Annotated in this window: 48 protein-coding genes (2 of these 48 running past the window's edge); 19 read left to right on the top strand and 29 right to left on the bottom strand. The window is 46.1% G+C overall.

Features of this window, described 5'->3' with window-relative positions:
* Together OPS25_RS15300 and OPS25_RS15305 are read right to left on the bottom strand one after the other, a co-directional pair.
* A protein-coding gene (locus OPS25_RS15300; RefSeq protein WP_265618753.1) for a magnesium transporter crosses the window boundary here: on the bottom strand, nucleotides 1–953 show its 5' portion. The gene continues 385 nt to the left of window position 1, outside the view; 953 of the gene's 1,338 nt are visible here — the first part of the coding sequence; it begins with the start codon at nucleotides 951–953; its stop codon lies beyond the left edge, outside the window.
* Nucleotides 954–976: 23 nt separating this feature from the next.
* On the bottom strand, nucleotides 977–1,378 hold the full coding sequence (locus OPS25_RS15305; RefSeq protein ID WP_407080252.1) for a thioesterase family protein: 402 nt from the start codon (nucleotides 1,376–1,378) through the stop codon (nucleotides 977–979).
* A gap of 218 nt (nucleotides 1,379–1,596) precedes the next feature.
* Between OPS25_RS15305 and recQ the strand changes: the two genes are divergently transcribed.
* Nucleotides 1,597–3,435 (top strand): DNA helicase RecQ, encoded by a 1,839-nt coding sequence (recQ, locus tag OPS25_RS15310; protein ID WP_265618864.1) that lies wholly within the window; start codon nucleotides 1,597–1,599, stop codon nucleotides 3,433–3,435.
* On the opposite strand, the gene OPS25_RS15315 is transcribed toward recQ, so the two are convergent.
* Nucleotides 3,432–4,094, bottom strand: a complete 663-nt coding sequence (locus tag OPS25_RS15315; RefSeq protein WP_265618755.1) for a glutathione S-transferase — start codon at nucleotides 4,092–4,094, stop codon at nucleotides 3,432–3,434. The genes recQ and OPS25_RS15315 overlap by 4 nt on opposite strands.
* Before the next feature lie 467 nt (nucleotides 4,095–4,561).
* Here OPS25_RS15315 and OPS25_RS15320 point away from each other — a divergent pair, with 467 nt between their 5' ends.
* The 3 genes from OPS25_RS15320 to ribA all read left to right on the top strand — a co-directional run bounded on the left by OPS25_RS15320 (nucleotide 4,562) and on the right by ribA (nucleotide 8,636).
* The gene (locus OPS25_RS15320; protein ID WP_265618756.1) at nucleotides 4,562–4,876 is read left to right on the top strand and encodes a DUF3630 family protein; all 315 of its coding nucleotides are present in this window, start codon (nucleotides 4,562–4,564) and stop codon (nucleotides 4,874–4,876) included.
* A gap of 159 nt (nucleotides 4,877–5,035) precedes the next feature.
* Nucleotides 5,036–7,933, top strand: coding sequence for an EAL domain-containing protein (locus OPS25_RS15325; RefSeq protein ID WP_265618757.1), 2,898 nt, complete (start codon nucleotides 5,036–5,038; stop codon nucleotides 7,931–7,933).
* Between the two features lie 85 nt (nucleotides 7,934–8,018).
* A complete protein-coding gene (gene ribA / locus OPS25_RS15330; protein WP_265618758.1) occupies nucleotides 8,019–8,636 on the top strand; it encodes a GTP cyclohydrolase II in 618 nt (205 codons plus the stop codon).
* On the opposite strand, the gene OPS25_RS15335 is transcribed toward ribA, so the two are convergent.
* Entirely contained in the window at nucleotides 8,626–8,850 is a 225-nt protein-coding gene (locus OPS25_RS15335; protein ID WP_265618759.1) for a hypothetical protein, read from the bottom strand. The genes ribA and OPS25_RS15335 overlap by 11 nt on opposite strands.
* A 51-nt stretch (nucleotides 8,851–8,901) precedes the next feature.
* Nucleotides 8,902–9,075, bottom strand: a complete 174-nt coding sequence (locus OPS25_RS15340) for a hypothetical protein (protein ID WP_265618760.1) — start codon at nucleotides 9,073–9,075, stop codon at nucleotides 8,902–8,904.
* A gap of 235 nt (nucleotides 9,076–9,310) precedes the next feature.
* On the opposite strand from OPS25_RS15340, the gene OPS25_RS15345 reads away from it, so the two are divergent.
* Nucleotides 9,311–10,627 carry a DUF3300 domain-containing protein gene (locus OPS25_RS15345; protein ID WP_265618761.1) on the top strand — a complete coding sequence of 439 codons (1,317 nt, stop codon included), beginning with the start codon at nucleotides 9,311–9,313 and terminating at the stop codon, nucleotides 10,625–10,627.
* 815 nt (nucleotides 10,628–11,442) lie between these two features.
* Here the strand turns inward: OPS25_RS15345 and OPS25_RS15350 are convergent.
* Together OPS25_RS15350 and OPS25_RS15355 are read right to left on the bottom strand one after the other, a co-directional pair.
* On the bottom strand, nucleotides 11,443–12,309 hold the full coding sequence (locus tag OPS25_RS15350) for an ATP-grasp domain-containing protein (protein WP_265618762.1): 867 nt from the start codon (nucleotides 12,307–12,309) through the stop codon (nucleotides 11,443–11,445).
* Nucleotides 12,310–12,849, bottom strand: a complete 540-nt coding sequence (locus tag OPS25_RS15355; RefSeq protein WP_265618763.1) for a hypothetical protein — start codon at nucleotides 12,847–12,849, stop codon at nucleotides 12,310–12,312.
* 164 nt (nucleotides 12,850–13,013) lie between these two features.
* Between OPS25_RS15355 and OPS25_RS15360 the strand changes: the two genes are divergently transcribed.
* On the top strand, nucleotides 13,014–13,889 hold the full coding sequence (locus OPS25_RS15360) for a mechanosensitive ion channel family protein (protein ID WP_265618865.1): 876 nt from the start codon (nucleotides 13,014–13,016) through the stop codon (nucleotides 13,887–13,889).
* Complete coding sequence (locus OPS25_RS15365) at nucleotides 13,886–14,857, top strand: zinc transporter ZntB (protein ID WP_265618764.1); 972 nt, start codon at nucleotides 13,886–13,888, stop codon at nucleotides 14,855–14,857. The genes OPS25_RS15360 and OPS25_RS15365 overlap by 4 nt, the downstream gene beginning before the upstream one ends.
* 405 nt (nucleotides 14,858–15,262) lie before the next feature.
* Here the strand turns inward: OPS25_RS15365 and OPS25_RS15370 are convergent, their stop codons facing one another.
* Nucleotides 15,263–15,787, bottom strand: a complete 525-nt coding sequence (locus OPS25_RS15370) for a DsrE family protein (protein WP_265618765.1) — start codon at nucleotides 15,785–15,787, stop codon at nucleotides 15,263–15,265.
* Between the two features lie 78 nt (nucleotides 15,788–15,865).
* Here OPS25_RS15370 and OPS25_RS15375 point away from each other — a divergent pair, with 78 nt between their 5' ends.
* Nucleotides 15,866–16,603 carry a glutaredoxin gene (locus OPS25_RS15375; RefSeq protein ID WP_265618766.1) on the top strand — a complete coding sequence of 246 codons (738 nt, stop codon included), beginning with the start codon at nucleotides 15,866–15,868 and terminating at the stop codon, nucleotides 16,601–16,603.
* A 90-nt stretch (nucleotides 16,604–16,693) separates the two neighbouring features.
* Here the strand turns inward: OPS25_RS15375 and OPS25_RS15380 are convergent, their stop codons facing one another.
* The 4 genes from OPS25_RS15380 to OPS25_RS15395 form a co-directional block, all read right to left on the bottom strand.
* Nucleotides 16,694–19,786: an efflux RND transporter permease subunit gene (locus OPS25_RS15380; RefSeq protein WP_265618767.1), complete on the bottom strand. Its 3,093-nt coding sequence runs from the start codon at nucleotides 19,784–19,786 to the stop codon at nucleotides 16,694–16,696.
* A 9-nt stretch (nucleotides 19,787–19,795) separates the two neighbouring features.
* Entirely contained in the window at nucleotides 19,796–20,941 is a 1,146-nt protein-coding gene (locus OPS25_RS15385) for an efflux RND transporter periplasmic adaptor subunit (RefSeq protein WP_265618768.1), read from the bottom strand.
* Nucleotides 20,942–21,160: 219 nt separating this feature from the next.
* Nucleotides 21,161–25,372, bottom strand: a complete 4,212-nt coding sequence (locus OPS25_RS15390) for a PKD domain-containing protein (RefSeq protein WP_265618769.1) — start codon at nucleotides 25,370–25,372, stop codon at nucleotides 21,161–21,163.
* 149 nt (nucleotides 25,373–25,521) lie between these two features.
* Nucleotides 25,522–26,127 carry a DNA-J related domain-containing protein gene (locus OPS25_RS15395; RefSeq protein ID WP_265618770.1) on the bottom strand — a complete coding sequence of 202 codons (606 nt, stop codon included), beginning with the start codon at nucleotides 26,125–26,127 and terminating at the stop codon, nucleotides 25,522–25,524.
* A gap of 419 nt (nucleotides 26,128–26,546) precedes the next feature.
* Between OPS25_RS15395 and efpL the strand changes: the two genes are divergently transcribed.
* From efpL to OPS25_RS15420, 5 genes are all read left to right on the top strand, one after another.
* Nucleotides 26,547–27,122: an elongation factor P-like protein EfpL gene (efpL, locus tag OPS25_RS15400; protein ID WP_265618771.1), complete on the top strand. Its 576-nt coding sequence runs from the start codon at nucleotides 26,547–26,549 to the stop codon at nucleotides 27,120–27,122.
* Nucleotides 27,123–27,451: 329 nt separating this feature from the next.
* On the top strand, nucleotides 27,452–28,108 hold the full coding sequence (locus OPS25_RS15405; protein WP_265618772.1) for an ABC transporter ATP-binding protein: 657 nt from the start codon (nucleotides 27,452–27,454) through the stop codon (nucleotides 28,106–28,108).
* Nucleotides 28,089–30,491 (top strand): FtsX-like permease family protein, encoded by a 2,403-nt coding sequence (locus OPS25_RS15410; protein WP_265618773.1) that lies wholly within the window; start codon nucleotides 28,089–28,091, stop codon nucleotides 30,489–30,491. Before OPS25_RS15405 ends, OPS25_RS15410 begins: the two co-directional genes overlap by 20 nt.
* On the top strand, nucleotides 30,488–31,543 hold the full coding sequence (locus OPS25_RS15415; RefSeq protein WP_265618774.1) for a lipocalin-like domain-containing protein: 1,056 nt from the start codon (nucleotides 30,488–30,490) through the stop codon (nucleotides 31,541–31,543). Before OPS25_RS15410 ends, OPS25_RS15415 begins: the two co-directional genes overlap by 4 nt.
* Before the next feature lie 414 nt (nucleotides 31,544–31,957).
* Nucleotides 31,958–33,337: a diguanylate cyclase gene (locus OPS25_RS15420; protein ID WP_265618775.1), complete on the top strand. Its 1,380-nt coding sequence runs from the start codon at nucleotides 31,958–31,960 to the stop codon at nucleotides 33,335–33,337.
* A 206-nt stretch (nucleotides 33,338–33,543) separates the two neighbouring features.
* On the opposite strand, the gene OPS25_RS15425 is transcribed toward OPS25_RS15420, so the two are convergent.
* The 3 genes from OPS25_RS15425 to OPS25_RS15435 form a co-directional block, all read right to left on the bottom strand.
* Nucleotides 33,544–33,762, bottom strand: coding sequence for a VF530 family protein (locus OPS25_RS15425; RefSeq protein ID WP_265618776.1), 219 nt, complete (start codon nucleotides 33,760–33,762; stop codon nucleotides 33,544–33,546).
* Between the two features lie 205 nt (nucleotides 33,763–33,967).
* A complete protein-coding gene (locus tag OPS25_RS15430) occupies nucleotides 33,968–34,417 on the bottom strand; it encodes an SRPBCC domain-containing protein (RefSeq protein ID WP_265618777.1) in 450 nt (149 codons plus the stop codon).
* Nucleotides 34,418–34,549: 132 nt separating this feature from the next.
* Nucleotides 34,550–35,146, bottom strand: a complete 597-nt coding sequence (locus OPS25_RS15435) for a hypothetical protein (protein WP_265618778.1) — start codon at nucleotides 35,144–35,146, stop codon at nucleotides 34,550–34,552.
* Nucleotides 35,147–35,773: 627 nt separating this feature from the next.
* On the opposite strand from OPS25_RS15435, the gene OPS25_RS15440 reads away from it, so the two are divergent.
* Complete coding sequence (locus OPS25_RS15440; protein WP_265618779.1) at nucleotides 35,774–36,052, top strand: peptidylprolyl isomerase; 279 nt, start codon at nucleotides 35,774–35,776, stop codon at nucleotides 36,050–36,052.
* A gap of 48 nt (nucleotides 36,053–36,100) precedes the next feature.
* Here OPS25_RS15440 and OPS25_RS15445 read toward each other — a convergent pair whose 3' ends face one another.
* The 10 genes from OPS25_RS15445 to gmk form a co-directional block, all read right to left on the bottom strand.
* Nucleotides 36,101–37,282: a BaiN/RdsA family NAD(P)/FAD-dependent oxidoreductase gene (locus OPS25_RS15445; RefSeq protein ID WP_265618780.1), complete on the bottom strand. Its 1,182-nt coding sequence runs from the start codon at nucleotides 37,280–37,282 to the stop codon at nucleotides 36,101–36,103.
* Nucleotides 37,283–37,361: 79 nt separating this feature from the next.
* Nucleotides 37,362–37,835, bottom strand: coding sequence for a peroxiredoxin (locus OPS25_RS15450; RefSeq protein WP_265618781.1), 474 nt, complete (start codon nucleotides 37,833–37,835; stop codon nucleotides 37,362–37,364).
* A gap of 12 nt (nucleotides 37,836–37,847) precedes the next feature.
* Nucleotides 37,848–38,615: a class I SAM-dependent methyltransferase gene (locus tag OPS25_RS15455; protein ID WP_265618782.1), complete on the bottom strand. Its 768-nt coding sequence runs from the start codon at nucleotides 38,613–38,615 to the stop codon at nucleotides 37,848–37,850.
* Entirely contained in the window at nucleotides 38,602–40,674 is a 2,073-nt protein-coding gene (recG, locus tag OPS25_RS15460) for an ATP-dependent DNA helicase RecG (RefSeq protein WP_265618783.1), read from the bottom strand. The genes OPS25_RS15455 and recG overlap by 14 nt, the downstream gene beginning before the upstream one ends.
* 71 nt (nucleotides 40,675–40,745) lie before the next feature.
* On the bottom strand, nucleotides 40,746–41,399 hold the full coding sequence (locus OPS25_RS15465; RefSeq protein ID WP_265618784.1) for a peroxiredoxin-like family protein: 654 nt from the start codon (nucleotides 41,397–41,399) through the stop codon (nucleotides 40,746–40,748).
* Between the two features lie 63 nt (nucleotides 41,400–41,462).
* Nucleotides 41,463–42,179: a tRNA (guanosine(18)-2'-O)-methyltransferase TrmH gene (gene trmH / locus OPS25_RS15470; protein ID WP_265618785.1), complete on the bottom strand. Its 717-nt coding sequence runs from the start codon at nucleotides 42,177–42,179 to the stop codon at nucleotides 41,463–41,465.
* A 38-nt stretch (nucleotides 42,180–42,217) separates the two neighbouring features.
* A complete protein-coding gene (locus OPS25_RS15475; protein ID WP_265618786.1) occupies nucleotides 42,218–42,604 on the bottom strand; it encodes a RidA family protein in 387 nt (128 codons plus the stop codon).
* A gap of 19 nt (nucleotides 42,605–42,623) precedes the next feature.
* Nucleotides 42,624–44,732, bottom strand: a complete 2,109-nt coding sequence (spoT, locus tag OPS25_RS15480) for a bifunctional GTP diphosphokinase/guanosine-3',5'-bis pyrophosphate 3'-pyrophosphohydrolase (protein WP_265618787.1) — start codon at nucleotides 44,730–44,732, stop codon at nucleotides 42,624–42,626.
* A gap of 127 nt (nucleotides 44,733–44,859) precedes the next feature.
* Nucleotides 44,860–45,132, bottom strand: a complete 273-nt coding sequence (gene rpoZ / locus OPS25_RS15485; RefSeq protein ID WP_265618789.1) for a DNA-directed RNA polymerase subunit omega — start codon at nucleotides 45,130–45,132, stop codon at nucleotides 44,860–44,862.
* A 103-nt stretch (nucleotides 45,133–45,235) separates the two neighbouring features.
* Nucleotides 45,236–45,883: a guanylate kinase gene (gene gmk, locus OPS25_RS15490; RefSeq protein WP_265618790.1), complete on the bottom strand. Its 648-nt coding sequence runs from the start codon at nucleotides 45,881–45,883 to the stop codon at nucleotides 45,236–45,238.
* Between the two features lie 149 nt (nucleotides 45,884–46,032).
* Here gmk and OPS25_RS15495 point away from each other — a divergent pair, with 149 nt between their 5' ends.
* From OPS25_RS15495 to OPS25_RS15515, 5 genes are read left to right on the top strand one after another with little or no spacing between them, the layout of a single operon-like run.
* A complete protein-coding gene (locus tag OPS25_RS15495) occupies nucleotides 46,033–46,710 on the top strand; it encodes an alpha/beta hydrolase (RefSeq protein ID WP_265618791.1) in 678 nt (225 codons plus the stop codon).
* A 39-nt stretch (nucleotides 46,711–46,749) separates the two neighbouring features.
* Nucleotides 46,750–47,685: a hydroxymethylbilane synthase gene (gene hemC, locus OPS25_RS15500; RefSeq protein WP_265618792.1), complete on the top strand. Its 936-nt coding sequence runs from the start codon at nucleotides 46,750–46,752 to the stop codon at nucleotides 47,683–47,685.
* 2 nt (nucleotides 47,686–47,687) lie between these two features.
* Complete coding sequence (locus tag OPS25_RS15505) at nucleotides 47,688–48,404, top strand: uroporphyrinogen-III synthase (RefSeq protein ID WP_265618793.1); 717 nt, start codon at nucleotides 47,688–47,690, stop codon at nucleotides 48,402–48,404.
* Complete coding sequence (locus tag OPS25_RS15510; protein ID WP_265618794.1) at nucleotides 48,404–49,597, top strand: uroporphyrinogen-III C-methyltransferase; 1,194 nt, start codon at nucleotides 48,404–48,406, stop codon at nucleotides 49,595–49,597. The genes OPS25_RS15505 and OPS25_RS15510 overlap by 1 nt, the downstream gene beginning before the upstream one ends.
* Nucleotides 49,594–50,763: a heme biosynthesis HemY N-terminal domain-containing protein gene (locus OPS25_RS15515; RefSeq protein WP_265618796.1), complete on the top strand. Its 1,170-nt coding sequence runs from the start codon at nucleotides 49,594–49,596 to the stop codon at nucleotides 50,761–50,763. Before OPS25_RS15510 ends, OPS25_RS15515 begins: the two co-directional genes overlap by 4 nt.
* A 104-nt stretch (nucleotides 50,764–50,867) precedes the next feature.
* On the opposite strand, the gene OPS25_RS15520 is transcribed toward OPS25_RS15515, so the two are convergent.
* The 4 genes from OPS25_RS15520 to OPS25_RS15535 all read right to left on the bottom strand — a co-directional run.
* Nucleotides 50,868–51,221: a hypothetical protein gene (locus OPS25_RS15520; protein WP_265618797.1), complete on the bottom strand. Its 354-nt coding sequence runs from the start codon at nucleotides 51,219–51,221 to the stop codon at nucleotides 50,868–50,870.
* A gap of 296 nt (nucleotides 51,222–51,517) precedes the next feature.
* Complete coding sequence (locus OPS25_RS15525) at nucleotides 51,518–52,270, bottom strand: MBL fold metallo-hydrolase (RefSeq protein ID WP_265618798.1); 753 nt, start codon at nucleotides 52,268–52,270, stop codon at nucleotides 51,518–51,520.
* A gap of 69 nt (nucleotides 52,271–52,339) precedes the next feature.
* On the bottom strand, nucleotides 52,340–54,100 hold the full coding sequence (locus tag OPS25_RS15530; RefSeq protein WP_265618799.1) for a 2Fe-2S iron-sulfur cluster-binding protein: 1,761 nt from the start codon (nucleotides 54,098–54,100) through the stop codon (nucleotides 52,340–52,342).
* Nucleotides 54,087–57,671 carry the 3' portion of an efflux RND transporter permease subunit gene (locus OPS25_RS15535; RefSeq protein WP_407080250.1) on the bottom strand. Its footprint extends 252 nt past the window's final position, so the window shows 3,585 of its 3,837 coding nt (coding positions 253–3,837); its start codon lies off the right edge, out of view — the gene reads right to left on this strand; it ends in the stop codon at nucleotides 54,087–54,089. The genes OPS25_RS15530 and OPS25_RS15535 overlap by 14 nt, the downstream gene beginning before the upstream one ends.

The following is a 57,671-nucleotide window of genomic DNA, read 5'->3' on the forward strand; positions in this document are numbered from 1 at the left end:
ACCGGCATTAACACAGCTAACGCTACCACTTCCTGCAATGTGGCCTCGAACAGGCCGATGAACCACGATGCAAGGAAGGCGGTTAATAGGTTAATTCCCAGCCATAGCGCCCGGTTACGCGCACTTTTTGCCACTGGGGCAAATAAATCCTCATCCTCATCCATACCCGCCGAAGCCATCACCTGGCGCTCGTAAAATTCGTTTACCAGCTCGCTGGCAGCGGTAATGTCTACACGCCCCAACAACTGATTGTTCTCATCAATCACCGGCAACGAGGCATAGCCAGAGCGTTGCACTTGCAAAGATGCAGTCGTGCTATCGTCTTTCCCTTTCAGTGCAGGGATGGATTCTTCCGTCAATTCAACCAATGGCACGTGTTCTGGCGAACCAAATATACGGGTTAAGCGCACCGCCGCAGAAAACTGACCAGAGCGGTTAATTAAAAAGATGGTGTCGCAGTGAGACGGCACATTGCGGCGGATCAAGCGTAAGCCATCGCGTACTTTCGCATTTAATGGCAATACCAGCATCCCGTAATTCATCCAGTGCCCAATTTCTTCATCTTTAAATTGAGATGCAGCTTTAAAGTGGTTTTGTTGTTGCTCATCCAGCGCCGTGAAGGCCAGTTCGATGAGTTTATTGGGGAGCGAGTCGAGCAGTTCGAGCAAGTCTTCGGCTTCAATATCGGCAAAGATGGCCGCCCATTCACCATCGGGTGTGGCATCTATTAAGATTTCACGGGGATCACTGCGCATCTCAACCAGGATATTGAGTTTGCGGTCGCGTGGAATGCCCTCCCATACACTGAGTCGCGGCTCTACCGGTAATGACTCCAGCAAGGTCGCAATATAGATATCATCCTGAGCAGCCAGGGTCGTCAGGATTGCCGCGGGGTCATCAGCCTGAGGGTTCGAGACAAATTCTTCAATTAATTCTGGTAATGGTTCTGCCATTTAACTCTCCCGCATAATCCTGCTTAGCCTAACATATAGGTGCCTGTACCAAAGGCGATATGATCACCTCGTTCATTGTGTAACTCCATTCGGCACACGGCAACTCTGCTACCTTTTCGAATAACCTGCCCCGTCGCGATAAAACGTTTGCCTCGGCCGGGACGGAGGTAATCTACTCGCATATCCACTGTCCCCATCGTTGGCAGCCTTGTCACCAGTTCGGCTAGATGGCCATCCTGCGTCTGCTTCACCGCACTTAAAATGGCCGTTAGGCCACCAATGGTGTCCAGTAGTGAGGCCGTAACCCCACCGTGCAAAATTTTCTGTAACGGATTACCGGTTAACTTATCGTCCCACGGAATTTCGAGGCGGATACTATCATCTTCAGTGACAAATCGAACCCCAAGAAGTTGATTAAAGGGCATATTTTCCTGAAAGAGTTTGATCACATGGTCGATAACGCCAGTTTGGGTAAGTTGCAGCTCTGTCACGGCGACTCCTTTTAACGTTGCTAATCAATTGTAGCGCATTGTCGGCGATTACTTGCACCCAGGCTATGTATGACCTGGCCACATGGGCTGTTTTTGAAATTTGCCCTGCTTAACTGATGAAGCACACGGGAAAAACACGTAAACTACGCAGCATGAATGATACCTGCACTACTACCAGCTTAACCACGTCCAGCCAATCACCTGCCGCTACCATTTTGGAGCGGGTATTTGGTTATGCAACGTTTCGTCCTGGCCAACAGGAAGTTATCGACCACCTGATCGAGGGTAAAGATGTGTTAGTACTGTTACCTACGGGCGGCGGTAAATCTTTATGTTATCAGGTGCCTGCATTAATAAGAGAGGGCACTGCGATAGTGGTATCTCCGCTGATTTCGTTAATGCAGGATCAGGTGCAGCAGCTGAAGGAGTCAGGGGTTAAAGCGGCGTTTCTCAATTCAACATTGTCCAGTGAAACGCAACAATCCATCATAGAGTCACTGAAGGCGGGGCACCTTGATTTACTGTATGTCTCGCCCGAAAGAATGCTGCAGTTTTCTTTTTTACAGACCATTAAACAATTGTCTTTGGCCTTATTTGCCATCGATGAGGCACATTGCGTTTCGCACTGGGGGCACGACTTCAGACAAGACTACCGGGGTTTAAGCACGCTTAAACAACAGTTCCCCTCTACGCCCATTATTGCTCTGACCGCCACAGCAGACACCGCCACCCAATCTGACATTGTAAGTCAGTTGGCACTCACTTCGCCCTACATCTTTAAAGGTAGCTTTGACAGACCCAACATTCGCTACCGTGTCATGTCAAAATACAAGGCCTTCGAACAAGTTTCTAAGTATGTAAAAGCTGCCGAAGGTAGCGGTATTATTTATTGCAACAGTCGTGCGAAAGTAGATGACTTATATGCACGCTTATATCGTCAGGGATATAAATGCGCGGCATATCATGCAGGTATGGATGCCGATGAGCGCGAGATGGTGTTGCAGCAGTTTTTACGCGACAAAATCGATATTGTGGTTGCCACGGTAGCCTTTGGTATGGGCATTAACAAGTCAAACGTACGTTTTGTGCTTCACCACGATGTGCCCCGCAGTATTGAAAGTTATTACCAGGAAACTGGCCGTGCCGGCCGAGATGGATTACCTGCAGACGCCATGTTGCTGTTTAACGAAAATGACGCAGCCCGGGTACGCCAGTGGATTGAGCAGGGCGACAATCTTACCCAAACGCCAATTGAAGTGCAGAAATTTGAAGCCATGGAATCGTTTGCCGAAGCACAAACCTGTCGTCGGCAAATTCTGCTGAATTACTTTTCCCAATACAGTGATCAATCCTGTGGCAATTGTGATATTTGTCTGGATCCACCGAAGTTGATTGATGGCATCGTCCTGGCGCAAAAGGTGTTGTCATGTATTTTGAGACTTGAACAGCAGGCTTCCAACCAGTACGTGATCGATATACTTAGAGGTAAAGCGCTAAAACGTATTCAGGACGCGGGTCATGATCAGCTTACAACGTACGGGATTGGCAAAGATAAGTCAGATAGCTACTGGCACAATATTATTAACCAGCTTATTCATCAAGGATTGATCAGAGTCGATATCACCGCACACGCTGCGCTAAGGCTTACCGAAGCTGCCAGGCCAGTATTAAAAGGTGAGTGTGAACTAAAGCTGGCTGCACCGCGGCTGGAATTCAAACCGGAAAAAGAGAAAAAGACCCTTTCAGTGGAGTACGACAAAGGGTTGTTTAAACGCTTTAAGCATCTTAGAAAAACTTTGGCTGACGAACACGAGGTGCCGCCTTTCGTTATTTTCAGTGACGCTACGTTAGTGGATATGGCCAATAAGTTACCCACTAGCCCGAGTGAATTTCTCGATGTTAGTGGGGTGGGACAAACGAAATTAGAACGTTATGGCAGTGCCTTCTTACAGTTGATTAATGACTATCAAAACAGAGGCAACGATCATTAAGCGTAGGAATACTTACCCCCTTTCTTAAGCGCAGCCTGATAGGCAGGACGCTCATGAATGCGCTGCACATACTGAGTAATCACTGGATAGGCACGCGTTCGATTCGTCGCCACCAGCGACTCCAAAGGAAAACTCATTTGTACGTCGGCGCCCGATGGTTGACTGCCTGCAAACCATTCATGTGAAGACAACCACGACTCTATGTATTTCAGACTCTGCTCAAGATTAGGCCCGTAGTAAGCCCGTATTATCGCGTCGACCATTTTGTTAACTACGGGCTTAAACAGAAAGGGGCTTTTCTCGCGAGCCTTCGTCAACACCTTCATAGCCACCAGAGGTGGCATTAACGAGCCCTCAGCAAAATGCATCCAAAAAAGATATGATTGATAGGCTTGCTCATCGACCGGTATCTGAAATGCGTCCGTGGCATAGTGCTTGGTCAAATATTCTATAATGGCTCCCGACTCTGCCAGTGTGCCATTTTCGGTAGTTAAAATAGGGGCTCTGCCCAATGGGTGTAGCGCTTTTAGCGAGGCTGGCGCCAGCCCAGTTTTCGGATCCCGCTGATAAATTTCTAATTTATAGGTTAACTTTAACTCTTCCAGTAACCAAAGAATGCGTTGTGAGCGAGAATCGTTCAGGTGATGCAGCGTAAGCATAGGTCCCTCATAGTGTGCCACTCCATTGATTTACTTCAGCAAAAACGCCAGTAACAAGCAAGAGTGTTTCTTTAAATTGATTAAAACCCGCCAGCATGGGAAGGGGCTCCCTCCATTACCGCTTAAGGCATGGTTCTTCTGGCAGGTTCGCATACCGGTGGCGAAGACCCCATGACACACTGCTTTGCATGTAATTGCAAATTAAAGTTGTTGCGGTGCCCACCCGCATTTTGAGCGTATTAGGCGGCTGAACAGCCAAACTCTTTACACTGCTTTCGTTATCTCGTAGTGCATTTAACATGACAATGCGTAATAGTAAGAACGAACACCCGCCTGTAATTTCCATCGGTCATGAGTGGTCGATCTGTCTGTCGCTCCCCACAGCCCATTTATTTTTTAGTTACTAAAGGTTACTATTTTCTATCAAACCACCGTCCATAGGGCGAGTCATAGGATCCAGTCAGACTATGAGGTCACCGTGTAAGCCGTTAGATAAGCGAAAGCTCGCCGACCGTCTTGTAATAACCGGCAATAAAGCCGTTTTCACTGTACCACTACCGTCGGATAAACATGCGACCACGCAGTTTATCGAACAGTTTCTACAAAGTACGGGGACTCGTTTGATTAGCTCTGAGTGGGGGGCCGATCGTTTTCAGGCCGTGTTGGAACAACAGTCGCAACGCTTCTACCTTCATATTGAATGGCTTTGTGAAGCTATGTGGCTGGAATATGAGCACTCCACAGACGATATTGAAAATCTTGTCAATACGCTAACCGATTGAATTGCAGTTGTTTTGGTGCAAACTTAAGATTAACAATCCAGCTCTGTCCGAATAAGCATCAGGGGGTGTCAAAATAAATACCCTCCCAATATTAACTTATTCGCCACTGAGCGAGATGTTGGTTAAGATAGGAAGGGATTTTCTCTGCGGATAGATTGAGTGGCACAATTCTCACAGAAGTGGTTAATGATAACTCGACACATGTTACCAGGCTGGATGCTTGCTCTGCTGATGATGTGTCAAATGGGCCAAGCTGTGGCCGAAACTTTGTTAATCGATGAAGCGTTCACCAAGGCAAATCTACAACGGCATAGTTTGAGTCGCGTAGCGGACAAGCATGTTTCCTTCGCGCAGATCATAAACTCCACCACCGGCAAAGTTAATCCACATTTCCTTCATCCTCTTGAAGATGGCTCCCGAATCTGGATGATGAGTCATGTTCAAAACATCTCCCACAAACAGCTCAAAATGGCTTTGACTGTGGAAAGACTTGGATTAGATGAAGTAACATTTTGGATAGTGGACGAACGCCAGCGCATTGTGCATTCATATAAAGCCACCACAAAAAATCCCATTTCGTGGTTTGAGCAAACGCTTCCCGCCATTACTTATGATTTCAAATTACCCAAGAATCAAACCGTTACAATATTATTGAGCGTTGAAGATAGTGGCCTGACGAGCTTACCTGTGTTTTTATGGCAACAAAATGCGCTGAAAGCTCACAGTAAAGTTCATTTACTTTTTGTAGGTGTACTGGTAGGTAAATTAGCGATTTTATTTATTTACTTCTTCTTGTCTTACTTGTATCAGCGAACGCCTGCGCGGTTCTGGCTCGCGATGAGCAATTTGTTTTTCCTCACGCTGGTGGCGGCGATGCAGGGCTTGCTAAATTCAGTTGTTCCCGTCGCCGCATACGCTGAACCTATTATCGCTGTGCTCCTGGCATTGATCCTGTTTTCACTTGCGAACGTGACGCATAATTTGTTTGTCCGCTTACCTAGCGGATTTCATTTTTTAAATTATGCAGGCCCGTTATATTTATTAGTTGCCGTGGCAACACAGAACACGTACTACCTGTCCATTACCATTTTATTAACGGTTCCGGTGGCAAGCCTCATCCAAGTATTTTCTGCATTAATTTTTAGAGATCGACGTAATAAATCACTTTCACGAATCTACCTAATAAGCTGGCTTTTTTTAGTCGCGTTATTTGCGCTTCAAATTGATATTTTAGCCAGCAGTTATAGCCTAACTTCCTACCACACAGCGCTAAGCGTGCTAATGCTTTCGCTGGCGTGCTTGAGTTTTGGTGTGTGTGTGGAGTTAAAAGAACGGAGTTTTACCCAACAACAGATCAGCGCCAGGGAACAGACCATTAGCAGTTTAAATTACTTTTATAAACTGTTCCGAAATTCTGCCGAAGGCTTATATACCTCCACGGTAGATGGCGCGCTAAAGAGCGTAAACCCTGCAATGTGTGCCGTATTTGGGTACGAGGATGAGGACAGCATGCTGGCAGCAGTTAAAAATACCAAGCAATTTTATGCCAATCCGGAAGATCGCGAGTTACTGGTGGGTGAATTGCTTGAAAAAGGCTCGGTCATGGGTAAAGAAATTAAAGGACGCAAAGCCGACGGAAATGAGTTTTGGTTTTGCATTTCCTGCCAATTGCAGGATGAAGATGAGGAACGATTTTTATACGGTTCCATATTCGATATTACCGAAAGAAAGCAATCCAACATCAGTCTTGAATACCTGGCCAGTCACGATAGCCTGACCGGTGTGTTTAATCGCCGCGAGTTCGAACTGCGTTTACATAGCGCAGCCAATCTGGTCGAACAATCTAAGGCAAATGTGGTTTTACTGTATTTAGACTTAGACCGCTTTAAAACGGTTAATGACACCTGTGGCCACAAAGCGGGTGACACCTTAATAAAAGAAATTGCACGCTTACTGCAAAGCACGCTTGCAGGCAAAGGCATTGTAGCCAGACTGGGAGGTGATGAGTTTGCAGTGCTGTTTGAACATCACAGTGAAGAGGTGGCCTATTTACAAGCCGTTAAAATTTTAAATGCTATCCAGGCATATCGGTTTATTTGGGAAAACCGTGTATTTACGCTTGGTGTGAGCATCGGTTTGCTCAACTGCACTGAACACCCTGCCAACCCCGAACAACTGTTAAGCATGGCAGATGCGGCCTGCTATATTGCCAAAGAGCAAGGGCGTAATCAGATTCATCGCTATAGTAACGACGATGAAAGCCTCAAACGTTATGAACAGGAATTAGCCTGGGTAGCCGATATCAATCTGGCGTTAGAGAACAATAGTTTCGAATTATATTACCAGCATTACCGCGTATTGAATGCACAACAACAGGGTGATTATTTCGAGATCTTATTACGCATGATTTCTGATAAAGGAGAGGTTATCCCCCCTTCGGCATTTTTTCCTTCCGCAGAAAGGTATGACCTGAGCGCTAAAATTGATCGCTGGGTGGTGGAGAATACCTTTAAATGGTTCGTCGATAACCCTGTTGTATTAAGCCGCGTAAAGCGATGCTGTATTAATCTTAGCGGCCCCTCATTAGCGGATAAGGATCTTAAGTTACTTATTCTCAATGCGTTCGAACGCTCAGGCGTGCCTTATGAAAAGATTTGCTTTGAAATCACGGAAACGGTTGCCATTGTAAAGATGGAAGATACGTTACAGTTTATGAAAACGTTTCAGCAGTTGGGCTGTCAATTCGCTTTAGATGATTTTGGCAGCGGCTTCTCATCCTATACCTACTTAAAACACTTGCCTGTCAATTGTGTAAAAATTGACGGCAGTTTTATTAAAGACATGCTCAATGACCCTGTGGATCACGCGATGGTCTCATCGATTAAAGATGTCGCCAAGGCAATGGGCATGGAAACGGTGGGCGAATGTGTAGAAGATGAAGCTACCATGGTGGCCCTGGGTAAAATGGGCGTAAATTATGCGCAAGGATACGGTATCGCGAAACCCAGAAGCCTAAAAGAGTTCGTCTCACTTGATAGCGGTGCGAATGAGGCGTAACACTGATATAATTCGTTTTAGCCTTATTGTATTTCCACAAAGCGCCCTAACATTAGGTTTTTTTAAACAGCAATAAAGATGTGTCATGACCAGCCAGCAACCTAAATATGAATATGTAAGCTCTGCAAAACTACCTACCCGATTAGGTAATTTTCGTATTCACGGGTTTGTTGAAGCCAGTGGTCAGGAGCATGTTGCACTGTCTTATGGTGATTGGAAAGAAAGCGATGTGGTGCCGATTCGTATTCATTCTGAATGCTTAACCGGTGATGCACTCTTCAGCACTCGATGCGATTGTGGCTATCAACTCGAAAAAGCGATGGCAAATATGGTGGAAAAGGGATTTGGTGTACTGCTATATCTGCGTCAGGAAGGCCGTGGCATTGGCTTGTTAAATAAAATTCGTGCCTATAACTTGCAAGACGCGGGCATGGATACGGTAGAGGCTAACGAACATTTAGGTTTTGACGCAGATTTGCGTAGTTATGATATATGCAAACTTATGCTCGAAAAACTGAATGTCAACAAAGTCGAATTGATGACCAACAATCCACGTAAAGTGGCGGCATTGGAAAAACTGGGCGTTGAGGTCGTCGCACGCAAACCTATTGACCATGGTATCACCAAAGACAATAAGCACTATATTAAAACCAAGACTGAGAAATTAGGTCACGCGTTTGACCCGCATTTGTTTAAAGATTAACGCATCTTTTTTTTGCATAGATTTTATCAATAACCAATACACTCACACTCACGATAAGCGTGGCTAGTAAGTACGCGCCCACATAATAAACCAGGTCAAAAATAATATTCTGACGGCTCAGTTCATCTAAAGAGTGAACAACATTTATGCCTGAAAAATGTTCAATTCCAAATAATATGATCAGACTTAAAATTATGGTGGTCACACTTTTCACTTTTTTCTCCTAATCGAAAAAGCCGCGTGAATGCGGCTTTCGAGCACCTGCCTATAGTAACGTATCGCTATAACCTCGTCCGTTGTAATCTTCTCTCCATCCACCGGCTCCGCCTGCAACCCAGTTCCAATAGCCATCGATAGCTTTACCCGCTGCATAGCCGAGGAAGAAATTATATAAGCCGCCTGATACTGCTTCTATCTCGTCAAGATGTAGTTCTTTCATTTTATTCCTTTAAAATTAGTACGGTAAATATATAAATTTAAATGTTCTTGTGTGAACGATATTAAGCCTAATACAGACTCAAGCAATGCACGACTGTATTAAAGTGTAGTTTTTTCCGCTCAGAATAAGCCATGTTCAATTTTCGATTCAGCTTCGGTTAATCCTCAACCCTCTATAACTCCAATTAACACGTATATATTCACATGATATGTAGGCATGTGAATCAGGAGTGAATATGAAAAAAACACTTTATGCTGTGCTAACTGCACTATCGCTTTCTGGCGGAGTGATTAGCACACCAGCGAGCGCTACCCCACCGCCAGAGCCGCAGATGGCCAATGAAGAATTCAGTGATGCCCAGCTGGACAGTATTTTAGCACCTATTGCCCTTTATCCTGATACCGTGCTGACCCATATACTGATTGCCTCGACCTATCCATTGGAAGTACTGAATGCATATAGGTGGCGTAAAGATAATTCCCATCTGTCCGCAGAAGAAGTTGCCGAAGAGGTAGAACTGTTCGATTGGGACCCAAGTGTGCGCGCCCTTGCTCCGTTGACCCAAGTACTCGAAACCATGAGTGACGATTTGGATTGGTTGCAGGATCTGGGGGATAACGTATTAATCGATCAAAGTCGCGTGCTGGCCCGCGTGCAGGTTTTGCGACAACATGCCTTAAATACTGGTCACCTTAAAAATTCTGACTATTTAACTTACGAAAAAGAAGAAGAGGTGATCGTAATAGAGCCTCGACGCCGCGAAGTCGTGTACATTCCTTACTATGATACTCGCGTGGTATATGGTAGTTGGTGGCACCCTATCGCGCCCGTGTATTGGCACCATCCAGTACATGCGGTTTCGCACGCCAGTTTTTACTGGAGTCCCAGTTTTCGTTTAAGTACACACTTTTACTTTGGCGGTATTCACTGGCATGACCGCTATGTAGTTGTGTCACAGTCACCTGTGCGTTATTACCACCATCCTCGCTACACGCGCCGTGTTTACAGCAAAGGGTACCAACGCTGGGACCATAACGCTGAGCATCGTCGTTCCCGTTATTCTCCGCGGGTTATCAACAAGGTGCATTCGTTACGAGAAGGTAGACCCATTCAAAGTAAAGCAACCTATCACCAACGCAAAATAGAGCATCGTGAGCTGAAAGACCAGTTACGTCATGTCCGCAGTGCTCCTCAAGAAAGAACCATTCGGCAACGAGATGGCGTTAACACCTCCCCCAAAGAATTAAATCGGGAGAAACGGGATATTAAGCCAGTACGTCGTGGTGAACTGACCCACCCGGAACGTCCGGTTATAGATAAAAAAGAATATATGCAACGAGAACGTCATGTATCGCCTCGCCCACAAATTGAGCGTCGTGAATTACAACGTCAGGAAATACAAAGAAGCCAGCAAGGTGTATCGCGGGACACCTCACGAGATACTATTTCACGTCAGGTCGCACCCGTTCGCGATTTACCCCGACGCCAGGAGCCTCCTACCAGACAGCCCCGCGACGTGCATCGCAAGAGGGATCTTGAACGCGATAGATAAACACTTTACCACCGCGTTATCATCCCCGCATGGAAGCGGGGGGATAACATTTAAGTAAAAACCATCGTTTATTATGCATACACACCTGCGTCACTACCAACCAGATACATCCGTCACCACCGCCCTGATACCTCCATCCCCACCGAGCAAATATCTTCGTCACCACCGCCCAGATACATCCGTCATCACCGCCCAGATACATCCGTCACCACCGCGCAGATACATCCGTCATCACCGCCCAGATACATCCGTCACCGCCGCCCAGATACATCCTTCATCACCGCGCAGATACATCCGTCACCACCGCCCAGATACATCCATCATCACCGCCCAGATACATCCGTCACCGCCGCCCAGATACATCCGTCACCGCCGCGAAGGCGGTAGTCTCCGTAGCGCATATATTCGTTATGTAAAACCTTGGTGAATTGAACAGACCCCCACCTGCGTGGGGGTGACACCGAGGCGTGGGGGTGACAACGTGGATTGGGCGAAATGAACAGCCCCCCCCACCTGCGTGGGGGTGACACCGAGGCGTGGGGGTGACAACGTGGATTGGGCGAAATGAACAGACCCCCACCTGCGTGGGGGTGACACCGAGGCGTGGGGGGTGACACCGAGGCGTGGGGGTGACAACGTAGATTGGGCGAAATGAACAGACCCCCTACCTACGTGGGGGTGACGGCTTGGCTTAGGGGTGACGGCGTGGCGTGGGGGTGCCAGCTTGGTTTGGATGACGTTATGTGGTGGGTGCTACGATTAAGGGTTGATTAGATCGTGGCTCTGGCTGTACAACCAGCAGTTAGTCATCACACTTAACGCTCGATTCTTTGCAGAAATGCTTCAACAAAACGCTGCGGAGACTGGGTATCAAGGGTGAAGTATAGCGATGGCTCAATAAGTTCTAACTCCATTACTGCCCATTTATCTTGATAACGTATCAAGTCTACTCGTGCGTACAAAGAGGAATCTGGCATGGCGTTCAGTGCTTGCTCAGCCACTTGACACATATAGTCGTCGGGTTGATAGGGTAACAATTGGCCCCCATGCTCTTCTTGTACTCTGAAATCTCCGGATGCCGGACGCTTTAAAATTGCGTGACTATAACTCCCGTTAAAATAAAAAAGCGAGTACTCACCTTCCTCAACAATGGTTTTAACGTATGGCTGAACCATGATCTTTCGATCAGCAAATACTTCGGCCAACTCGTTAGACTTAGCTATCAGTTCTTCAACGGTAAGTTTAAATGTATCATCGGCGTTGGCGCTTAACACAGGCTTTAGGACCAAACAATCAGTGTCATATTCATTAAACTGAGCGGCCACCTGATGTTCATTAAACTTCGTCAACCACAAAGTGGGCACAATTGTAAGCCCCTGCGCTTGCAAGTCTTTCAAGTAGGTTTTGTGCATATTCCATTGTTGCAAGCGCAGTGGATTTTCTAACCGGGCACAGGACTGATCTATTTCACTTAAAGTACTTAAAAATTCCTCTGGATGTTGCTGATAGTCCCAGGTGCTTCTTACGATGACAGCGGTATACTCGTTCCAATTGATGTTGCGACGGTGCCAGGAAATGGTATCCACTTGCCATCCAGCTTTAGCAAAGGGGGCGACCAGCAATTCGTCGTAAACGAAAAAATCGTCTAGATTGTCGGTCGATAAAAATGCGAGTTTTTTCATTTATATCTCTATAATAAGTTGTTCATCACGCACTGCCATTTTCTTTGGTAACTGATTAGCAAAAATGCCCAGTTCCATCTCATCCAAATCAAGTAATAAAATCACTGGCAAGACTTTACCCTGGATGGCTTTCACCCCATCTAACATGCCTTTGGAGTTAGTCATATTATCTTCGAGAATCTTAAGATCGGATAATATTGGCTTTTCAATCTGCAATTCTTTTTTCGCTCTGCGCCACGCCAGTTGGCCGCTAATTCTTCCTCGCGCAACAATTGTTCCTTCAGTTTTTTCGGCCTTCATCGTCACAATCATACTCACGTCATTATTAGCCATACCGAGGTCTACTTCGGGATCAGAGAAGGTTAAAATCATCCCCTCATAAAGTTGAGATTGAGGAAACGAGGCCTTTGCCATCATATCGACATCTTTTTCAGACAGTTTGAAGATAAAGGCAGAAGTTGTCGTCGAGGTGAGGAATAACCCCAACAAGGTAAGTAGCTTGCCCAATGTATAAATCGAACTCAGGGTAATTTTTGTCATCTGTTATGTCCTTTGATTAGCGCCCTAATTATTACTTCGCTTCGCTACCTCTCGGTTCAAAGTAAAAGCGTTTAACTTGGCAAGCGAGTGACCAACAGTCTATCATGCCAAAACAGATTACAAATCAACGTATTTAGCTACTGAGAGAATTGAGTGTGCAAGAACTGCTGAATGAGATCAGACAATATTTATCTTTTGAGTTATTCACCCTGTTCAAGCATACCTTTACGGTGGGAGAGCTATTACTTATTCCTTTTGTCTTAATTGTTGGCTCCTGGATAATCAAAAAGCTAGCGCATTTAGCTACCTATAGATTACGTAAAACGGGTGCCAGTGCGGATACCGTGCACTTGTTCAAGCGTATCTTCTACATCATTGCTTTTGCTGTGTTAATTGTCACTACGCTTGAAATGCTAAGTGTTCCTTTAACGGCGTTCGCATTTCTGTCAGGTGCTATTGCCATCGGGGTAGGATTTGGTGCGCAAAATATTATTAACAACTTCATCAGCGGCTGGATCCTAATGTGGGAAAGGCCGATTCGTATTGGGGATTTTTTAGAAGTTGATAATGCGCGCGGCTCTGTGGAAGCCATCAATACCCGTTCCACACGTATCCGCAGAGTAGATGGTGTTCACATGCTGATCCCGAATAGCAAGTTACTGGAAAACACCGTGATTAACTGGACGTTAATCGATCGTCTCACGCGCACTTCAGTAAAGGTAGGGGTAGCGTATGGCTCACTCTGCAAAAAAGTGGCCGAGCTAATTGAACGCGCTGTGACCCTGCAAGAGGATATTTTAACCGAACCCAAACCCGTAGTAATTTTTGAAGATTTTGGTGACAATGCGCTAGTATTTGAAGTGTATTTTTGGGTTAACGCGACAGTTGAACGGGATCTTAGGAAAATTCGCAGTGCGGTCAGGTTCGCCATTGATGAATTATTCAATGAAGCGGGTATTGTAATTGCTTTCCCACAACGAGATGTACATGTAGATGGTACGCTGAGACTGACACGCTCACAAAAGGAAGTTGAGGTATGAACAAAACCGTCACCGAGGCCTTTTTGTGGGCTTATGCCATTAACACCAATGGTGCGAGCCGCTCGCTCACCCCTCAGGATTTGCCCTACGCATGCAATGAAGATGAGTATGTATGGATACATCTGTGCTCAGATGTTGAAGAGGTAGATGGTTTGATGCGGGCAATCGGGCTATCTGAAACGGTGGCTGATAAATTAACCACACTGGTCACACGGCCACGCACTATAATGGTAGGCAATGGTACACTTATGTATCTTCGCGGTATTAATAAAAATCCAGGCGCATCGCCGGACGATATGGTTTCTTTGCGCGTCTGGCTTGAAGAAAAGTTAATTGTAACCGCACGCCGGGCCGATCGGGGGTTAATGTCCATTAATGAAAGCAGAAGCCAGGTCGATCTGGGACAGGCACCGGCATCACCCACCTATATGCTCATTCACATCATTGAAAATCTGGCAGACAAAATTCATGAGGTGGTTGATCAGTTTGACGATACGCTGATAGAGTTCGAATTGAGCGACCATTTGGATAAAAAGGCCCGTTTAGCATTAGGGGATTTACGCCGCCGCGCCGCCTCTATTCGTCGCTACCTTTCCCCCCAGCGCGATGCGTTGGATGCGATGTTCAGATTACCCCACCTCTCTAACGAACAAATGTTCGAGTTACGAGAACAAACGGAACGTGTAACTCGCTATATTGAAGATCTCGATTTAGCGCGTGAGCGTGCTATCGTGCTTCAGGACGAACTTCGTAACACAATAGCTGATCGCCAGGGTATGCGCATGTATGTGTTGTCTATGGTAACGGCGATATTTTTACCACTTTCCTTCCTGACCGGTGTTTTTGGGATGAACGTCGGGGGTTTGCCAGGAACTGACACGCCAGAAGCATTTGCCATCTTGATAACAGCCATGGGCGGGTTAACCCTAGTCATGCTGATTGCAATGCTGTGGAAACGTTGGTTATAGCTATTTTGACGTTTAACGATTAAGGTGTCGACTGAGTGGTGCGGGCCTTTGGTGGAGTCATCGAAAAACTGGAAGACACCTGCGGATGACCTTTTTTATTTACCTGCACATGCTTATCCAAGGGTGTCAGATTTTTATCTCAGCCAACGGAAATTTATGCGAAACCGGAAGATTAAAAAGGTTTACATAGCTATTCGTTGATTTATGGGTATAGCCTACCCATTTCAAACAAGTAGCCGCGAGTATTGAGATAAAGAGTGTGCCCTGAAGTGTAAAACGTCGTTCCAGCCCACCACGGCAATTAAACAAAGTGCTCCTGCGCATGGTGAAGACAAAACTGGAATTTAAGCGAAAGATAATCGCGATTCATTATTAACATCGTCTTGTTATTCAAACCAGTTAACGTTAAAAGGGATTGAGCGTATAGCCTTGTTGTTGAAGCATCGCATTGGCTGTCATGGCGGATAGCACCACCCTCACCCCCGGTAATAGCTCGTTCTTTTCGATTTTATGGGCTGCGGCCGACTGTCCACATACCAGTATGCTTACTCCTTTTTCTAAGAGTGAATTAACCAGTACCACATTTTCACTTGGTGAATTATGTCGCTTCTCATAAGCCTTTGAAGTTAGTAAATCGTGGGTAGCAGCACCATGCACTACCATGGCTAACTGAAGGTTTGACATATCGATGCCATTGGCTACATGCATATTTATGAAGCGAGCCAGGGAATTAAACGAGCGATTTAGTGTTCCCACCTCGGCATCCTTGGCAATATCGAACACCACTTTGAACGTTTGCCCTTTTTCGAAATGGATACCATCTGTTGCAGTGTGCTTGCCGAAGTCATCAAAAACTGGTCCAGTAGAAAATTCGCCCGCAGACAACGAACATGACAGCAGGCAACTAGCAAGGATAGTGAAACGGGCCATACATTTTCCTATGTGATCTTCATTTAATCAAACGCCTTACCTACCATAACATAAGCAATTTGAGTTAGGGGATTACAAATGGCGAAAAAAGCAACCTTATACCGTATGGTAACTGACGAACATATGTGCCCATATGGACTAAAATCCAAAGACTTACTCGAGCGAGAAGGCTATAGTGTTGATGATCAGAAGCTTACCTCGCGAGCAGAAATAGATGCATTTAAAAGTAAACATGATGTAGAAACTACGCCGCAGACCTTTATTGAAAATGAGCGCATTGGCGGTTACGAAGAGTTGCGTGAATACTTTGGTAAAGGTAAAGAGGGGCAACAAGGAACGACCTATACGCCGGTGTTGGCAATTTTTGCTATTGCCGCGCTGTTTGTCGTGGCGCTACTTTTCTCTTCCCGACTACCAGTAGCACCGGAACCCATCATTCTGCATTTTGTTGCCTTTGCTATGGTACTGCTCGCCTTACAGAAACTGCAGGATGTAAGATCATTTGCGACCATGTTTATCACCTATGACTTGTTGGCGATGAAACATTTACGGTACGCCTATTTTTACCCCTTCGCAGAAGCTTACGCAGGCCTTGGAATGCTAGCAAAATTTCCTGTATTAATGGTAGCACCGGTCTCGCTTTTCATTGGCGGTATTGGTGCCGCTTCAGTGATTAAGGCAGTTTACATTGATAAACGCGAACTGAAATGTGCTTGTGTGGGTGGGGACAGCAATGTGCCCCTGGGTTTCATCAGTCTAAGCGAAAACCTGTTTATGGTGGGTTCGGGTCTGTGGATGCTCGCTAGCGTGCTCTAAACACCCCACCCAGCCCTACTAGCTGTAGGGCCCATCCGCCTTCACTTGGCATCTTGTTCTAATGCAGATAAATATTTGCGCGGCGCTAACCTAGCGCCGTCTTAATACTTTCTCAACAGCCACATAAAACATGGGCACAAAAAAGATGGCCAGGAAGGTCGCTGCCAGCATACCGCCAATAACGGCGAGGCCGATGGCGTTTTGCGCTGCGGCCCCTGCTCCGCTTGCTAACGCCAGCGGGGATACCCCCAAGATAAAGGCCATGGAGGTCATGATAATAGGACGGAACCGTTGCTTTGCTGCATTCGCCACCGCCACCATAAGATCCTCACCCTGAGAAACCTGTTCGCGAGCAAACTCTACAATTAAAATAGCATTTTTAGCGGCCAGCCCTACCGTGGTTAAGAAGGCAACTTGAAGATATATGTCGTTAGGTAAACCAAACAGAAAAGCCGCGGTCACCGCGCCTAATATACCTAACGGCACAACCAGAATAACGGCCACCGGCACTGCCCAACTTTCATACAGGGCCGCCAGGCATAAGAATACTACCAGCACCGAGATCACGTAAAGCATGGGGGCCTGATCGCCCGCTTCCTGTTCTTCGTAGGACAAGCCTGTCCACTCGAGCCCGAACCCTTGCGGGAGTTGATCGACAATTTTCTGCATTTCCTGCATCGCCTCGCCAGTAGAAATACCGGGTGCTGGCCCTCCCTGAATATTCAGCGAGCCTATCCCGTTAAACCGCTCTAACCGGGGCGAACCGTAGGTCCATTCATACGTCGCAAACGCACTGAATGCGACCATCTCGCCTTGGGAATTACGTACATACCATTTATCTAAGTCCTCAGGGTTCATTCGATAAGGTGCATCGGCTTGTAGATAAACCCGTTTTATTCGACCTTGATCAATAAAATCATTCACGTAACTGGAGCCCCAGGCAATTTGTAAGGTCGTGTTAATTTCATTAAGGGGGATACCAAGTGCTGAGGCCTTTTCATTATCAATATTAATTTTGAACTGGGGCACATCGCTTAATCCGTTTGGTCTGACGCCCATCAACTTTGGGTTTTGCGCTGCCATGCCTAATAGCTGATTGCGTGCATCCATCAGCGCGGCGTGTCCTAAGCCGCCACGATCTACCAGTTGCATACTGAACCCTGTGGCGCTACCCAATTCCATGATGGGCGGCATCATGATAGGAAAGGCCATGGCATCCTGAAATTGAGAGAACGCCCCGTATGCCTGATTGGTAATAGCAAAGGCGCTCTGCGATTCATCGCGCTCGTCCCAGTCTACTAGGTGCACAAACCCCATCGCTGCATTCTGCGCACTGCCGGCGAAGCTAAATCCCACCACCGAAAACATATCTTTCACCACATCTTTATGCTGGTTTAAGAAAAAGTCTTCCGCTTTTTTAACAGACTCCAGCGTTCGTTCCGCGGTAGAGCCGGGTGGAGTGGTCAGGATCATCAAGACACTACCCTGGTCTTCGTTGGGTAAGAACGAGCCAGGCAAGCGCATGAAAATAAATATCATACCGGCCACCAGTAACCCATAGACAACGAAAAAGCGCTTAAAACGACCGGCCATAAAAGAAGCAGAGCGTTGGTAATGATTACGCCCGCCATTAAACATTCGGTTAAACGCTCCCAGTAAACCTTTGTTCTTTTCATCGTGAGGAGGATGCTTTTTAAGAAACGTTGCACACAGCGAGGGTGATAAAATCATGGCCACTAGCACCGAAAATATCATCGCCGAAACCAGCGTTATCGAAAACTGGCGATAAATCACCCCGGCTGAGCCGCTGAAAAACGCCATCGGAATAAATACAGTCGAAAGTACCGCGGCAATCCCAACCAAGGCACTGCTGATTTGACCCATTGATTTCTTGGTGGCTGCTTTAGGATCCAGTCCCTCTTCTTCCATGATCCGCTCTACGTTTTCAACTACCACAATAGCATCATCCACCAGTAACCCGATGGCCAGGACCATGGCAAACATGGTTAATACGTTAATACTAAAACCAAATGAATAAAGCACGGCAAACGTACCTAACAATACGACAGGTACGGCAATAGTGGGAATTAAGGTGGCTCGCCAGTTCTGTAAAAACAATAACATCACCAGAAACACCAGCACCACAGCTTCAATGAGCGTTTGCACCACCGATTTAATGGATAGTTCAATAAAAGGAGAGGAATCCAGCGGGTAGACCACCGTTACCCCCGAAGGTAGTGTGGACTGAAGTTCGTTTACGCGCTGTTTTACTCGCTCAATAGTGTCTAAGGCATTTGCGCCTGACGCTATACTAACAGCCATACCTGATGCAGGATGTCGCTTGTAGCGAACGATTGCATCGTAAGACTGCGCGCCCAGCTCAACTCTAGCCACATCGTGCAGGCGTACCTGCGAACCATCCGTATTGACTCTCAGTACAATATTTTCGAAGTCATGCACGCTATGCAATAAGGATTGTGCTTGAATAGTGGCGGTAATTTGCTGTCCTTTAAGAGCGGGCATCCCCCCTAACTGACCGGCAGAAATATCAGTATTTTGCGTGCGTACTGCATTCTGTACATCCACTGGGGTCAAATTGAAACTATAGAGTTTGGCGGGATCGAGCCAAATACGCATGGAACGCTGGGCACCGAAAACCTGTACGTTCCCCACCCCGTTCACGCGCGAAATGGGATCACGAAACACTGTAACTAACATGTCGCTCAAGTCATGTTGTGAAAACGTACCATCGTCAGAATACACACCTACGACCAAAGCAAATGAATTGTTCGCTTTGGTGACGGTCACCCCTTGTTGCTGCACTGGCTGAGGGAGTAGCGGGATCGCGCTCTGCACTTTATTTTGCGTTTGCACCTGTGCGATATCCGGATCGGTACCAGGCGCGAACGTCAGCGCAATGTTCATTGCGTTATTCGAACTGGTGGCCGAGAAATAACGCAAGTTATCGAGCCCTGATAAGTTCTGTTCAATAGTCTGCGTAACTGAATTTTCCACCGTTTCTGCCGATGCGCCCGGATAAAACGCGCTGATGCTAACTGATGGTGGCGCTACTTTAGGGTACTGTTCGATGGGTAATGAACGAATTGCCAGAACACCAGCCATCATAGTGATAATAGCGAGTACCCAGGCAAATACCGGACGGTCGATAAAGAAATTAGCCATAAGGTAACCTTACTCCTCAGCCGTGCTTGCGGGAGCTGCACCCCAGGGTTGTGGGGATACCTTCATTCCAGGCTGTACCTTTTGATAGCCGGTAACAATTATGCTTTCACCTTCAGCTACCCCTTGATCCACCACATACTGATCGCGATAGAGGCTTTTCACCGAAACAGGACGTGCCTCTACTTTATTTTTTTTATTCACTACAAATACAACCAGCGAGCCATCCGGGTTGCGGGTGGTGGCACGCTGAGGTAGCAGCAGCGCACTATCGGTAGACATGAGAATATTGGCCTTTACGAACAGGCCTGGCATTAGCAAGCCATCAGGATTGGGCGCCACAGCGCGTAAGGTTACCGCCCCTGTAGTCTCATCTACAGTCACTTCCGAAAACTTAAGCTCAGCTTGGTGTGGATAGCGCTCTCCGGTTAAGTTATTCAACACAATATCCACCGGCAGGGCACCTTTTTCCCGCATGAGTTCACGAATTTTAAGAACTTCTTTGCCAGAACTTTGAATATCAATAAAAACCGGGTCCAATTGAGTAATCGTTGCCATCGGCTGCGTCTGGTTAGCTGTCACCAGTGCCCCTTCAGTCACTTGCGAGCGGCTAATATGACCCTCAATAGGCGCATACACTTTGGTGTAATCCAGATTCACTTTTGCCAATTGCGTGGTAGCTTCAGCTACACTTTTTGCAGCACGCGCTTGTGCGAGTTGCGCTGTAACATCATCGTTTTCCTGCTCGCTGATGGCGTTTTTGCTGATCAAATTTTTGACGCGGCTGGCTCTGGCTTCTAGGGTAGTGACGTTGGCTTGTGCACTTTGAAGATCGGCTTTGGCACTATTATATTGCGCCCGGTAGCGGCTATCATCGATTTGGTAAAGTTGTTGACCTTTTTTAACTTTCGCGCCTTCTTCAAAAAATCGTTTAACCACTACACCATCCACCTGCGGTCTTACATGGGCTTGTTTGGAAGGGGATATCCGCCCGGGCAAGGATGTAGAAAGAGTGACATTTTCTCGCGATAATGTCATCACAGACACGGCCGGTGGCGGCATATCTTGGCCCATTGTCTGCTGAGCGTCCGGCTCTTCAGCACACGCGAGTAGCGATAACGAAAGGATGACAGTAACGACCTTGTAAAACTGATACATTTGAAAAAACCTAAATGTTTACCAAATTGGCGACGCGGCAGGAGCATTAAAAAATACGCGTTGAGAAGTACTTAGTCAATTGTGCTGAGGTTGAGTGGTTAAATATTACGATAAAAATAATGTGGCATACGATTTAATAGATAAATCAGAATTATTTATCAGCTGAAAACGAAAGCCGGCAGTTTCGCCGGCTTTGTTATTTTCGAATTAATTAGTAAATCATGGCCCAGAAAATACGATGGGTTCAATTATTCCTGTGCTTGAATCGAGTTTCATCAACCCATCACTATTCGTAAAAATCAATTTGTCACCCAAAGTAAAAGTTTCAGAATTTACTATAGAGAAATCAGCTAAATCATATTCTGAGACTCTTCCACCGTTGACTGTATAAACAACGTTATTTACGAGATCGAAAGCCACATCGTCTATTGAAGTATCGTGGCTTAACGTCATAACGAAGGTCATATCGCTAGTTGAAAATACATCCCCACCGGCAGATATTAAATAATTCCCATCCGGTGTGGCCCATACGTATTCACCTATTTCATATTCACCGAGATAAGGGCTTTCACCTTCACTTACTATACTCGAATTTGTAATAGAGAATCGCTTGAAATTAGTTGGATAAGAAGCCGTATCTACAGCGAATACATAGTTACCTGGTGGATGCAGCGATAATGTCGATCTGTAATAGATTCCAGCTTGATCAATTAAGCTTCCATCATTTGCATCCACGAGGATTATATTGGTCCAGTCTCCCGAACCAGATGAAATAATGAGAGTTGAACTATATTCAACTACATCATATGGATGAGTGGGGATTTGGTAAGAATGAGTATGCTCGGGCCAGCCAGAGCTTGTGTTAAGATTAAATACTGCAATATAGCCGAATTGCTCGGCATCCGCCCAATCGAAATCGTGTTCTGTGGTTAACATTGCAATATATAATGTATTTCCGTCCCTCGAGAGGGTCATGCGCTTAACTTCCAGAGGCATAGAATACGATCGGACAACGTTTGCAGACTGAGTATCGACCACATAAACCAGTTTATTCAACTTATCAGTAAGATAGGCTCTCCGTCTGATGCTATCTGTCACCAAATCGGTGGCGACAAAGGCCAGATCGTAAGCAATACCATCAACTATTTGGTCGCCATAATTAATTCCCGGCTCTACTACAATATTGACAGACGTACTGGCAACCATGCCAAGCGAATCTTTCACCTGCACTGTTACATTGTAATTACCCGGTAACACAAACTGGTGGTCGGATTGTGCAGTGGTATCGAACGGCAGATCCCAAACACCGTCACCGTCAAAGTCCCAACGATATTGCAACGAGTCCCCATCTTGGTTATCTGAACTTAATGATGCATCAAATGAAAAGACTTCAGCAGTAGTGAAACTGTCGTTGGTAACCGCATAATCCAAATCCGCATTTGGCGCAGTATTTTCGCCACACATATCACAGGGATGATTGAACTCAGAAAGGTTAGACTCACTACCATCATAAGCTAGCGCATAGATTTGTCCGGCACTAATGTACATGTGTACAGCCGCATTATCTGTGGAAAGAGAACCAAGGCTCAACCAAGACTGAAGATTGAAAAACTCAATCTCAGTGTTACTCGACCCTGATACGAAAAAAATGTTTTCATTTTCATCAAATATAACATCACGAATCAACTCGATATCGATATCGAGTTCACCTACTTTAACGAAATCCGGTAGTCTAAGTATGCTTCGGTCAGATGTGATAAGGAAGTTTCCATCAGGAGTAATCCATGACTCCTCCCCAAAGTTCACATCTGAAAAGTAAATACGTTCTTTCTCTGATAGTCCAAATTCGACGATGTCGTAACGAACAAAATCCCCAAGCCAATCTGTATACCAGACTTCGCTACCATCAGGACTGAAAAGCAAGATTTGATTTATAAACGCTCCATTTTCAATAGACTGGTATTTAACACCAGTGATTACGTCAAATATCTCAAGTTTATTCGTAGAGGCAACGTAAATAAGATTATCTTTACCTATAATATCAACGTAAACACCTCCTCCATCAAAGATATTTACCATTGTTTGGTCCGCCGTATTGTAAACAGCTATCTGTGTTATTTGATCAACACTCTGATCCCTGTCGTAAAGCGTCAGGTAAACCTGTTCTTGATCTTCAGAAATGAATAAACCAGAAGGCTCAGTAGGTAGATTAAAATATTTTTCTGTTACCCCCGTTTCACTATTCAGAATCCATAGCCGTTGATTTTCCCAGTCTGCGACAAACAACTTATTGTACTTAGTAACAGTTACGGCGAATCTGGTATTGAATGCATAATTACCAGATTCAGGTATTTCTACTCGTACGCCATCTTTCACCCCTAACTCAACATCAATTTGCAGAGATTTAGTAGCAGTAGCACCAGATGAATCCTTGACTTGTAAAACTACCTGGAAATTGCCGGAGTAAAAATATTCGTAATTGAAGGTTTTGCTAGAAATAAAATCAGTGTCCCAACTATCGTCACCGTCGAAATCCCAACGGTACAGGAGAGTGCTCTCCGCATCAGAACTTTCACTGGCATCAAAGATTATAGTTTCACCATTATTGATATCATTTACAGATGAAAAGGAAAATTCAGCAGTTGGTGCAGTGTTGTCATTGCAAGCCGGACATGGTTTCGACAACTTAACTAACTTTAAATCAGACTCGACAGTGGTCACATAGTACAAATAGTTGCCAATTAGCTGTTGGCCTTTCACTTCGCCCAATGTGGGAATAGTTTCGATCAATTGAAAATATTGACTGTTATAAACCTTTACCGCACCATCTTCGTGCTGAATAATGACAATCTCTGACTGGTCATCAAATAATGCATTGATAGGTCTGGAAGTTAGAGGCAATCTACCGAGTCTCTCCAGGGTACTATCCGCATAGAAATACCCATATGATTCGAACAATAAATCGTTATTTTCTGATAACCAAACATAGTTTAGGATAACCGTGTCCGATTCATATTGTGTTTCATAACTTACTAAATCCAATGTCCTTAGCTGTTGGCCATATGAAGTAGGAAGGACAGCATAAAGAATGTTTTTCTCTGCGTTATAAGTGAATTTCATAGCATGATGCAAGTTATGTTCTGCTATGAGTTCAGCCGAATTTAGGTCATAAATGGCATCACTGTGTTGACTGTTAGATGGACTTGTAATTAGTTTACTATTTTCTGTTACAAAGAAATCGAATATAGACGCATTTCGAAATGTCGGTTCAGATGTCATCTCCATCGATGCTTTATCGTAAATATGTATTTTTGTATTTACATTGTAATCAAACCTGGCATCTACTTCAGGCAGGGAGTTAGCCGCGACAAATAGTGACTTCCCATCTAAACTGAACCTCATCTTTATCGGATAGTATTCATAAGTAAATGTATGCAGAATCTCTGCCGTTTTAATATCAATAACATTTAATGTTTGAGCAGTTTCACTAATTATGAAGAGATGTTGATTTTCTTTGTCCACCAAATAATCCGTCACCTCTCCGCTCATTTCACTTATATTCAAAACAAGTTGCATTTCCGCATCGACAATATCCTCAATACCATCGTTGTCATCATCATTGTCAGCATTGTCGCCGATACCGTCTAAGTCAAAATCAAGCGTTTCTGTTTCATCCCAGGGGAACATATCGTCAGCATCAGGGACACCGTCATTGTCATCGTCAGCGTCCTCTGAATTTGGGATTCCGTCTTTATCTGAATCCAGTGTACCTGATGAATTTAATGATTCTTCAAAGTGTTTAATAGCTTCAGACACACTAATAAAAGGTGTACCATTTTCAGCATCGAAAATATCGGCATTGTTAACCGCTTGCTCAAATTCACTGACACTTTTCGCTAAGTCATCTTTGTTCAATCCTGATGCATTAAGCTTGGTCAGTAATGTTTCACTTATTAGAATGCCGTTACTGCTGTCACCATCTTCATCAAGAGACTGTATTAAGCGGAGTAGGTTGATGACTGAAGGCAAACGGTTATTTTTCGTTTGCATCACATCCAGTGGCGTAACAACTTTTGAAGCCGCAAGTTCTGGCAGGGTTATTTCGCCAATTTTGAAAGTCACGAAATCATTTTCTTCATAGGCATACTCGCCATCAACATTTGTAGTACCTTCATGGCCTGATGTTGTCGTATAACCTAACCCTGCTACCGGAGAGTCGAGAAATACTCCGGTAAATAATTGAGGCGCAGGATCAGGTGATGGCGCTGGATCTGGTGCGGGTGTTGGTGTTGGGGTTGGCGTAGGAGTGGGCGTCGGTGTTGGTGTTGGTGTTGGTGTTGGTGTAGAGCTAGATGAACTGCCGTCACCGCCCCCGCCACAAGCGAAAAGAAAAAAAGCGAAAAAAATTGGGGCAAAACGATACGTGCTCATACAACAGAGTTCCATTCAAATGAGAAAACTGTCGTATAGTAAATGAGATTTAATACAAGTGAAATGTTTAATGATTAAAAAAAAACCGGTTATTGCACAAATTTTGATCGCGTTTTTTTGTATCCAATACCTTTAAGCATTTTGGTTAATCAGTCACTCACTAATTTTATTAGCAGGTCATACGCCGCCACGATGTGCTTAGATTTTTCAGCATCCCCCCCCTTATCGGGATGATGTTGATGTTGTAAGCGTTTAAATTGTTGTTTTAGATAGGCCTTTTTCAACGTCACGCTTTCAGGGATTTCCATGGTGTCTCTGGCATTCTGAATTTCCATCTCACTATACGCACACCTACATGTCATTCGCTTCCAGAAATCCTCTAGCATCTTGTCGATGTCACCAACCTTAGTTCCATTGAAATTATTCCAGTCAAGATAGTAAGCTGCTAATGGATCGTGCAGGTTTATCCCCGCCCCCTGCGGAGCATAGGGTAAAAGTTTAATGTTAAGTGTATGAATGGTTAGCATTCCCGTTCTATTCTGTCGCCATTGCTGCTGAAGCTGATACAAAGCGTTGAATAAAACGAAGTGCGTTTGGAATAAAGACAGCGAATCGCTGAGTGCATGCTGTTTAAATAAAGTGAATGGCTCATGTTTTAACATTTCGATAAGACGATATTCGCTTATTCCTTCACTAAAAATATCCTCAAAATGCTGTAAGGTTTTAATCAGCGTGCTATTCCTACTTTCTGTCATAACCAAACCATGAGATTACTAATGTTCCTGCCAAACTAAAGGGTGAGAAGTTAATATAACAAAAACCATAACCGGATGTTGAAGCGTTCAGCTTTGCCCGCAGAATTACTGCCTTCGTGTGTTGCGGTTAACAAGAACAAACCGGGATTGACGTTAATTAATAGAGATTCCTTAGCCCTCATTCAACACATCTTTGAAGTGAGTACAGCAATATATAATTTACTGTCAGATATTTGTGCGCTGAAGTGGAAACTGCCGCAGAAGTAAATGATGAATTTATTTCGCTATAGGCAATGTATCTGATCCCACCTTCTATATCTTAAAAATTAAGCTTTCGATTCTTCAAAAAATCACCGAGAATAATACTTTTAATACACTACGCCTGCGTAACTGGCGTTTTAAATAACAGGGTTCCCAACATGCCAAAGGCAAGTGAAATAAAGAAAAATAACACCATCGTGTACGATGGGAAAACATGTATTGTGCGCGATATTGAGCGTTCTGTTCCCCAGGGGCGTGCAGGGGGCAGTATCTACCGCATGCGTATGTATGATGTGGTAACAGGGGCGAAATTTGATGAAACATTTAAAGATTCTGACATGCTGGAGATGGCAGATCTAGTGCGCCGTCCTGCGATGTTCTCCTATATGGATGGTGATGAGTATGTGTTTCTGGATAAAGAAGACTACACCCCTTACCACCTGCACAAAGACAGTATCGCCGATGAAGCACTGTTTTTTAATGAAGAAACCGATGGCATTCAGGTGGTGATTGTGAGCGATGCGCCAGTGGCAATCGACTTACCTATGAGTGTTGAATTAGAAATTGTCGAAACAGACCCTTCAATTAAGGGGGCTTCGGCCACTTCACGCACCAAGCCGGCTACTTTATCGACCGGATTAGTGGTTCAGGTTCCTGAATATATCAGTACCGGTGAATGGATAAAGATCAACACCGAAGAACGTAAGTTTCAAGGCCGCGGCGATAAACATTAATGATATCTGGAGCGATTTTTAGATTAGGTATTCTTATTTAATTTTCGCTCACCCTTTCACTCCTAACGGACCTGATACTGCCCTGTCTCCCCCGTAAACTGGATGCTCTGCATTCTCTTATTGTTACCATGGCCTGAAACGCATGGTTGAGGGCCAGCTGGGCAAAAATCGGACATTTCTCTCTGACCAGCCAGATTACCTACTAAAATATAGTTTGATGCGGTTATCTTACTGGCGACGAAGGGGGTCAACCCCCTTCCCTCAACCGCTTGTACTTTCCATGAGTCATGCACCTCATGCTAAGCGGCCTTCTCACACAGAGGATAAGTATGATTGAAGTCAAAAATTTGTGCTTCAGCCGCAAGGATGGAAGCCAGGAACACGTCATATTGGATCAGCTTAACCTGTCCGTAGCGACCGCACAGCATTTAGCACTACTTGGTGACAGTGGTTCAGGAAAAACCACCTTTCTGCATCTATTAGCAGGCTTGCTGCGGACAAAAAGTGGCACAATTACGGTGAATGATCAGATACTTACCCACCTTAATGACCATGAACTGGCCCTCTATCGACGAAGAGTCGGGCTGGTTTTCCAACATTACGAGCTGCTTGAATGTTTAACCGTAAAGCAAAATATCCTGTTTCAGCATAAGCTGAATTTCCCCCATCAACCTGCCGATGAATTCAACCAGCTCGTGGACGTGCTCGGACTTTCCCATAGGCTCAACGCTTTGCCACACCAACTTTCTGGTGGAGAGCAGCAGCGTGTAAGCATAGCAAGGGCCCTTCTGCACCAACCTCGGTTAGTCCTTGCGGATGAGCCCACAGGAAACTTAGACCTGAAACGCTCTTATCAGGTGGTGGAATTACTGACTACCTTGTGCCGCGACAGAAATATTAATTTGATCATGGTCACGCACAGTCACCAGCTGGCAAGATACTTCGAACACGTTAAAACATTAAAAAATGGCACCCTTGATCAATGACATCAGGCTGGTGTTAGCCAGTCATTTAGCGTTTTATTATCGTCATCCCTGGCTTATCGCGCTATTTATTTTAGGGCTCAGTCTTGGCAGCGCCTTGTTAACTGCTATTGCGGGGCTGAATCATGAAGCGCACAACCGTTTTCAGGAATCATCTGCTCTGATTGGTAACCCCATTAGCCATTTTATCAAACCACTAACAGGTAAAACCTATATCGATGGCGAGTTATGGGTTCACTTACGTCGGCTGGGTTTTACCCAAGCCCAACCCGTTTTGCGCGGCAGCTTACAAACGCGAGCTGGTCGTTCACTGGCAATTCAGGGTGTTAATACGCTGCACTGGTTAAACCGTGACCCCAAATCAGCCTCGGCGCAAGCCAGAATACCGTTATCTAAGGAAGCACCACTCTACAGTGCGATGGTAGATAAACAATTTACCTCCCGGCTGTTTACCCCCGAAGGTCACCCCATTCCATTGGTTCTTGGAAAAAAGCGGGCCCAACCAGACATTCGCCTGATGGACAATATTGGCCTTTGGGCAATCACCGATCTGGCTACCGCTGACTACTTGCTTCAGGCCGACGGTCAGCTCAGTTTTATTGAATTAAGCCACTTAACCGAAAAACAAGCGCGCCTGATTGAGCAGGCAGTCGCGGGCAAAGCGCAATTAGTTGAGGCGGAAAACCAGGATTTCACCATTCTCTCCGAGGCCTTCTTTTTCAACCTGACAGCGCTAGCGCTGCTAGGCTATATAGTCGCCGCTTTTTTAAGCTTTAATGCCATTAAGTTAAGCTTAAGTTCACGCAAATCGCTGCTAAAGCAACTGTTTCTACTCGGTTGCAGTAAACGCGGCATCACTGCAGGTTTGGTAATTGAATTATTCACACTAAGTTTGCTCACTGCCACGCTTGGCACCCTTTGCGGATACGTTATTTCCAATGCTCTTATTGTCGATATTAACCGCACCCTGGTAGGCCTGTACCAGTTCGACCACACCCTGGTCATTCACTGGCGATGGTCTAATGTGGTACTCGGATTTATACTCAACCTGATTGCATTGATGGTTATCATGCTGGCGCAAATACCGCGCTTCGTTCGATTCAGGAAACCAGCCTATTACGTATGTCTGCTAGCGAGTGTGGTCGGCGGAATTGGGCTATTCCTCACAGCGGCCACCAGTTATCAGGCTTTACTGTTATGTTTTTGTGTTTTAATCATTTTCGTTATGCTGGTGCCCAAAATATTGCAGGCATTGGTGAGCTATCCGGTTTCGTTTTCCCGCCCACTTTACGGGTGGTTATATGCCGACTCTCGTTATCACTTAACTGATTTACATATTGCTATTGTGGCTATCGTCGTCGCGTTGGGCTCTGCCATCAGTATGCAGATCATGGTAAATAGCTTTGCTATCACGCTGGACAACCACCTGGAAAAACAACTCAGTGCGGATATCTATTTACGTACCTCCCAACGGGATCGCGATTTACGTTATACCTTGAGCCAGCAGCCTGAAATTGCCCGTCTCAATATTTACCAGCAAAGCTCAGGGCACGTGGACAACATTCCCGCTACGCTGGAAAGTTATGGTGAAACTCCACAGCATTATCGACATATTAGCGTGACATCAGGCTCGACAGTTGGCGCCAGCCAGTTTCACCAGGGCGGCTGTCTGGCCAATGAGCAAAGCGCAATCAAGTACGGATTAACACTGGGGCAAACCATTAATTTTACTCAAAACACTGCCCTCTTCACCTGTCGGATTAGCGAATTTTTTTATGATTATGGTAATCCGGGCATCAGGGTGTTAATCCTTGAATCTACGCATGAGCAAAGTGATTTGAACACGGTCTTTTTCGGCTATTCCCTTTGGCTGAACCCTGCCTATTCAGGTGAACTCTTTAGCGAAAGATTAGTGAATGAGTTTGCCCAGGATAGCACGCAAATTTACCCCAACCAGCGCTTTAAGCGGTATGCTTCCGAATTATTCAATGACACTTTTTTTGTGACCAAGATCCTGAATGGCTTTATCTTTGCCATCGCCCTTCTCAGCTTGTGTACAAGCTTGCTAAGCTTGAGTGAAAATCAGTTAAAGCAGCTATCAATATTGCACGAATTAGGCGTCACCCGTACACAACTATGTGTTATTAAACTTATGCAAACCACGCTAATCGTTTCAATTGCTACCTTACTCACTCTCCCTTTAGGGTTTGCGCTGGGCTACGTTTTGTTAAAATTTGTGATGCCTATCGCATTCGGGTGGACCATTCATTTTCACCCAGACATGAATGCCTTATTCACAACCTGTTTTACCCTGATAGGGGTGTCAGCAATATGTGCTTATTTTCCAATTCGTAAACTGACTAAATTCGAGGTGAGAGCACGGTGAAGGTATGCCCGCTGAATTTTTGGTTATTGCCCCTCGTTTTGGTACTGCTAGCGTGTGAACCAGTTAAACAAGACCACGCTCATAGTGGCAGGGCCGTGGCGCGGGGGACACCGGTGAAGCCTGGAAGGGTGGTGGACTTCCCTGCAGATCATGGCATTCATTCTCAACAAGGTATTGAATGGTGGTACTTAACCGCTAACTTAACAAGTAATTCAGGTGATACATTTGGTGTACAGTGGACATTATTTCGCACCCTCCTACCAGGTTCAGTAGAGTCAAAATGGTGGGACGACAATTTGTATTTTGCCCACTTCGCTTTACAACACGAACAAACCCATATGGCATTTGAACGTTTTGCGCGTGCTGGTCAAGCCAAGGTTAGCAGTACGCCTTTTGAAGCTGTACTGGATGATTGGCAATTACGCAGCTTAGGGGGTGACTTTCTCCCTCTGCAGTTAACTGCGAAAGAGACCAATTACGCGGTTTCCCTTACGCTAGATAACAGCCCTGTTACGCTGCATGGTGACAACGGCTACAGCCAGAAAACGCAGAGCGGGCACGCCTCTTTTTATTTTAGTTATCCCTTTCTAAGGGTGACAGGTTCACTCACCTTTGCAGGTAAAGACTATACCGTGTCCGGCCACGCCTGGTATGATCGAGAATGGTCTGCCAGTTTGCTGGACACCGATCAGGTGGGCTGGGATTGGTTTAGCCTAGTCGATGAAGAGCTAAAAAACGGTTTAATGCTATTTTGTATTCGCGACAAGAATGATAATTATGAAAACTGCGCTGGCTCGCTTATTGATGCTGAGGGTGTGGCCGTGTCACTCCAACACCAAGATATCAGCCTAACGGTGCAACAAACCATTTCATTGGGAAACAAAACCTATCCCCGTAAATGGCGAGTCGACCTGCCGAACCGTGAACCAACAATTATTGAAACGATAACGCATGACTCCCGCAATCAACTCTCAATCTCCTATTGGGAGGGAAGAATACAATCCACTGGCGGGTTTGCTGGGAAGGGGTATGGAGAAGTTACGGGGAACTGATACTTTCGGTTAAAGCAGTGTTGCCCCACTTATAGACCACTGCAAGCTTTCTTTTATTCTGTTTAAAAGCCTTACTCTGTACAGAAATTCTCATGTGAAGGCAGCTTAATGGGTTAAGTCATCAAACCAACCATGAAGGGAAGGCAAAGAAAAACTTCATCACCCTGTGGCGGTGAATTTCCTGCTACGTAAAACTTGTTACTTCCTCTAGCAGATTACCCAAGTTCGTATCCCGCTTTCGTGTAATTGCAACACCACACTTCCTACTTCACCCGTTGTCGGCAAAAAAAAGAGCGCGTCACCTGTTTCACCCCATATTTTCTCTTTAAGTATACCAGTGGTGATTATTTGCACAGACCTGCAATGCTGACTAAGCTGTTAAGAGCTTGCTCACTTAACTAATTATAAATTGTTGTGAATGATATTAATCAACTGAACCTAAAGAATATTCTTGAACAGGCGCACATAGGCATTGTCATTCACCGCTGGGATACGACCATTGCCTACGTTAACCCCAAAGCGCTTGAATTACTTCGTTTAAGCTATGACCAAATAATAGGCAAGAGCGCCTATGATCCCCAATGGCAGTTTATCGACGACAGAGGGAGAAAATTACCGTTCGACCAGTATCCGGTTAATAAGGTCATAAATTCCCGCAATAAATTAAACAATGAAATAGTGGGCGTAATAGATGGCTCCGCCAAAGATATTAGCTGGTTTCAGGTTAATGCCTATGTGGAGGGGGAAGTAGGCAAAGGCGGCTTTGTTATCGTCACGTTTACTGATATTTCAGATGCGAAAAAAATGTTTTCATTTGAAGACATTGTGCAAAATACTCAGGACATCGTTATTGTGACGGAAGCAGGGGATATTGACTATCCTACTGGCCCTCGCATTGTATATGTCAATAAAGCATTTGAACTGCTCACCGGTTACTCAAGCTCTGAAGTGGTAGGTGAAACACCACGAATCTTACAGGGGGCGCTAACTGATAAAGCTGCGACCAAGCGTATTCATACCGCCCTGGAGAAAGGAGCAGCGGTGACTGAAACGCTACTCAATTATGACAAAAACGGCCGCCCCTATTGGATTGAATTCAATATTATACCCTTGGTGAATAAATATGGTGAAACGACGCATTTTGCTGCCATTGAACGGGACGTATCGGAAATCATATTCAGGCAGGAGCAACTAAAAAAACGCAATGAAGATTTGCGCGTGCTAAAACTAAAGCTTGAGGAAATTGTAGAGAATCGCACGCAGGAATTAGAAAGAGCGAAAGCGAAGCTAGAGAAAATTGCGTTTTTCGATCCTCTCACCCATGCACCCAATCGTCGTTTATTCAGGGATCAGATTATTAAACTTATCAGCGCAAGTCAGCGCAGTAATTCAGCAGTAATTTTAGGCTTATTGGATATTGATGATTTTAAGTTAGTTAATGATAAGTTCGGTCATGACATTGGCGATGCCGTATTGGTTGAACTCGCGCAAGCAATACAGGCTATTTTTCGTACCGAAGATACATTTTGCCGCTATGGTGGTGAAGAGTTCGCGTTTGCAGCCTCGGCCAGTCAGGAACAGGATGCGTCAGTACTCGGGGAACGCTTGCTTAATGCGGCCAGGCAGCTGAAAGTTCACACTGAATCGAAAGATGTGACCATTACGGTTAGCATCGGTATGACAGCGGTTGACGCTAAAGAAATTACAGATTTTGAAGAGACCCTACGCGATGCGGATAAAGCACTGTATCAAGCGAAAAGCGAGGGAAAAGACCGTTTTGTTGTAATCACTTAAAGGCTGTCCTTTAAATGTACCTGTATGAAAAGAGGGGCTGCAAAATAGTGTAGGGAGCGTTTAGATGCAGTGGCTCAAGACTTTAAGCGGACGGTCAAGGCCCCGAAAAGGAGCAATTGCACCCAAGCTATAATACTGAACGAAGCGACGGAAGTCGGCGTGTAATTGTCCCGCTTGCTTGGGTTGTTATGCGCAACGTCACTCCATTACGTAAATGTATCTATGTACAACGACTCTACTTTATCCCTAGCCCATTGAGTTTTACGTAAAAATTTTAAAGATGATTTAATTGAAGGATCATTACTAAAGCAATTTACCCTTACCCGTTGATATAAACCTTTCCAACCATAGTACTCATGTAGCCGAGTTAGAATCGTTTCCAACGTAAGCCCATGCAAAGGATTATTGATCTGTTCCTGATTCATCAGATACCTTGGAAGTTAAATTAGCTAAAGCAGTTTAACAAACTAAAGGACTACAACCACTAAAGAAAACTAAATTGTCAACTGCATAGCTTTGCGCATAACGTCGCAGTAACGAGCCGTCACACGATGGCACGAATATCGAAGTCGCCACCGTGTTACTGTCCGGGCGCGCCAACCGCGTTATAGAGTTCTCTTATGCGTCGTGCTACGCATGATCAGTAACAATATTAATGACAGTGTTGTGTTCCAGTAAAGCCTTCGCTGCAACGATGACTTGGTTGAAGCCGCCTGTGGAATCGAGTGCACGAACTATGATGTCATCGTTACTCCCGGTAAATCCGGTTTCTTCGATTGTCAGTTTGGTGTCGCCAGTATTTGTTTCTTCTAGAATCCACCGAACTTCAGTCCATGTGTCTTCGTTTCCCCACTTGATATGAATCAAAGAGTCTTTTTTCAACTCTAAGACTTGGACAGTAAACCCAAAGGCGTCATCATCATCACCGATGAACCAGGTCACCGATTCACCCATCTTGAGGCCTGAATCTGTTCGGTGAAACCAAAATTTCTTCATTCGTTCTGGGTTGACGAATGCTTCGAATACTTTGTCAGGGCTCGAACGAACGATTGATTGCGCTCGTGCAACTAGATTCATCATGGTACTCCCGAAAATATCGTTAAAGACGCATAACGCTTTGCATAAAGGGTAACTACTTGTTGATTATACTGGGGCGCAGCGCCAGCCAGCAAGTAGGTGTCCCCACGAACGCAGGGAGGTTTGATGCATTTCTTAGGCACCGGTGTCTCCCATTATTCTCTGCATGCATAATCTGATCATATTTGATAAAGAAGCGTCAACAGGTGTGTAGCTAATAGTGACCAAAGTTGGATTCTCTGATCTTTGTAACTCAACCGTCAATGGTTGACCTAGTGTAATCTGATGAAAGATATTAAGCCCTGAATCAATATTTGTAGAAAATAATACATATTCGCCATTAATTATTTCGGGTATCCAATCTGAATTCGTCGAGAATCCGCCAACTGAGATAGTTGCACTGTTAATGTGTTTTTTCCAATAGCGACTATTTTCATCAATATACTTGGATGAAATAATGAATATGGGAGCCACAATACCGTTTGGAAGAGTTCTCAACTCAATATAACCGGGGTAAGTATTATAAAAATCATCCTCAGCTATTAATTGAATGTGACACTCTTGCACTCCAATTAGATCTTTTGGAACATCAATCAACTGACTGATCTCAAATTCACCATTTGATTTTCTGATTGAAAACTCAATTTTGCCCTTGACGGCAACGTTGCTAGGAGGGGCTTCTTCAGCATTTGCCATAAAGACTAGCAAAAGTGAGAAAAACAATACCTTCATATAAAAAATCCTTTTAGGCGCCTAACACCTTATAACTCGAGGATGCTTTCACACACGAACCCCGCATTCTTATTTAATATCAGCACTTTATAGCATTAAAAAAACCAAAAACACTGCTTTATATACGTATTTCTGAGCCCTCTAAGTAGTAACGGGGCGAAAACTTAATGTAGTTTAAGTAAATCAATAAATTGGCATTTTTATGTACTGAAATTGATGTGCAATTAAGACTTCTCATTAATTCTAAGCGCCAAACTGTACTATATTCCATTCCGTTGGCACGAGCCCTTTCCTCAAGCTCTAAACGAATTCGTATACGCAATAGGTAGGATAATTGAAGGGTTTTTTTCTGTCTGACTATGCGGTCTTTGTTACAAAGTGTATGAATTTGAATAGCCATAAGTTGCCTCCCGTTTCGTAGGAAACTTGTATATGGCAGTCAGGTTAGCGGGTATAGTTGAGGGTCTGTGCCAGACAAAATTTGGACATTCAAAAAGTATCATTCCCAAAGGCAGCCGTCGTAGCATTCCACTTAACTGACACCGACGCCATTATTACAGCTGTATTGTTTTGGAATGAAAGGCGCTTCATTTATACTTTACAAAACTGTAGTTAGAAGAGAATCTCATGCCACGAGCCAGTGCCTACCATATTCTGGTAAAGACAAAAGAAGAAGCTGAAAAGCTTAAGCAACAATTGGCCAGAGGCGCTAACTTTCAGCAGTTAGCTAAAAAGCATTCTATCTGTCCCTCCCGCAAACGCGGAGGGGATTTAGGAGAGTTCAATCGTGGAGATATGGTCAAGGCTTTTGACGAAGTTGTTTTCAAAAAAGCGCTTTTTGAAGTGCATGGCCCAGTAAAAACTAAATTTGGTTTTCATTTGATTAAAACTGTTTATCGGAGTTAGCGTTTTGTTTGAAGTTTTCCCTAATTGACGGACAACAACAGACAAACATTAAACCTCCTGGCCTGCGGCCCAACCGCTACTCCATGCCCACTGAAAATTGTAGCCACCCAACCAGCCTGTAACGTCCATCACCTCGCCGATAAAGAACAACCCTTCTACTTTCTTGGCCATCATGGTCTTAGACGATATCTCGTTAGTGTCTACGCCCCCTAACGTTACTTCCGCAGTACGATACCCTTCAGTACCATTTGGTTTTATGTTCCATTCGCATAGGGCCTCTTGCATGAGCAAAAGCTGGTTATCAGAAAATTGCTTTATGGGCAGATTTTTCCAGTTGTTGACTTCTATAAGTACCTGGGCCAATCGTTTTGGGAAGTGTTTCGCTAACACTGTCGACAGCTGAGCCTCCGGCGATACCTTCCTGGCCTCCAGCAATATATCACCCTGTGCAGCGGCCAGTAGATTTATTTCTATAGCTTCACCTGGTTCCCAATAAGAGGAGATCTGCAACATAGATGGGCCGCTTAAACCACGATGAGTAAATAGCATCGCTTCGGTAAAGGAATTACGCGTATTTCCCGCACACACATCTACCGCAATCCCACTTAAATCAGCAAACACGTGTTTATCTTGATCGTGCAGCGTAAACGGGACCAGGCCCGCCCGAGTGGGTAGCACTGCCAAATCAAACTGTTCTGCAATTTTATAGCCGAATGGCGTGGCACCCAGTTTAGGTAAACTCAACCCTCCGGTGGCGATAACCACCGACTCTGCCTGATATTCACCCAATGAGGTGTTCACAGTAAATTTATCGGCGATTTTCTCGACGCTCAACACTTCACAGCGGGTGGTGACCAGGGCCCCATACTTGGAGCATTCATTTAAAAGCAGGTTAACAATATCAGCAGCGGAATCATCACAAAAAAGCTGACCTAAGGTTTTTTCATGATAAGGGATGCCGTATTCCCCTACCAACGAAATAAAATCCCATTGCGTATAGCGGCTTAACGCTGACTTACAGAAATGGGGGTTTTGCGATAAATAATTTTCGGGGGAGGCATACATGTTAGTAAAATTACAGCGGCCGCCACCCGACATTAGGATTTTGCGACCCACTTTTTTTGCATGATCAAGTACTTCGACTTTGCGACCGCGTTTAGCCGCTTGGGCAGCACAAAAAAGCCCAGCTGCCCCTGCGCCAATAATGATCACATCTCGCTGTTTTACCATTAGCGATTAACCTGAATAAATTACCCCGCGGCGATTATACAGGTTATCGACCCGATGGAGGAAAAATCCTACAGGAGAGTTACAAGCTATCCAGCATAGTTTGTGCGTCACTCACTTCGAAGTTACCCGGGTCTTCAATATTGAGTTTTCGCACAATCCCATCTTCTACCAACATGGAATAACGAACAGAGCGTACTCCACCGAACTCACCCGTATCCACATCCATGCCGATGGATTCTGTGAAAAAAGCATTGCCATCACCGGCCATAATGATTTCTTCAGCATTGGTGGCTTTGCCCCACGCATCCATAACGAATGCGTCGTTTACTGAAATACAAATTATCGAGTCGACACCCTTTGCCTTAATCTTATCGGCCAGCGCTACATATCCTGGCAGGTGTGTTTGGCTACAAGTAGGAGTAAATGCACCGGGAACGGCAAACAACACCACCTTTTTACCACCAAACAACTCCTCCACATGAGGATTGGTCATTTTTCCATTTTTTAATACGCTCAGGGTAACTTCAGGTAATGAGCTTCCTACTTGTATCATCTAATTCTCCTATCAAGTATTGGTCAGATAAACATCAAATCGATGTTTTTTACTGGTGATTGCCATTGTTGGTTTGCAATCATTTAACAGTGGTGCGCTATTAGGTCGCTTCACCACGACGCGTGATTTCGCCAGTTTCATCGCTGGCGCTAATAACTCATTGGCATCAGCATCCGGCCCAAGCAATTGTTGAAACACGCGCATTTCTTTTTTAACTAAAGCAGATTTTTTCCGATGTGGAAACATCGGGTCCAAATAAATACCGTCCACTTCGTCTAATGCCCAGTTTTGCATAACTAATATACTATCGCCATGGATAAGTGATAATTGCGCCGCCACCTCAGGTTGCTGCGCTTGTAAGCGCTCGATACCATCTGCTAATAACGCCGCCACCACGGGCGAGCGCTCTATCAAGACTACCTTACAGCCGCTACTTGCCAGCACGAAGGCATCGCGTCCCAGACCTGGCGTAGCGTCGATAAGGGTAAGCGGGCGCGTAGATTTCACGCCGAATGCTTTGGCTAGGGGCTCTTTAAAAGCACCACCATGTTGTTTGCGATATTGAGTTTGTGCAGACAGGAAATCTACCGTGATACCATGCTGTTTGGGTTCATTAAAATCCTTAAGCACTAATTGTTCTTGTTCAATACAAAGTGCTAATCCAGAGGGTGGCTGCTTTACGACCTCAAATTTCCAGCGTTTACTGAGACTCTGGGCTTTTGCAGACGCGAGAGGATCGGTGCTATCCACATACAATTGCACAGTATTAAGCATGGCCATACTGCTCCTTTACGCCAATCCAGCGGTTGATTATAGCTTGGGCATTAGAGGGATGCTCATTCCACAGGCGTTGGGCGATTTGTTGTACCTGGGGAATAAGTTGCGCATCACGCACTAAATCCGCAATTTTCAAGTCAGCAATACCAGTTTGTTTGGTGCCCATAAGCTCACCAGGCCCCCTGATTTCCAGGTCCCGCTGGGCAATGTAAAAACCGTCACTTGACTCTCTTAGCACAGCCAGCCGCTGGGTCGCGGTTTTTGACAATGGGCTTTGATACATCAATACGCACTGGCTTTCCACTGCCCCTCGTCCTACCCGACCGCGTAATTGATGAAGTTGCGCCAACCCTAGTCGTTCTGGGTTTTCAATGATCATGATACTGGCGTTCGGTACATCCACTCCAACCTCAATCACAGTGGTGGCCACCAGCAAGTCCAGTTCGCCCGCCTTAAAATCAGCCATAACTTGCTGCTTTTCGTCGGCTTTTAAGCGGCCATGCACCAGCCCAATACGCAGTTCAGGCAAAGCGGTGCGCAAAGTAATAGCGGCATCTTCTGCAGCCTGACATTGCAGTACGTCAGATTCTTCAATTAAAGTGCACACCCAGTAAGCTTGGCGTCCATTCGTTTTACAGGCCTCATACACACGCTGGATCACATCTGCACGCCGGGAGTCTGGCAGCACCACGGTGGTGACAGGGGTTCTGCCCGGCGGGAGTTCATCGATAACAGACGTATCTAAATCTGCGTACGCTGTCATGGCTAAGGTGCGGGGAATAGGTGTCGCAGTCATGATCAACTGGTGTGGAAATCGCCCCTGTACACGACCTTTTTCTCTTAACGCGAGTCGCTGATGCACACCAAAACGATGTTGCTCGTCGACTATAACCAAAGCTAGCTGATGATATGCTACCGCCTCCTGAAAAATCGCATGGGTGCCGACCAACATTTGAAGCTCGCCGTTTGCCAGCCGAGCAAGTATCTCATCGCGTTTCTTACCCTTTAACTTACCCGCTAACCAGCCTACTTCTATCCCTAAGGGTGCCAGCCAATTTTTAAAATTAATGGCGTGCTGTTCAGCCAGCAACTCAGTAGGAGCCATCAAGGCCACCTGGTAACCGTTGCCAATCGCGGTAAGTGCTGCTAAGGCCGCCACGAGTGTTTTACCTGAGCCTACATCACCTTGTACCAACCGCATCATCGGGCGTGATTTTCTAAGGTCGGTCTGAATGTCTTCTACCACCCTTCGCTGCGCTCCGGTTGGGGAAAATGGGAGCGAGGCAAGTAACTGACCTGTCAGATCCGGTGCTGCGTTCAGCGGTATGCCCGGTTGCGCATCTGACTGTTGGCGCACCTTCAACACACTTAAATGATGAGCTAAAAGCTCCTCGATAATCAGCCTTTTTTGCGCAGGATGTGCGCCACTTTCAAATGTCTCGATAGGCACATCTGGCGTAGGCCGATGGACCGTATGCAACGCCTTATGCAGTGGCATCTGCTGCTGGTATAAACCACCAGGCATGAGATCGGTAAGGTTTTTATCGCTGAGCAGTGCCAGCGCCTGCTCGGTTAACTTACGAAGTGTAAGTTGCTTCACGCCCTCTGTGGTGGGATAAACTGGCGTCAAGGTTTCCTCATTGGCACTTGCATCTTCGCTTTGTAAGGCAAACTCCGGATGCATCATTTCCAGTCCGACTTTGCCTGTGCGGATCTCACCAAAGCAGCGCAGCCGATTACCCGGTGAAAGCATAGTGCGTTGGGCCGCACCAAAGTGAAAAAAGCGCAGGGTTAGGGTACCTGATCCATCTGAAAGCTTTACCACCAGCATACGCTTACGGCCATACTGAATATCAGCTTGCATTACTTCGCCCATCACACTGACATGAGTAAACGGGCGACATTCAGCCACACTATAAATCCGGGTGCGATCTTCGTAACGGGCAGGTAAGTGGAAGAGCAAATCCTGGACCGTGTAGACACCAATTTTTTCAAGCTTTTCGGCTACTTTTGCTCCCACTCCCTTTAACTGGGTAAGAGGCATGTGCGCTAGAGACTGCATCGCAGCCAGTTCCCTCGGCTATTCCTAAGTAGCCGCAGTATAACCGTAAAAAGTCTCCAGCGTGAAGTCGATTACTCTTTGTTTGCGGTTGTCTCGGGTATAGCTAATGCTCTCGCCATGGCCAGCACTAACTCAGCAGAGGGACGCACTTTATAATCGGGATTTACGTAACTTAGTTGCACTACACCTTTGGTGTCGACAAAAAACAGGCTGGGTGCGGGTAATACCGCCTTTCCCTGCGCATTCTCGGTCAACGAAATATTGTACCCTTTGTATTTATCTCGCGTTTCCTCATCAACGGTAAACCCGATACCAAAGCCAGAGATAGCGGCTAAGTTTTCATCAGTCAACAATGTAACTGCCTGATTGGCGTCAAATTTTTGTTCTTGAAGCTGGGCAGGTGATTGCGGGGAAATCGCCAGGATCTGATAACCAAGCTGAACTAAGTCCGCTTCGATATCTTTAAGTTCAGCCAACTGTCGGTTGCAATAGGGGCACCAACCCCCTCGGTAAAACAATACAACGCTCGGCTTTTGCATAAAAAGCGCCTTTAAGCTAAACGGCGAGCCTTGCGCGTCTTTCACCATAATGTCTGGCACCGACATTCCATTTAACAACGGCCTGACATCCAGCGAATTTGAGGCGAACGGGGAGGTATTGGCACTTACTGGGTGCGTAATCATCAGTAACGCTGCTAGAAGCGCCAGTGCGTAGGTCTTAATCATACATAATGTCTCAGTTAATGAAGATGACTATATGACCTGATCACATCACGTATTATTTCATTATTATGACGATTCGTCGGCTTTTAATGCTGCCATCGCTTTAGGTGACAATTGCATCTGTTGCCACCAGCTTTCATCAGCAGCGATTTGCCCGCTATCATCTATAGGAGGATAAGCGATGCCTTTTTGTTTGCACATTCGCGACAGGCGAGGATACCCCCCCTCAAATAGAAATTCCTGGCAGGCTTGTTCGCTAAGCTGTTGTTGATCATACATGCCCACGATATCACGTTGTCGCTGCGCTTCATAAAGCACTAACGCAGCTGCCACCGATACGTTTAATGACTGTACCATCCCCAACATCGGGATGACGATATCTTGATCGGCCATGGCGATAGCTTCATCCGTCGCCCCATATTTTTCCTGTCCAAATAGGATAGCGGTAGGTTTGGTATAATCGATGGATCTAAAATCCACAGCCGTGTCGGAAAGGTGGGTAACCAATACTTGCATACCCTTACTTTTAAGGTGTGAGAGCGCATCACCAATCGTATCGTGATTTGATTGTCTGACCCATTGTTGACTACCCATTGCCGTGCCACCCGGCAATTTGTATTTCTGTTCCCAAACGGTATGTACCCGGTGAATCCCCACAGCGTCACACGTACGCACTACGGCAGACACATTGTGGGGCTTATGAACATTTTCCAGACAAACGGTCAGGTCGGTCTGCCGTTTGGCTAACATGGTCCGAATACGCTGATAGCGTTCTGGTGACATAATATCCTCAGGAATACAGCAGAGGTTGAACCCTATACTTACTCAGGCAATTCCATTATGCCGTCGATTTCGATTTGCGCTGACTTGGGTAGCTGGGCAACACCTATGGCGGCGCGAGCAGGATAAGGTTTGTTAAAATACTGGCTCATGATTTCGTTCACCTTTGCGAAGTGCCCCAAATCAAGTAAGTAAATATTCACTTTCACCAAATCATCCATTGAACCTCTAGCCGCGGTACACACCGCCTTAAGATTCTCGAATACCTGTTTAGCTTGGGCTTCAAAATCATCTGATACTAATTCCATGGTGTCAGGGTTAAGTGGAATTTGCCCAGAAAGATACACTGTAGTGCCTGCTTTCACAGCTTGACTGTACGTACCAATTGCTGCCGGAGCGCTGTCCGTTTGAATAATTGATTTAGCCATAATGTTTCCTGTTGTAGTGTTAGTAACGAGACTGACTGTGGCGTGAAACTTTTTGCACTTCAGGCATGGTTCTGATCTTTCGCATAATGCGTGCAAGATGCACACGGTTATGGGTGGTCAGCTCGATATCGACAAAATAGATGTTACTTTCTTTTTCTTCTGTTTGTAGGCCAATCACATTGGAATCGCAACTTGAAATCATGTTGGTCAATGTAGCCAGTGTGCCTTGATGGTTATAAAGCTCTATACGACAAGCGGCTTTAAACTCGCCTTGAGGCTTATCGTCCCATTGCATTGGCAGCACGCGTTGCGGCTCTTCGCGAGTCAGCTTACGAATGTTTTTACACCCTGTCTGATGGATTGTCATCCCGCGGCCAGGACTGAGCACGGCAATTATTTCATCATCGGGAATAGGATGACAGCAGCGCGAGTAATGCACTAACAGTCCTTCGGTTCCTTTGATTGCCACATTACCTTTGCGATCGGGGATTTCCGCACTGTCGCCAATCAGGCGACGAGCCACAATGGCACTTAGTTCATTCCCTAGTCCAATATCCACCAGTAAATCGTCAAACGTGCGATGTTTGGTCTCGGCCACCACTCGATCGATATCTTCTGGCGCGATATCCTCTAATTTCACCGAACCTAAAGCATGACGTAACAAGCGGTTTCCCATGTTCACCGCTTCCTGTGAATGCTGCTTACGCAAATATTGCCTAATACGGGTACGCGCCCGTGCACTCACTACAAAGTTCAGCCAGTTTGCATTCGGTTTGGCTTTGGGAGAGGTAATGATCTCCACGGTTTGGCCGTTTTCTAGCGGTTTGCTCAGGCTATAATTACGTCGTTCGACTCTCACCCCTACACAGGTATTACCAATATCCGAGTGCACCGCATAAGCAAAGTCGACTGCGGTAGCTCCCATCGGTAGTTCGATGATGCGGCCATCAGGAGTAAACACGTAAATTTCTTCGGGAAACAGGTCTGTTTTCACCGATTCAATAAATTCGAATGAGGTACTGGCACTTTGCTGTAATTCCAGCAAGGTTTGCATCCACTTTCTGGCCCGCAACTGTGCCGTGGTATCACTCTCGCCTGGTGATTTATAAAGCCAATGTGCCGCCACCCCTTTATCCGCCATCTGATCCATGGCCCGAGTACGAATTTGCACTTCCACCGGGATCCCATGTGGACCCACAAGTGAAGTATGCAAAGACTGGTAGCCATTGGTTCTGGGTATAGCGATATAATCTTTGAAGCGGTTTTCAATTGGCTTGTAAAGGCTATGCATAGCACCCAGTGAGCGGTAACAGTTATCTACCGACTCCACCAAAATCCTGAAGGCATAGATGTCCATCACCTCATTAAACATCAGTTCTTTATTCTTCATCTTGCGATAAATCGAATACAGATGTTTTTCGCGGCCAATCACTTCGCCTTCGATCTGGTGTTCACGCAAGCGTGTAGATAGTTCCTGGCGAATATTATCGATGATTTCTTTACGATTGCCCCGAGCCTGCTTAACCGCCGATTTAAGGGCGCGATGCCGCATCGGGTACATGGCTTGAAAACCTAAGTCTTCAAGCTCATTTTTAATGTCATGAATACCCAGGCGATGGGCGATTGGGGCGTATATTTCTAACGTTTCCAGCGCGATGCGGCGACGTTTGACAGGCCGTAAGGAGCCCAGCGTGCGCATATTGTGAGTACGATCGGCAAGTTTAATCAGGATGACCCGAATATCCTGTACCATCGCCATCATCATCTTGCGAAAATTTTCAGCCTGCGCTTCCTGTTTGGTACTGAACTCGATTTTATCGAGTTTACTTACCCCTTCCACCAGTTCAGCAACGGTCTGTCCAAAATTGCTGGATAAGTCCTCAAAACTGTAATGTGTATCCTCGATGACATCATGCAGTAATGCCGCCATTAAGGTTTCATGGTCAAGATGCATATCAGCGAGAATACCGGCTACAGCGACCGGGTGGGTGATATAAGGATCGCCGCTGGAGCGCATTTGACCGTCGTGGGCATCTTTTGCCAAAGCAAAAGCTTTCTGCACCAGTAATACGCGCTCTGGTGAAAGGTATTCCGAAAGCTTTTGTTTTAGCCCTTCAAATAAGTACACAGAACTGAGATTTCCGTTATTGAATGCAACTAATTAAAGGATACGAGTAAAAAGTGGTTCTGCCAATGCTAAAACGCCAGTGAATAACATTTCACTGGCGTACACGATTGACCGTTAACTACGGTGCTTACTGCTCAGAAAGAATATTTGCCACCGATGCAAATTCGGCTCTTTCCTGCTGTTCCTGATCACGCATTTCGTCTTCTTCCAATGTTTTGGTAGTGACGTAGCCCGCTTCAATTTCGCGTAAAGCAGTAACGGTAGGCTTGTCGTTTGCCACTTCTACCATTGGATCTTTACCCTCTGTCGCTAATTGACGAGCACGGCGTGCAGCGACCAAAACCAGGTCAAAACGGTTGCCAATTTTGTCTACGGCATCTTCTACGGTTACGCGAGCCATGTATATCTCCGAAATTGATTAGTGCGAATATAAAAAACGGCCGCACAGTATACACGGGTTACGTGCCAAGGTGTAGCCCTATTTTTGTACAACGATTGACCCTTTAAGATTGCTGGCTGCCCACTAATTGGCTAAGCAAATTCACATTACGTAAAGCCTGTTTGGGAGTGCGCAAACGTTGCGCGCAAACCAATGCTTCCAGTTCAGCTAAAGCGGTGGAAAAGTCATCGTTAATTAATACGTAATCGAATTCACCAAAGTGGGACATTTCTGCCACAGCTTCATTCATGCGGCTGTCGATCACGTCATCAGCATCCTGACCACGTTTACTTAAACGCTCGCGTAAGGTTTCAATAGAAGGCGGTAAAATAAATATACTGCAGGTATCAGGCAAAATTTTCTTAACCTGACGGGCCCCCTGCCAGTCAATATCAAGAAATACATCTACCCCTCGATGTAAGGTCTGCTCTATCGTTACTCTTGAGGTACCGTAGTAGTTACCAAATACTTCGGCATACTCAAAAAATACCCCTTGCTCTATTAACGTTTCGAACTGGTCACGGCTAACAAAATGATAATGAACCCCGTCGACTTCCCCAGGGCGAGGCTTCCTGGTGGTATGAGAAACCGAAACTTGCAATGGGTAGTCTGGACAATCATCATGTTTTTCTAATAGCGCTTTGATAAGGCTGGATTTTCCGGCGCCAGAAGGCGCTGCAAGAATAAACAAATTGCCAAGTAATGATGCCATATTCAGTACAACAGTGTTATCTAGTAGTGGTGATTTTCAAAAGCAATGGTAGCATAACCTGCTATAAAGCCGTAATTATTTACTTTTTACTGTTTAACGCTTTTTGCTTACATCCGAGCATTTAAATTTTACCGAATAGGAATGATGATATGCCTGACTCTTTACTCCCTTATGTTGAGGTTAATCCTGCACAGGAAGCCGATGCCTGCGTGATCTGGATGCATGGCTTAGGGGATTCAGGGCACGGCTTTGCCCCCATCGTCTCCCAATTAGCTTTACCGCAAAACCACCGTATTCGCTTTATTTTTCCGCACGCTCCAGAACGTCCGGTTACCATCAATGGAGGTATGCGCATGCGTGCCTGGTACGACATAAAGTCAATGGACTTTAATAGTCGTGCCGATGTCAGTGGCGTTTTCGAATCTGCGTCGCAAGTACGGCAGTTAATACAGGATGAGATTGCGAACGGTATTCCCGCGCAACGCATTTTGTTGGCTGGCTTTTCTCAAGGGGGGGTTATCGCTTTACATGAAGGCCTTCGCTTTGACCAGCGTCTGGCGGGTATTATGGCGCTATCAACATATATGTGTGAGCCAGAGAAATTAGCGGCCCAAGCCCATACTGCCAACACATCTACGCCCATTTTTGTTGCACATGGTGAGCAGGATGAAGTCGTTCCGGCTTTCTTAGGGAACGCTGCGTATAAAGTACTCAAAGAGAATGGCTATAATTGCACGTGGCATACCTATACGATGCAACATAATGTGTGTCTGGCAGAGATAAATGATATTTCTGCATTTATTAGCCGCGTGTTACCGCTTCAATAGTTCACCATTTGAACCTTAAAAACTGAATCAGAGAATTTCATGTCCACTACCGCTTGTTCCCGTCCCATCCGCATTGCTACACGTAAAAGTGCATTGGCGTTATGGCAGGCAAACTTTGTCAAAAGCCAGCTTGCACATCATTATCCGAACCTTCCCGTTGAGCTGGTACCGATGAGTACACAAGGGGATAAAATTCTGGATACCCCGCTGGCAAAAATTGGTGGAAAAGGCTTGTTTATAAAAGAGCTCGAAATTGCCATGTTAGAAGGGCGTGCGGATATTGCCGTTCATTCTATGAAAGACGTGCCTGTTGCCTTCCCTGAAGAATTCGGACTATATGCTATTTGTGAACGTGAAAACCCGTTTGACGCGTTCGTTTCGAATCAATATGAAAACATCGACGCGCTTCCACAGGGTGCCATGGTGGGTACGTCCAGTTTACGACGCCAATGTCAAATTCGCCGCTACCGCCCCGATCTTGTTATTCGTGATTTACGTGGCAATGTTAATACCCGCTTGGCGAAACTGGATGATGGCCAGTACGATGCTATTATCCTCGCCTGCGCTGGATTAATTAGGCTTGATATGGAACACCGCATCACCCAACCGCTCCCCGCCGACATCTCGCTGCCGGCAGTGGGGCAAGGGGCGGTAGGCATTGAATGCCGTAATGATGATGATGAGCTCATTCAACTGTTGAGTAGATTAAATCACCCCATTACCGCAACGCGTGTTCGCGCTGAACGCGCAATGAATACACGGCTGGAAGGAGGCTGCCAAGTTCCTATCGGTAGCTATGCCACTATCGATGAGGACTCACTTACCATTACAGGAATGGTAGGCAAGCCAGATGGCACAGAACTTCTCTTCGCCAGTGCTACGGGCAGTACATCCCGCGCTGAAGAACTGGGTACGGAAGTAGCCGATGCTTTGCTTGAGCAGGGCGCAGCTAAAATTCTCGCCTCCTTAAGTTAACAATGTATTTGCTCACCCGTCCGCGCCCCAAGCTATCCGCGAGTTGCGAGCAATTTAAATCCCATGGGATTAGGGTGACGGGTATCGCCACCGTCGACATTGAAGTATTGGCACTTTCGAGTGCGCACAAGCACATTATTTCTGCACTTAACAGCAACGACTGGTTGATAGTCACCAGCGTCTTTGCTGCCAAAGTGCTGACTGAATCGTTCTCTAAGCAAACAGTCAATGCGCGCTGCGCAGCGATTGGTTCAACTACCGCGAGCTTACTTCTCGAACACGGATTCGATGTCATTACTCCAACTGAAGCGACTTCAGAAGGAATAATGAGCATGCTCACAATGAATAATGCAAAAAATTGTCATGCGGTTATTATTAAGGGTGAAGGTGGCAGAGGGTATCTTGCTGATAGACTGGCTAAAATTGGTGTCGACACGCATGAAATGGCGGTTTATCGAAGAATTCCGCTTTCCCCCCCTGAAGAATCAAACCAATGGCAATGGACTGACGTAAAAGGCATTATTACTACGAGTGTAGAAATGGCAACTCCATTATTTACACATTATGCTTCAGATAAGTTAACCAGTGTTCCCTGGTTAACCGTAAGCCAACGAATAGCTGACACTTTGCGTGCTTATGGCGTTAAGTCAGTTGGTATTGCCGAAGGCGCAAACGATACAGCGCTTATTAAATGGGTACAAGAAAACTGGGAGTCCTGATGGCAGATAACAAAGACAATAACAAGGAAGCGTCGGCATTACCGGCTATCGAAGGCGAGGTTACCGATACACGCGAAACCCATTCTTCTGTTACTCCCAACAAAAAAGTAGATTCAGCTAGCACACCCAAACCACGCTCGCGTGCTCTACTTTGGGTAATGATATTTATTTGCTTGCTGGGCATTGTTGGGATGGGCGCAGCGGGTTATTGGTTTATCTATAATAAACAAAATAATAATGAAGAGTTAGTCAACACACAGGCCAAATTATTACAAGAGCAAGACAGCCAACGCGCGCGGCTGGAACAACTCAACCAGGCAAACGCTGCTCTGCAGCAACAGCTGCGAGAATTAGAGCAAGGTCGTCAGCAATTGGGCAAGGCGGTTAACGACCTCAGTGATACCACTCGCACTATGCAGCAACAAACTGAATCTGCATTGCGCCAGTTACGTGATCTTGAAGGCAAACGCCCTTCAGACTGGTTGATTGCAGAAGCGGATTACTTGGTACGCATGGCCGGGCGAAAAGTCTGGCTGGAGCGAGACATTCGCACGGCTGTTATGCTGCTAGTCAATGCTGACAAACGCTTACAATCGCTGTCAGACCCTTCAGTTTTGCCTGTGCGCGCTCTTATTGCAGAAGATATTCAAACATTACAGCAAGTGAATCCGGTGTCGAGCACATCGGTAGCCCTGGCGATTTCTGGCTTACTTCCGCAAATAGATAAATTACCGCTGGATACTTTTGACCGTCCCATTGACCCGACTCAAGAGCAGGTATCGGATTCAGTCGATGACTGGAAAGCGAACATCAGGCGGGTATGGCGCTCGCTAGTTGATGACTTCGTTAGCGTTAAGCGCACTGATAAACCGGTAGAACCCATGATGAGCGAGCAGCAACAATGGTTGAACCGGGAACAATTAAAACTGGCTCTGATGCAGGCCCAGTCGGCTGCGATGGGTTCAGAACAAACCCTGTACGAGCAATCTCTCAGCAATGCAATGACGCTACTCAAACAGAAGTTCGATACCCAGGATAGTAAAGTCGTTGGCATGGTCAGCGGCATTGAAAACCTGCAAGATACTAATGTGAGCAAGGAACTTCCTAGTAAACTTGCTGCGCAGGCCCCATTAGAAAGCTTGCTCGAACAGCGCGTGAAAAATGCGTTCAGTCAGGGAGATAATGCGATATGAAATGGCTAATCATCGCTGGCGTATCTATTTGTTTATTGCTCGCAGCCATGATTGTGGCGCCGGAAGTCATAGGAGATAAGGGCTACGTCCTTATCGCGATGGGCACGCTAACGGTTGAAATGACCGTGATAAGTTTATGCATCAGCCTGATCGTAGCGGCAGTACTACTTTATATTCTACGTTACCTCTTTAACCGTATCTGGAGTGTATTGCGAGGTTCGCATCACTGGTTTGGCTCTTGGGGTAGACGTAAACGTCAACGAGCATTTTATCGGGGATTCCATGCGTTGGCAGAAGGGGAATTAAAAGAAGCCAAAGCGTCTTTTAATAACACTACTGAGGGAGACTTTGATGGCGTCAATTATCTAGCCGCTGCCCAGGTAGCTCGCCATTTAGACGAAAAAGAGCGCATGCGCGGGTTGCTGGAACAGGCGAGCGAATACCGACACGCCAGATTGGCCGCGGAGTTAGTGCTTACCCGTTTGGATTTGGAAGAAGGGAAGGATGAAAGTGCGCTGAAGCGACTGGAAGGGCTTGAACCAAAACACGCCAAACATCCGCAAGTAATAAAGCTTAAAACCGAGGCATTAGCTCGCTTAGGCCACTGGCAGGAACTTCAGACCCAGTTACCGCACTGGAAACCTGTTCTGAAAGATGACTATGTGGTGTGGGCTCAGCAAATAGCGAAAGGCAAGTTCGCTGAAATTGCCAGCAAGCACGGCGCCACAGAGCTTAAATCCCACTGGGAAACTCTGCCTCGCAAACTGCGTAACGACGACGCCTATCGCTGTGCCTATGTACGTCAATTGCTAGAGCAGGGCATGCATCAAGATGCACAAGCACGCCTGGTTGAATGGCAACAAAAAGGCCCGAACAAGTTTTTATTCCCTTTGATGAAAGAGCTTTACCTGCCCAATCCTTCTGCTTCGGTGAAGTTGCTTGAAGAATGGATCAAGCAGGATGACACTAACGCCAGTTATTATTCCACATTAGGACATATCGCTTATAATGCAGGCGATGACGTATTAGCTGAAAAAGCGCTGATGAAGTCAGTGAAGCTATCAGAAAACAAAGAAGACTTACTAATGCTGGCAAAAATAAGTGAGCGAAGAGATGACAAGGTGCAGGCATTGTCGCTGTATAAACAGAGTTTTTCGGTAAATTAAGTCAGTCTGCCCCCAGATTTAAAAAAGCGCAGCAGGGCTAGGAAATAAAATTATGAAATGAAAAGCCTGAGGTATCATCAGGCTTTTCAAGCATCGAAGAAAGGCTAATTCGATCTTTCTTTTTTAGCCATTCTTAGCTTTTCAATCTGTTGTGGAGATAGTTTGATGATACTGCCGGGGTATGGTCTGTTTTGAGGATAATCCCAATCATCGGGTGTCACTGACGCGGCAAATTCATTAAATGCCTTACATGTTTTTCGACTGGGCTTCTTTTCCAACCGTTTGGCATAGGCTTTTAAGTATCGTGGTTCCACGTTCTCACTCTTTAACAAGCAGTATGTTTCCGTTGAAAACTCGGTGGTATCCCAGTCAATTTCTGCGTGGTTGTGAGCGAAAGTAACACTTGAAAAAAGCATTGTTACGCCGGCGGTCAAACCTAATTTACTCAATTTATTCATCATCTATCCTTTAATTGCACTACGAAAAACTACAATTAAAGCAATAGCCTATTTACAAAAAAATGCAAATTTAGTGTGGCAATCAGTTTTATCTATGAAGGCAAATTGTTTACGCTTTGGCGTTTACTTTCACCGCGAAGGTCTAGGGGAATGGGCTATTAGCTGTCTGCGTCACTTAAAAAAAGAAACCGCAGTACATTAATAACTTACATCACGATTGGGAAATGTCTGGCATAAGGGCATTTTGTGGCGAATCAATTGCTCATGGCAGTGAGCTAAAATAGTGAGAATGAGGGTTAGCGTTTAGAGCGTAATTTTCCCAGCACCCGCCCCTTAAACGAATACCAGTGATTTTTAGGAAAGGTTGGGGCTTTTTTTAGCATGGTAGTTAATACCGCAGAGGGGTTAGCGAGCGGTGGCACGTGCGCGCAGTAAAGGGTCGTCACATTCAATGCCGCAACCTTCGCCAACGATTGTTTATACTGGTTAGGGTGACAAAGTGGATAAGGCGGCATCAATTCACCTTTTACCCTTACCACCAGATCTGCCACGTACATTTGTTGTGTAGGCATATGTAAAATAGAAATATCGTGGTTGGTATGTCCTGGCGTATATACCACCTGAAATGCAGGATAGTCCGGCAACGCATCACGGTCGTTGAGCAAAATATCCGGTTGTAAGAGCGGGGGGTACCATACTTTGCGTTTAGGTTTACCCAGACGCCCTGCTACCCACCAGGTTAACATAACATCAATGACATGAGCGGTACGTCCACTCATTCCTGCATACCAGTTACGGGTATTGGGATGAGCGGCAATTTTCGCGCCGGTAGTGGCGCGTAGCTTATGCGCTCCCCCGGCATGATCGGGATGCATATGGGTAACGACGATAAGCTTTAAATCAGTTATTGAACGCTTTAGCTCATACTTAATAAAACTGCATACTCTTTTAACATCTGCGCGGCTGCATCCATCTAACAAAAGCAAGCCCTGCTCGTCTTCGATGAGATATATAAATTGAATATAGCCGGAAAGGGTATGCAGTTTCATGCTGTCGATTACTGGCAAAAGGGCATTTACGATACCATTTTGCCAGAGGTATGACCAGATGATGCCGGACTATTTTAGGGGCTCGCCGAAATTGTCAAAAAAGATAGCCTGGGAGCTTATACCATGTGCCGTTAGGCGTTTAATGGTTTGCTGCATCATACTTTGTGGTCCGCACAGATAGAATTGAGCTTCATTAAACCGTTCAATTTTATGCCGGGATGTAAACATCGCCTCTTGAACATAACCCACCTCTCCAGTCCAGTCCGAAGAGGGTTGTGACAACACGGGATAATAATGAAAATGTGCGTGCTTCGTTTGTAATGCGATGAACTCCTCCCAATACAGCAGGTCCTCCTCGCTGCGAGCGCCATAGTAAAAGTAGACCGGCGGACAGTCAGCGTCTGCTAACAGTGATTGGATCATCGCTTTCAGTGGGGCCATGCCAGAGCCTGCCCCAAGCAATACCTTCGTGCCGGAATGATTTGGGTCGATAGCAAAGCCCTCAATCGGCCCGAGAGTGTGTACCTTGTCTCCGGGCTTAAGCTGACACAGATAATCTGACCCGATCCCCGGAGGAACAGTCTCGTTGGGTGAAGGGTGATGGCGCACGTTAAATACTAGCTTCGGATCTTCACTATACGTGGCTAACGAATAGTGCCGATATGTTTTACCCTGCCCGCCATTTGGCTGAGGAATTTCAAAGCGCAGATGGGCCCCCGCTTGATAAGGGGGCACGGTATCGCCAACCGGTTCAAAGGTAAGCTCTTTAATTACCGGGCTGAGAAAACGTTCAGAACGTAATTTCAAGGTGTGTCTGGGTAGCGGTTGCTGTAGCTGAGGTACCATAATGCGGGTAAAGTGCTTTGCTTTATGCTGACAGGCCAATCTCCAGCCCTGGCGCAATTGTTCAGGGGTGAGCTGCTCTTTGTCTGCGGAGGTAATTTGCACACCGTTATGTGCTTTGATGCGACATTGCCCGCATGTCCCCCCCCCGCCACACGAGGACGGTAGTAATACATCCTGCTGCCAGAGACTGTCATATAGCGTGGCATCAGTGGACAATATTAAATTTTGCTGCTGTTGCCCGTCCACTATGTCAACGGTAACCTGATGTGCGCCCTTGGATAGTCGCAGAGACAATTGCCCTTCCCTGAAAAGATTCACCGTCCAGATAAATCCCGTCAATGCGAGCCACAACGTTAACATTGCTAAGATAATAATTTGAATGTTATTAAAACTTCCTTCGTTGGCGTAATCCATAAAGTGCAACATAAACAGTAAATCCCGTAAGCGCCGGTGATCGTCTACATGAGCAACGATTTGACCAGACTGTTGCCGCAAATATACAGATGTATTGACGTCATCACTAAAGTTCACTTGCCAAACGGGATTACGCTCTTTAGGCAGATCACTGATGGGTGGCGACAATTTACTCGCACTACTCACCGCTCCCGGACCACTGTATGAGGCCATGGCGAGCCGCGCAGCGAAATCCTGGTCAATCGACACAGGCTCACCCGTGACTGCATGAAACAACTGGTATTGCCCTTCCCAGTGGGGGTATAACGGTTCCACCGAGGAAATGCGGTAGTAAGGTTCGTTTAGCAAATAAATGACTCCGACCCCTTTTATGGGGTCAGAGTGGGGCAATTGTGCGAGAGGGATAAAAGATCTGTCGCTGGTCATCACCGGATGATGCGCGCGATAGGTGTGACCGCCCGCCTTGTGGTGATCCATTAAGTTAAAGTACAGACCGCTGCCAAGCCAGATAAACATCTGCACCATGACCAGTAACGAAACCCATTTGTGGGACAGTTTAATAAACTTCATTAGCGCCCCCCTTATTGTCGAGGAAAACGCGGTAAACCAGCAGAATGGTGCCTGCGATAAAGGCAAATATGCCCAACATCGCTATAACAGTGAGAAAGCCGTTACCTATGTTTTCACCGTCATCATAATCCATTATATGCAGCCGCCACATCCAGTCGAACCCCCGCCAGAAGGTATGCCGGCGCGTCACCACTTCTCCGTAGCCCTGGCTAATATAAAGCGTAGGGCTGGCGAAGTTATCAAACTCCACTTGCCATACCGGAAGGTGACGGGGCGACAGTTCAGCTGGCGCGTTTTCAGTGATCAGGGTGGTGTTTTTAACATTCCCCTCGCCCGTGTAGGCATCGCGGGCAAGACGCACAGCCTCAGATTGGGAGAGAGGCGAGACCACGGTACCGTCAATGGCCGATATCGCTACCTTCTGATGTTCTGCAGTGAAGCGCCAGACAAGCTGGTTTCCCATATAGCCCAGGCGGATAGTTTGGGCGCGGGGAAAAGCTGTTTTAACATCATTGATGGTGTACGCCACCATCGAGGTATCGAGATTTTTGGGTTGATGATAGGTCAAGGTATCGCCATGAATATAATCAATGTCCATTATCACCATATAAGCACCACTCACCGCCCATAACACAAACTGTATACCGATAAATGCCATAAGCCATTTATGCAGGCTGCGAGCCTTGCTTACTAAAGGTTGACGGAATCTTGGCTTAGGTGCATGAGTGTGTTTCTTCCACAGATAATACACCGCTGGTAACACTAGCAAGGTGAGGATCAGTGCACTTAACGTGCCTCCCACCATAGGCGCTGCGATGCGACTCATTACTTCTGAGCCAGCACCGCCCCCATACATCACAGGCAATAAGCCAATGATGATGGATAATGAGGTCATCATTACTGGCCGCACGCGCAAGCCAGCGCCATTTTCAATGGCCTGTTTTATTTCCTCGTTTGCTGGCGTGCTGTTGCGTGTGGTGAGTTCAGTGAAACTCTGGTTCAGATACACCAGCATCAATACCCCGATCTCCACGGCCACCCCAGCTAAGGCAATAAACCCCACCCCTACTGCCACCGAAAAGTTGAACTGTTCGAAATACATCAACCAGATACTGCCAACCAGGGCGAGTGGCAAGGTTCCCATAATGATGGCCACTTCACTGAAACTACGGAAGTTCAGATAAAGCAGCACGATAATAATCGCTAATGTCAATGGCACTACGTATTGTAATTTTGCTTTGGCGCGCTCCATGTATTCATACTGACCTGACCAATTAATAGAATAGCCGGGAGGCAGGTCGATATGTCGCGTGACAGCGGCCTTTGCATTCTCCACATAGCTACCTACGTCCACATTTTCGATGTCGATAAACACCCAGCCGTTAATGCGCGCATTTTCACTTTTAATTCCAGGTGGGCCATCTTCAATGTAAATGCGAGCCACATCGCCTAACGCTATGCGCGGACCGTTAGGCGTGACAATGGGTAATCTCGCCAGGGTTTCAGGTGAATCTCGGTAGTCCTGCGGATAGCGCAAATTAACGGGATATCGTTCAAGTCCTTCAACGGTTTGGGTAACATTCATTCCACCAATTGCCGTTGCCACCACTTGCTGAACATCGGCGATGTTCAAGCCAAATCGGGCCGCTCGCAGGCGATCGATATCCACCCGCAAATAGCGTCCGCCCGCCACGCGCTCGGAATAAACAGAGGCGGTGCCTGGCACATCTTTCATCACTTGCTCTAATTGCCGACCTATCGATTGAATGACGCTTAACTCGGGCCCGGCCACCTTAATTCCAACAGGTGTTTTGATGCCTGTAGCCAACATGTCGATGCGGGTTTTAATAGGCATTACCCAGGCGTTAGTTAAACCGGGAAAATTGACCAGGGTATCCAATTCCTTTTTCAGCGATTCCGTAGTCACCCCTTCACGCCATTCTGAACGCGGCTTTAACTGAATGAAGGTTTCGATCATGGTTAAGGGCGCAGGGTCGGTAGCCGTTTCCGCCCTGCCCACTTTACCAAACACCGTTACCACTTCAGGTACCGTCTTAATCAGCTTATCGGTTTGCTGCAACAGTTCGCGTGCCTTACCAATGGAAATGCCAGGATACGTGGTGGGCATGTACATCAAATCACCCTCATCCAGATCGGGAATAAACTCACTGCCAATTTTACTTAACGGCCAGGCGCTAAGTGCCGTTACCGCGATCGCACACAGGATCGTTAACTTAGGGAATCGCAAGACGGTGCGCAATGCAGGTCTATAAAGGGCAATAAGTAGACGATTAACCGGGTTTTTATGCTCAGGCACTACCTTGCCGCGGACAAAATACCCCATCAGCACGGGCACCAGCGTGATGGCTAAAGCTGCCGCAGCTGCCATGGCATAGGTTTTGGTAAAGGCGAGCGGCGAAAACATTCTCCCTTCCTGAGCTTCTAGCGTAAACACAGGCAAGAAGGATACCGTGATGATCAATAACGAGAAAAACAGTGCTGGGCCGACTTCGCTGGCTGCTTGTGTCACCACCTGCCAACGATTTTCAGGTGTCAGAGGGGTTTTCTCCATATGCTTGTGCATGTTTTCGATCATGACGATGGCGCCGTCAATCATCGCTCCAATGGCAATGGCTATCCCGCCTAACGACATAATGTTGGCGTTAATACCCTGCAAATGCATGACGATAAAGGCTGCAAGTATACCAATCGGTAAACTGATCACCGCCACCAGTGACGAGCGCACATGAAATAAAAACACCACGCACACTAAAATCACCACAAGAAACTCTTCGGCCAGTTTAGACCATAAATTCTCCACTGCTTCGCCAATTAACCCGGAACGATCATAAACAGTGACAATTTCTACCCCATCAGGCAGACCTTGCTTGAGTTGCTGTAGCTTCTCTTTCACACCATCTATAGTGTGTTGCGCATTTTCGCCAAAGCGCATTACTACAATACCGCCTACCGTCTCCCCTTCTCCGTTTAATTCGGCGACGCCACGGCGCATTTGCGGACCGATTGACACATTGGCAATATCGCCGATGGTTAATGGTGTGCCTTGTTCATTTAACCCCAGCGGTATGGCTTCAATATCGGCGATACTTTGAATATAGCCACTTGCCGTTACCATGTACTCGGCTTCAGCCATTTCAATCACCGAGGCACCGGTTTCCTGGTTACCCAATTTGAGCGCGGTTTGCACCAGGCTCAACGGAATATTGTACGCGCGCAGTTTATCGGGGGATATCTGTACCTGATACTGACGAACCATCCCGCCAACCGGGGCTACTTCTGACACCCCTGGGACAGTTTGCAATTCATATTTTAAGAACCAGTCCTGGATACTGCGCAGTTGACTGATATCATGTTGACCGCTTTTATCCACTAACGCATACAAATAGACCCAACCGACACCTGTGGCATCTGGTCCAAGTTGCGGCCGCGCATTCTCGGGCAGTGAAGGTGCCACCTGACTTAAATATTCCAATACCCGACTGCGCGCCCAGTAAAGGTCGGTATCTTCATCAAAAATCACATATACGAAGCTGTCGCCAAAAAAGGAGAA

The sequence above is a fragment of the Alteromonas aquimaris genome, from assembly GCF_026183695.1.
Taxonomy (GTDB): Bacteria; Pseudomonadota; Gammaproteobacteria; order Enterobacterales; family Alteromonadaceae; genus Alteromonas; species Alteromonas aquimaris.

What these genes read in the sequence shown, in the direction of transcription:
- OPS25_RS15305 (WP_407080252.1), bottom strand. Translation starts at nt 1,378, where the DNA reads ATGCCCTTTAATCAACTTCTTGGGGTTCGATTTGTCACTGAAGATGAT.
- recQ (WP_265618864.1), top strand. Translation starts at nt 1,597, where the DNA reads ATGAATGATACCTGCACTACTACCAGCTTAACCACGTCCAGCCAATCA.
- OPS25_RS15315 (WP_265618755.1), bottom strand. Translation starts at nt 4,094, where the DNA reads ATGCTTACGCTGCATCACCTGAACGATTCTCGCTCACAACGCATTCTT.
- OPS25_RS15320 (WP_265618756.1), top strand. Translation starts at nt 4,562, where the DNA reads ATGAGGTCACCGTGTAAGCCGTTAGATAAGCGAAAGCTCGCCGACCGT.
- ribA (WP_265618758.1), top strand. Translation starts at nt 8,019, where the DNA reads ATGACCAGCCAGCAACCTAAATATGAATATGTAAGCTCTGCAAAACTA.
- OPS25_RS15340 (WP_265618760.1), bottom strand. Translation starts at nt 9,075, where the DNA reads ATGAAAGAACTACATCTTGACGAGATAGAAGCAGTATCAGGCGGCTTA.
- OPS25_RS15345 (WP_265618761.1), top strand. Translation starts at nt 9,311, where the DNA reads ATGAAAAAAACACTTTATGCTGTGCTAACTGCACTATCGCTTTCTGGC.
- OPS25_RS15350 (WP_265618762.1), bottom strand. Translation starts at nt 12,309, where the DNA reads ATGAAAAAACTCGCATTTTTATCGACCGACAATCTAGACGATTTTTTC.
- OPS25_RS15355 (WP_265618763.1), bottom strand. Translation starts at nt 12,849, where the DNA reads ATGACAAAAATTACCCTGAGTTCGATTTATACATTGGGCAAGCTACTT.
- OPS25_RS15365 (WP_265618764.1), top strand. Translation starts at nt 13,886, where the DNA reads ATGAACAAAACCGTCACCGAGGCCTTTTTGTGGGCTTATGCCATTAAC.
- OPS25_RS15370 (WP_265618765.1), bottom strand. Translation starts at nt 15,787, where the DNA reads ATGGCCCGTTTCACTATCCTTGCTAGTTGCCTGCTGTCATGTTCGTTG.
- OPS25_RS15375 (WP_265618766.1), top strand. Translation starts at nt 15,866, where the DNA reads ATGGCGAAAAAAGCAACCTTATACCGTATGGTAACTGACGAACATATG.
- OPS25_RS15380 (WP_265618767.1), bottom strand. Translation starts at nt 19,786, where the DNA reads ATGGCTAATTTCTTTATCGACCGTCCGGTATTTGCCTGGGTACTCGCT.
- OPS25_RS15385 (WP_265618768.1), bottom strand. Translation starts at nt 20,941, where the DNA reads ATGTATCAGTTTTACAAGGTCGTTACTGTCATCCTTTCGTTATCGCTA.
- OPS25_RS15390 (WP_265618769.1), bottom strand. Translation starts at nt 25,372, where the DNA reads ATGAGCACGTATCGTTTTGCCCCAATTTTTTTCGCTTTTTTTCTTTTC.
- OPS25_RS15395 (WP_265618770.1), bottom strand. Translation starts at nt 26,127, where the DNA reads ATGACAGAAAGTAGGAATAGCACGCTGATTAAAACCTTACAGCATTTT.
- efpL (WP_265618771.1), top strand. Translation starts at nt 26,547, where the DNA reads ATGCCAAAGGCAAGTGAAATAAAGAAAAATAACACCATCGTGTACGAT.
- OPS25_RS15405 (WP_265618772.1), top strand. Translation starts at nt 27,452, where the DNA reads ATGATTGAAGTCAAAAATTTGTGCTTCAGCCGCAAGGATGGAAGCCAG.
- OPS25_RS15410 (WP_265618773.1), top strand. Translation starts at nt 28,089, where the DNA reads ATGGCACCCTTGATCAATGACATCAGGCTGGTGTTAGCCAGTCATTTA.
- OPS25_RS15425 (WP_265618776.1), bottom strand. Translation starts at nt 33,762, where the DNA reads ATGAATCAGGAACAGATCAATAATCCTTTGCATGGGCTTACGTTGGAA.
- OPS25_RS15430 (WP_265618777.1), bottom strand. Translation starts at nt 34,417, where the DNA reads ATGATGAATCTAGTTGCACGAGCGCAATCAATCGTTCGTTCGAGCCCT.
- OPS25_RS15435 (WP_265618778.1), bottom strand. Translation starts at nt 35,146, where the DNA reads ATGAAGGTATTGTTTTTCTCACTTTTGCTAGTCTTTATGGCAAATGCT.
- OPS25_RS15440 (WP_265618779.1), top strand. Translation starts at nt 35,774, where the DNA reads ATGCCACGAGCCAGTGCCTACCATATTCTGGTAAAGACAAAAGAAGAA.
- OPS25_RS15445 (WP_265618780.1), bottom strand. Translation starts at nt 37,282, where the DNA reads ATGGTAAAACAGCGAGATGTGATCATTATTGGCGCAGGGGCAGCTGGG.
- OPS25_RS15450 (WP_265618781.1), bottom strand. Translation starts at nt 37,835, where the DNA reads ATGATACAAGTAGGAAGCTCATTACCTGAAGTTACCCTGAGCGTATTA.
- OPS25_RS15455 (WP_265618782.1), bottom strand. Translation starts at nt 38,615, where the DNA reads ATGGCCATGCTTAATACTGTGCAATTGTATGTGGATAGCACCGATCCT.
- recG (WP_265618783.1), bottom strand. Translation starts at nt 40,674, where the DNA reads ATGCAGTCTCTAGCGCACATGCCTCTTACCCAGTTAAAGGGAGTGGGA.
- OPS25_RS15465 (WP_265618784.1), bottom strand. Translation starts at nt 41,399, where the DNA reads ATGATTAAGACCTACGCACTGGCGCTTCTAGCAGCGTTACTGATGATT.
- trmH (WP_265618785.1), bottom strand. Translation starts at nt 42,179, where the DNA reads ATGTCACCAGAACGCTATCAGCGTATTCGGACCATGTTAGCCAAACGG.
- OPS25_RS15475 (WP_265618786.1), bottom strand. Translation starts at nt 42,604, where the DNA reads ATGGCTAAATCAATTATTCAAACGGACAGCGCTCCGGCAGCAATTGGT.
- rpoZ (WP_265618789.1), bottom strand. Translation starts at nt 45,132, where the DNA reads ATGGCTCGCGTAACCGTAGAAGATGCCGTAGACAAAATTGGCAACCGT.
- gmk (WP_265618790.1), bottom strand. Translation starts at nt 45,883, where the DNA reads ATGGCATCATTACTTGGCAATTTGTTTATTCTTGCAGCGCCTTCTGGC.
- OPS25_RS15495 (WP_265618791.1), top strand. Translation starts at nt 46,033, where the DNA reads ATGCCTGACTCTTTACTCCCTTATGTTGAGGTTAATCCTGCACAGGAA.
- hemC (WP_265618792.1), top strand. Translation starts at nt 46,750, where the DNA reads ATGTCCACTACCGCTTGTTCCCGTCCCATCCGCATTGCTACACGTAAA.
- OPS25_RS15505 (WP_265618793.1), top strand. Translation starts at nt 47,688, where the DNA reads ATGTATTTGCTCACCCGTCCGCGCCCCAAGCTATCCGCGAGTTGCGAG.
- OPS25_RS15510 (WP_265618794.1), top strand. Translation starts at nt 48,404, where the DNA reads ATGGCAGATAACAAAGACAATAACAAGGAAGCGTCGGCATTACCGGCT.
- OPS25_RS15515 (WP_265618796.1), top strand. Translation starts at nt 49,594, where the DNA reads ATGAAATGGCTAATCATCGCTGGCGTATCTATTTGTTTATTGCTCGCA.
- OPS25_RS15520 (WP_265618797.1), bottom strand. Translation starts at nt 51,221, where the DNA reads ATGAATAAATTGAGTAAATTAGGTTTGACCGCCGGCGTAACAATGCTT.
- OPS25_RS15525 (WP_265618798.1), bottom strand. Translation starts at nt 52,270, where the DNA reads ATGAAACTGCATACCCTTTCCGGCTATATTCAATTTATATATCTCATC.
- OPS25_RS15530 (WP_265618799.1), bottom strand. Translation starts at nt 54,100, where the DNA reads ATGAAGTTTATTAAACTGTCCCACAAATGGGTTTCGTTACTGGTCATG.